Here is a 57,671-nt window from a genome sequence, read left to right on the forward strand (position 1 = left end):
AGCATATTCATTAAAAAAAATACAAACTTCAGAATATTCTAAAGTTTGTATTTTATCTATTGTAAAAGTTTAGGAATAATATTTCTAGAACTTATAAGCGATATTCCATGCAAATCCCATATTAAACTTTGAAGAGCTTTTTCCAAAACCGGGAACAATCATGGGAGAGATGTCATCCTGCTTGGAAGTATATACCATATATCTTGGCTGAAGATTTACATCTATATAAAAATTGGAACTGAATAACTGCACCCTTCCTCCTATAGTTCCTTCCAGCCAGAAAGAAGACTGAGAGGATGAAGGAAATGCTTCGGAGGAGTTACTTCCCCCAAATCCACGAACGGGAACCGCCATATATTCCTGATTATAAAATGATCCTGCCACTTTTCCTCCAGCATAAAATCCGTTAAATTCATTTTCAGCATCTTTTGCAAGCATATAGAATGCTCCTAACTTAACAAAAGGACCGTTTGCTTTAGCATCATATCCATTCTTCTGATATACGTTTTTCTCAAAACCCGCTTCTGCAATGGCATGAACATTTCCCCTGATCTTTGAAGAGATAAATCCCTGATACAGTTTTCTATCCGAAAAAAATCCGGCTCCGGTATTCAATACATCAAGGCCAACCATAAAATTAGGCTCATATTTTTCGTGAACCTTCTTCTCTGCTTCCTTTTTTTTGTCTTGTGCCCAGCTTATTATTCCAAATAAACTAAAAAGAAAGGTAAAGATTAGTCTTGTCTTCATTCTCTATTTGATTTTGCACGGTCTCCAGTTTTAGTACCGGATTAGGAGTTAATAATTCTGAACTTAAATTCTCATATGACTTTTTGATTCCACATCCCGGAGATACATAAGTTGACTTTGTAGTATACTTAATCCTTACTTTAGACTCTGCACCATCATATGTAAGTTTGAAATAAACATCTGTATAAGGCGAATTGTCTACCCGCAAAGGAATGAGTCTGGAATCAATTTTTGCAAGTTTACCCAACTGTACTTTTCCGGCACCATAGTCTACGGCTACATAAAGGGTATCCAGTGTCTTCTCTTTTCCACTATCCATAGATCTGAAAGCCACCTTCATTCTGGGAGTTCCTTCTCCACTTTCACAAATATCATCGTCGCCTCCACAGGAAACAAGCATTCCTAAAAAGCAGATTGCTATGAGAAATTTAAAGTACTTCATATTAAGATTTGAAATTCAAATTTAAATAAATTTATTTTTTAATCAGTAATGCAATGTTCTCTACATGGTGTGTCTGCGGGAACATATCAACCGGTAATATTTTTACTAAAGTATAATGATCTTTCATCAAAGCAAGGTCTCTGGCCTGTGTTGCTGAATTACAGCTTACATAAACTACTTTTTCCGGTGAAAGCTTAAGGATCTGTTCTACAACCTTCTGATGCATTCCGTCTCTTGGTGGATCTGTAATTAATACATCTGCTTTAGGGTGGTTGGCCATGAATTCATCATTGAAAATATCTTTCATATCCCCACAGTAGAATGTTGTGTTTGTTAAACCGTTCAATGCAGCATGTTCTATTGCCGCATCTATTGCTTCCTGTACAGATTCTATTCCGATTACCTGTTTTGCATTTCTTGCTACGTACTGAGCAATTGTCCCAGTTCCTGTATAAAGGTCGTACACTACTTCATCACCTTTGAGATCTGCAAATTCCAATGTTTTTCTATACAGTTCCAACGCCTGTTTGTAGTTGGTCTGGAAGAATGATTTCGGTCCTATCTTAAACTTCAGCCCGTCCATTTCTTCCATAAGGTAACCTTCTCCGAAATACACATTGATATTTAAATCATAGATAGAGTCATTCTGTTTAGGATTGATGGCATATACCAACGTTTTAATCTGAGGGAATTTTTCCAATAAGAATTCGAAAAGCTTTTCTCTGTTTTCTTTTTCTTCTCTATAAAGCTGAAAAAGAACCATCCACTCTCCTTTTGAGTTCTGTCTCATCATTAAGGTTCTTAGGAAACCTTCCTGATTTCTCACATCAAAGAAATCCAGGCCAGTGTTAACGCCATATTCTTTTACAGCCAATCTGATGGCATTGGAAGGATCTTCCTGAAGGAAACACTCTTTCAAATCAAGAATTTTGCTCCACATTCCCGGAATATGGAAACCTAAAGCGTCCTTGCTCCCGAAATTCTCTTCGGAACTGATTTCATATTGAGTAAGCCATCTTGCATTGGAGAAAGAAAACTCCATTTTGTTTCTATAAAAATACTGTTCTTCAGATCCTAGAATGGGCACGGTTTCAAACTCATCAATTCCTCCGATTCTTTTAATATTGTTATATACTTCTTCCTGTTTAAAATCAAGCTGTTTTTCATAGCTCATATTCTGCCATTTGCACCCTCCGCAAGTACCGAAGTGAATACATTTAGGCTCTACTCTGTACGGTGATTTTTCAAGAATTTCAATCGCTTCGCCTTCATAGTATTTTGACTTCGCTTTTTTCACTCTCACATTCACAATATCTCCTGGAATTGCTCCTGTCACCATGACCGTTTTACCTTCCTCTGTTTTTCCTATTGCTACGCCTTTTGCTCCGGCAGTCAACAATTTTATATTTTCAAGAGTCAGATCTCTTTTTTTCTTCCTACTCATTCTAAAATTTTCTATTTTCCTAATTGAAACCTTTACGTTCCAGTTTGCAAAAATACAATAAAAAAAACCTTATCCGAAGATAAGGTTTCTATACTGTGTTAAAGTTTATTATTTTGTTGGCGCCGGCTGTGGATTTGCTGGCTGTGGCGCTTGCTGCATTGCAGATGGATCAAGCTGCAGTTGCGGCTGCATTTGTGCATTAGGATCTACTTTCGGAGCCGAAAGGCCTGTCTGCTTGTCAAGAATCGTTACCAATTCCTGTTCACCAAGGTTTACGAAAGATCTGCTGGCAATTTTACCATCTTTATCAATAATTACAAAGCAAGGTAATTTGAATCCGTATACTCCATATTTCTTAGCAATATCTGAGTTCAATCCTCCTTCTCCATATACATTTACTCCCTGAATTCCTTTTAATAAAGAATTACTTGTTTTAATGAATTGGTCTTTTGTATCATCAACGTTTACAAACACAAAATTCATTTTAGATTTATAAAAGTTTACTACTTCTTTTAATACAGGAACTGTAGCTTCGCTGATGTAAGGATTCCATGAAGCATAGAAGAATAACATATAAGGTTTTCCTTTGTTTTCAGAAAGCTGATATGATTTTCCGTCTTGTTTTGCTAATGATGCTTCAGGAGCTGCATCCCCTATTTTAAGTCCTGTAATTGCAACCTGCATTTTTAAAAGATCACTTTTAATAGTAGCATCTTTAATATCTGAATCGATGATCTTTTTAATCTTGTCAATATTGGCAGCCGGAGTCGTTGGATGAATATCAGCCTGAGCCATTACAAAGGCAAGAAGATAATCTTTTGCAGTTTGCGATAAATCTTTTTTTGTTTTTAAATACTGAGCGAACATCTCAGAAGTTGTAATCCCTGTTTTTCCTTTGCTGTTTGCTTCGGCATATTTCTGGAAATCAGGAGTCATTTTTACAAGAAGATATTGTCTGTAAAGAGGAATGGTTTTCACCATTGCATCTTTGTCTGTTTCTAACTGAGTTTCGTAATCTTTGAAAGCCTTAGAAGCTTTGAAAGAAGGATTTCCAGACATTGGACCGTGAGACATTTCATAGTTCGCAAGCAAGTTAAGAATGGTTACTTTCACATCGTTTTTCTTCCATTCCAACAATCCTTTACTTGGATTATTTTTCTTTGCAAGGTCATCTACATTTTTATTAATATCTGCTTCAATTTTATGCATCCCTTTCAAAAATGCAGCTTCATCTCCACTCATTAATACAGGCAGATTAACTTTACCACCATATTCTGCAAGAAACTTCATACTTGCCGTAAGGAAATCATTATTCTTTTTAGCATCTCCGGTAATCACATATTCATTTGGGAAGGTAGCTCCGTTTCCTGAGATATTCACTTTCTGCCCACCTTCAAGATAGATCAGGCTTTGTCTGCCAGCGTAATTGATTACGTACATTCCATCTTTAGGAGCATCAAAATTTCCTGAAAAGTTTCCGTCTTTATCAAGACCTATATTAATCAAAGGCAGGGTTCCTACTCCTGAAGCTTCTACAAATTCGATTCTTTCTAATGGTGAGCTTCCAGTAATTTTTCCTTTTACTTCTACTTTTTTTGAACAAGACATCACAAAGAATGTGATGATAAACAATAAAAGATATTTTTTCATTTCAATTTTTAATATTACACAAAAATACGCTTTTTAGGGCTTGTTAATTCACTCTAATTATTTTTTTTAAAAATTTTCTTATTACCATTCAAAAGGGATATTCCAATTATTGAAGACCATCTTTCTGAAGGTAAAAAGTATTGAAAGTTTTTTTCAGAAACGATTCAATTACCTTCCAAATATATACTTAATAAATAAAGAATAACGAAGATCAGCTAATAAGTTAACAAACTTTAACAGGATCATCTTTCACATAAAAAAATCGCCTCCAGAAATGAAGGCGATTTTTTATGTATTTGAATCAATTCTATCCTTGATCTGCAAGAGCAGCCATATATTCTCTGTTCATTCTTGCGATGTTTTCAAGAGAAATACCTTTAGGACATTCTACTTCACATGCTCCGGTGTTTGAACAGTTTCCGAATCCTTCTTCATCCATAGCTTTCACCATGTTCAGAACTCTTCTCTTAGCTTCTACTCTACCTTGTGGAAGTAATGCATACTGAGAAACTTTTGCTCCAACGAATAACATTGCAGATCCGTTTTTACAGGTAGCCACACAAGCTCCACAACCGATACAAGCAGCAGCATCCATTGCTTTATCTGCATCTTCTTTAGGAACAGGGATCGCGTTAGCATCCAGCGTATTACCGGAAGTATTCACAGAAATAAACCCTCCAGCTGCCATTACTCTGTCGAATGCGCTTCTGTCTACCATCAAATCCTTGATTACAGGGAAAGCAGCACTTCTCCAAGGTTCAATAACGATTGTCTCGCCATCTTTGAACATTCTCATGTGAAGCTGACAAGTTGTAATACCCGTATCAGGCCCGTGAGCTCTACCATTGATGTAAAGAGAACACATACCGCAGATTCCTTCACGACAGTCGTGATCGAAAGCAATAGGTTCTTTTCCTTCGTTAATTAAGTTTTCGTTCAGGATATCCAACATCTCCAAAAATGAAGAGTCTGTAGATACATCTGATATTTTATAGGTCTCAAACTGACCTTTAGTTTTACTATTTTTTTGTCTCCAAATTTTCAGCGTAAGATGTAAGCCTTTTTTTGCACTCATAATGTTATATTTTAGGTTGGAGATTATTTATAACTTCTAGTTTTAACCTCGATGTTGTCATATATCAGCTCTTCTTTATGCAACACTTCAGCGTTGATATCGTCACCCTGATATTCCCAAGCTCCGACGTATTTGTAGTTTACGTCATCTCTTTCCGCTTCTCCGTCCGGAGTTGAATGGTCTTCACGGAAATGTCCACCACAAGATTCATTTCTGTGTAGTGCATCGATAGCCATTAATTGTCCAAGTTCAAGGAAGTCTGCTACTCTGAATGCTTTTTCAAGTTCAGTGTTCATACCTTCTCCTTCTCCCGGTACTTTTACATTTTTCCAGAAATTGTTTCTTACTTCTTCAATTTCCTTGATTGCTTCTCTTAATCCTTCAGGAGTTCTTCCCATCCCCACTTTATTCCACATAATGTTCCCCAATTGTTTGTGGAAATAGTCTACAGAATGAGTTCCTTTATTGTTTAAGAAGAAATCAATTTTATCTTTAATTCCTTTTTCAGCCTCGTCAAACGCTCCTGAATTAGTAGGAATAGTTCCTGTTCTGATATCTGCAGAAAGATAATCCGCAATAGTATAAGGAAGTACGAAATATCCGTCAGCAAGACCCTGCATCAATGCAGAAGCCCCAAGTCTGTTGGCTCCGTGATCTGAGAAGTTAGCCTCACCGATTACGAAACATCCAGGGATTGTAGACTGAAGGTTATAATCAACCCATACACCACCCATGGTATAGTGAACTGCAGGATAGATCTTCATTGGAGTTTTGTAAGGATCATCAGCAGTAATTTTTTCGTACATCACGAATAAGTTACCGTATTTCTCCTCTACCCAGCTCTTACCTAAATCATAGATCTGCTGATCTGTAGGATTATGAATATGTTTTTCGATAGCGGCTTCTTTACCTTTTTTCATGATCTCAGTAGAGAAATCCAGGTAAACACCTTCCTGAGTATCATTATTTTCAATTCCGAAACCGGCATCACATCTTTCCTTAGCAGCTCTGGAAGCAACGTCTCTAGGTACAAGGTTACCGAATGCAGGGTATCTTCTTTCCAAATAATAATCTCTATCTTCTTCTTTAATATTTTCAGGTCTTAATTTACCTTCTCTGATCGCTACAGAATCTTCAATTTTCTTAGGAACCCAGATTCTTCCTGAGTTTCTTAATGATTCTGACATCAAAGTCAATTTAGACTGTTGTGTTCCATGAACAGGAATACAAGTCGGGTGAATCTGTACGTAGCAAGGGTTTGCGAAGTAAGCACCTTTCTTGTGAATTTTCCACGCTGCAGACACGTTTGATCCCATTGCGTTGGTAGAAAGGAAATATACGTTTCCGTATCCTCCTGATGCAATTACAACAGCGTGAGCAGAATGCCTTTCAATTTCACCTGTTACAAGGTTTCTTGCGATAATTCCTCTTGCTTTTCCGTCAACAATAACAAGATCTAACATCTCATGACGGTTGTACATCTTGATTCTTCCTTTACCGATCTGACGGCTCATTGCAGAATATGCACCTAATAATAACTGCTGCCCTGTTTGCCCTTTTGCGTAGAAAGTTCTTTTTACCTGAACCCCACCAAATGAACGGTTATCCAGCTGACCGCCGTAATCTCTCCCGAAAGGAACCCCCTGGGAAACACACTGGTCAATAATATTTGCAGAAACTTCAGCTAATCTGTAAACGTTAGCTTCTCTGGCTCTATAGTCACCACCTTTAATGGTATCGTAGAATAATCTATAAGTAGAGTCACCATCTCCCTGGTAATTCTTAGCTGCGTTGATCCCTCCCTGAGCTGCAATAGAGTGTGCTCTTCTTGGAGAATCCTGGTAGCAGAATGCTTTTACGTTGTATCCTTGCTCAGCCAATGTAGCTGCAGCAGAACCTCCTGCCAAACCTGTACCTACAACAATAATATCAATCTTATCTCTGTTGTTTGGTGCAACAAGGTTCATATGGTCTTTATGATTTTTCCACTTGTCTTTAAGAGGACCCGCTGGAATTCTTGAATCTAATTTACTCATACTAGTATATTGATATTATTGAGTTATAAAATGGAAAACTGCTACGATGATAAATCCTGCAGGGATAAGGATGGAATACCATGTCCCGAAAGCTTTGATCACCGGCGTATATTTTGGATGTCTAGCACCGATAGACTGGAATGAAGACTGAAACCCGTGAGCTAAGTGTAATCCCAATAGAACAAAAGAAATTACATACAATGCCACTCTCCAAAGATCAGCAAACTTTTCATGAAGCTCAGGCCAGAAACGTTCAGCATCAGGAGTTAATCCTTCTACATACTTGTAATTCATTTCGTGTAGCCAGAAATCATATAAGTGAAGCGCCAAGAAAGCTAAAATAACAGCTCCCGAAATAATCATATTTCTGGACATCCATGAAGAATTCACTGATGCGTTGTTAGCTGCATACTTTACCGGACGCGCTTTATTATTCTTGATTTCAAGGACAAATCCCATTACAAAATGGAATATTACTGCAAAACCAAGAATAGGCTGCATTAAGAACTGCACAAAAGGATTATAGCCCATAAAGTCAGATGCTGTATTAAATGCATCCTTGTTTAGAACTGATAACAAATTGGTTGTCAAATGCAGTATAAGAAAAATCAGCAAAAACATAGCTGATAATGCCATAGCGTATTTTCTACCTATCGTAGAACTCGTTAAACCTGCCATATAAGTTTAAATTTGAATTTCCACAAAATTAAGAAAGTTTAACAATATCGAAAAGTGAGAAATCTCACAAATAGACAGTTTGTAATGTTTCTAAATAAGATTTTCACCCATTATAAATACAGGAAAATGGGTAAATTCAGAACCGTCATTTCAGATTATAAATTTTGTCTCTGAAAACTACTTTTTGAATGGTAGGTGACAAGGTTTTTATCTCAAAATGGTCTACTCTCCTCGAAGCACAATACGGATTGATTATATACTGTAAAATCTTTGTCTTATTTTTCATATCCGAAATCCAGAAACAGACTCTGTCGCCATTTTTCACTGAAAAAATTTTATTTTTATTAAAATGATGAACCAATATCTCCTCTTCCTGATTTTCAAAAGCCGTGATTCCACTTCTTATTATCAGAAACAGCAACGCTACCGTCACCAGTCTCATCCTGTTTTTTACATTGAATTTGAGTATTGCCGGCCTTAATAAATATACAAACACTGATGCTGACATCACTTCTATTCCATTCATTGGAATATTTTCAAAGAACAGTACATCAACCTCAGCAAACCAATGAATCATCTGCAGCAGAACCTGAATAACCTCATCATATAGTCTATTTATAAGTTCAAAATCAATTCCCAAAGAAATAAGACCGGTCATTATCAATGAAAAGACAATGATGATTTCGGAAAAAGGGACAATGACAATATTGGCAATAACTGATATGAATGAAAACTGATGAAAATACAAGAGCACCAGAGGAAGTGTTGCCAGCTGTGCTGATAAAGAAATTGTAATGGTGTTATACAAAAGTTTTTCAAGATGGTTATTCTGTTTTGGAAAGTATTTCAGCAGAGGCTGATTCAGCCAGTAAATGCCTAAAACAGCCAGAAAGCTAAGCTGAAAACCCACATCAAAAAGTTGCTGGGTATCTCCAATCAGAATAAAAAAAACGGATAAAGCCAATGAGTGAAGAAGATCCGGCTTCCGTTGAAGCAAGACGAAAATAAAATAAACGCTCAGCATAATACAGGACCGTAATACTGAATTACCAAATCCGATAAAAGCAGCAAACAACCAGATGAAAATCAAACTGAGAATGATCGCATATTTTCTGAGTTTTAAGGTTGTAAAACGAGTCAGTAAAAAGTAAAAAATCCCAAAAATAACCACAATATGAGTTCCGGAAATAGCCAGAAAATGAACCAGTCCGGACTTATTGAAATCTCTTACAGTGTCTGCATCAATTTCCGTCCGATCTGCCAGAATAATGCCTTTCAGAAATTCTTTAGTTCTTTCTGAAATTTCTGTTTTATCAATTTTTTTAAGAACAGCAAACCTATATTGCTTAAGCTGATCTGCCAACGTTAAGTCATTCCGTTCTGCAGATACCATTTCTTTTGAAAGATAAACCTGGTAATCGATATGTTTTCTTTTGAGATATTTAGCATAATCGAACTGAAAATCATATAATGAAACCTGAGGTTGCGTAACGTAAGCTTTAGCTTTGTAATAGTGAATAAAATCCAGTTCTCCTCTATCTTTCGGAACGTAAAAAATGGCATTAAAACATGTATTTCCTCTCTGCGCTATGCCTTCGTATTTTCTATATTTTTCAGAAGAATTTAATTTCTGGGAGATCCTAAATGCAACTACTTCACTTTTCCTTGCCAAAAGTTCATAATGGGGTGAAGAGGTGTTATAGAAATGGAGAACAATTCCTGCTCCAAACAACAGAAGCATCAGAAAAATGGTTTTGGTTTTATGCAGAAAATAAGAATGAAAACAGATTAAAATCAACAATACTGAACAGATCATTACAACTCCATAAACAATGATCTCTGTCCATATCATTTTATCCTGAAAAAGAATTCCAAGAATAAAACATACTGCCAGAATAAGAAGAGGCTGCTTGTTCAATTTCCATTAATTATCCTTTTAAAATAGGCAATGAATGGGACATTCATGATCTCTCTAAAAACTAAATAAGCGTTCTGTCTTCCATAAAAATGTCAACAGAACGCTTAATTTTTTTTTCTAAAAATTACATTTAAAAGTATACTATCTCTTTTTCAGAAATTTATCTGTCAAACGTTTCGTTTCTTTGATATAAAATAAAGGATCTTTACCATAATCTTCATATTTGAAATCACCTGCCTTTTTAGGAACAGCAGGCTCTATTTGTGTTCCTTCATGCCATTCATTGAATGAGGTAATCCCAATAAATTCAGGATTTACTTTCACAGCAGCATCAAACATTTTTTCATAATATTTTCCTTTATCTCTGCTTTTGAAATTGGCTTCATTCCATGGACGGATTCTTGTATCGGAATAGCCAGGGCCCACACAAGGAATAAAAATCAGATGGTGATCTTTAGCGAAGTTGGCCATAAAATCCCAATTCGCAGTTGTACTTCCATATACAAATCCTTCGCTGGCAAAATAGGTATAAAAACCATCAAAGCCGGATGACTCAAAAAACTTTGCATCATCTTTCTCCACCCACAGCCCGATATAAAAAGCATCCAGATCTGTATTTCTGACTGTTTTTTCTCCATCTTTGGATAGTATTTTCACCCATTCTTCTTTAGGAATTTTATAGCTATCATAGACATAAAACAGAGGTTTCCCTTCCTTTTTATAGAAGGCATGATGATTGGAATACGTTTTTACCAGATAAGAAAGCTGCTCTTTTAATTCTGAAGTGTTTTTATAAAATGGCTCAATGTGAAATGCTATTTTTAAATCAAACCGATCCGCAATATCAAGGTATTTAATAAGACTTTTATCTGTAAACGAATCTTTTCCCAACCAACTCACAACGACCACTCCCACTCCGGATTCTTTGATCATTTCCATATGTTTTTCAATGATCTTTGTGTCATTGGAACTATAATTTCCAAGGGCAGGATAAAAATTAGCTCCGATATCATCTCCTCCTTTATGATGCCCCAGATTGTTCCACTTCGGATTGCTCCAGTGAGGAAGGATCTCATGATTCCAGTGTTGATAATCTCCGTCTGTTGCAGGATTGGCGTACCAGCCGTAATAAAATATCTGGACTTTATCTCTTTGAGTGTTCTGCTGAGCAAAACTGTTTGAGAAAAATAATGTGAGAGTCAGTAATAAAAAAAAACGGGTACAATACTTCATAGTTAAAATTAAATAATCAGAAACTCAGTACAAATTATACTTTCAATATCACGTCAGCAGCGTGCTCACTAGCTCCTTTTCCGCCAAGCTTTTCTCTCAGAAGATGATAATCATTCAGAACCTGCTGTCTTTTCTCTCCTGATATAATTTTATTGAGCTCTTCAACCAGGTTTTTAGTATTCAGATCATTTTGAATCAATTCTTTCACCACTTCCCTGTCCATAATCAGATTAACCAGAGAAATATAATTGATATTTTTCACCAATCTTTTAGCAATAGCATAGGAAATCTTACTTCCACGATAGCAAACTACTTCAGGGATATTCAGCAAAGCAGTTTCCAGTGTTGCTGTTCCGGAAGTCACCAGAGCGGCTTTTGAACATCTCAGCAGATCATAGGTTTTATTAGAAACAAAATGAACATTGGCATCCACATATTTCTCATAAAATTCTTTTGGAAGACTTGGTGCTCCGGCAATCACAAACTGATAGTTCTGAAATTGCGGTCTTACGGAAAGCATAATCTCAAGCATTTTTTCTACCTCCTGTTCTCTGGAACCTGGCAGCAATGCGATGATCTCTTTTTCGTTCAAACCATGCTCTGCTTTGAATTTTTCAATGCTGATTTCCTGCAGATCCGAAATAGCATCCAGCAACGGATGCCCTACAAAATGAGAGTGAACCCCATGTTTTCTATAAAAATCTTCTTCGAAAGGGAGGATGACCATCATTTCATCCACATATTTTTTGATAATCTCTACCCGCCCTTCTTTCCAAGCCCAAAGCTGTGGTGAAATATAATAAACGACTTTGATCCCAAGTTCTTTGGCAAATCTGGCAATTCTCAGATTAAACCCCGGATAATCTACCAGGATCAATACATCAGGCCTGTTCTTCTGAATATCCTCTTTACAGAACTTAATATTATTGAGAATGGTACGGAGGTTCATCACCACTTCCAGAAATCCCATAAAAGCAAGATCGCGGTAATGTTTCACTAACGTTCCGCCCTGAGCTTTCATCAGGTCGCCACCCCAAAATCTGAATTCCGCATTGGGATCTTTTTGTTGTAAGGCTTTCATCAGGTTGCTGCCATGCAAATCACCGGAAGCTTCTCCTGCAATAATATAATACTTCATTTCTATAGTAAGGATAGAGAACAAATTAAGACAGATATAATCTTAATTCGTAAATTTGTTCAAAGATAATGATAAAAAATGTCAGAAGAATTTGAAATCCGGAATAAAGTTGCAGAAAGCGGCCTTATCAATTTTGACCTTACCACTTTACTGCCAAAAGGGGAAAGAAAGGGTATTGACCTTAAAGATTTCCTTTTTCAGGAGATGATCCTGAAAGAAAAAGATTTCCGTGAAAAGGTAGATGCTATCGATACGGAACAATATAAAGACGCATATATATACATTTACAATTCTGTAGACACTATTATTCCTCTTTGGGCTTATTTTGTTTTGACAGCTAAAATTACAGATGTAGCAAAGAAAGTGGTTTTTGGAAGCCGCGAGGATCTTGAAGTCATTTTAATGCATAATGCAATCCAGACCCATGATTTTGAGGAAATGAGAGGAAAAAGAGTACTGGTGAAAGGATGTTCGGATAAAGAAATTCCTGAAAATGCTTATATAGAACTGGTAGAACAGCTAAAACCTATTGTAAAATCTCTGATGTTCGGAGAAGCATGTTCAAATGTTCCTATCATTAAAAACTAAGACCTTCTCAACAGCTCTCAGAAACTTTAACAATAATTGTGAGAAACGGTCATTTTCTGAGGCATATTTTTTGATAACTTTGGTGTACTTAATACTAAATAAACACAAAAAATGAGTTTAATTGACCTACTTACAGGGAACACAGGCAACCAGGTTGCTGAACAGGCTGAAAATAAATTCGGAATCAGCAAAAACCAGGTAATTGCCTTATTAGCTGTTGCTACACCTCTTATCATTTCTTATCTCAGAAATAAATCTCAGGATGCTAAAGAAGCAGAAGCTTTAAATAATGCTTTAGATAAAGACCATAACGGAAGTATTTTAAATGATGCTTCACAAATTGAAGCAAGACAGGCTGAAGGAGGATCTATTCTTGATCATATCTTCGGTGGACAAAAAAGTACTGTTGAAAACCAACTGTCACAAAACACAGGAATTTCAATAGACAAAATTGGTCCTATCCTTGCCATGCTGGCACCTGTAGTAATGGGTTATATCGGACAGCAAAAACAACAGAGTAATGTAGGAGCGGGCGGCCTGGGAGATCTTTTAGGAGGAATCCTTGGAAATGCTTCCAATCAGGCACAAGCTCAGCAGTCTAATCCTTTGAATGACATTCTTGGAAGTGTTCTCGGAGGCGGCGGGCAATCTCAATCATCAGGAAATCCACTGAACGATATTTTGGGAAGTGTATTAGGTGGCGGTGGGAACCAGCAACAAGGTGGCGGCTTAGGCAGCATCCTTGGTAATATTTTGGGAGGTAAATAATTAATTTAATTTTCATAAAAAAAGACCGGAGATATCATCTTCGGTCTTTTTTATTTTTAATTACTTTTTAGATTTTTCTGCAGAAGCGGCAAAAGATTTTGAAGCTTTTTTAGGTCTTCTTTTACCATAACTTCCGGAATTAATTTTTCCTCTTCTTGATTTTTTGTCTCCTTTTCCCATAGTAGTATGTATTTGTTGTTGTACGAATTTAAAAAATACAATACTAAAATCCAATTAATGAAGCTGTTAAAGTTTTATAAAAATAAGAAGGAAGCTGGAAGAGGAGGCTGGAAGTTACCATCAGGTTACCAATTTCGATTCTTAATCTGCAGATCAGTTATCTTTTTTCATTTTGCTAACAAAGGACTGTTTAAACATTTAATGCTGCCAGGAACATCTTCCAGCCTTTTAAACTTTTACCGTCTTCCATTTTCCTTTTTTAAATAGAACAAAAGCAACAATGGTAATTAAAGTTTCTGCGGCAGGAATCGAGATAAAAACTCCTTTTGGACCCATATCAAGATACTTTGATAAAAAATACGCCAGCGGAATCTGAAACAGCCAGAATCCAAAAAGATTAACCCAGGTGGGAGTCCATGTATCACCGGCTCCATTAAAGGCATTAATCATCACCATCCCGATTCCATAGAAAATAAATCCTATACTCATAATCTGGAGTGCATTCTTGGCAAAGTCTTTAATAGCAGTTTCCTGAGTAAAAAACCCAACTAAAAAATTACCCATAAAAAGAAATATCATACTTACTATCAGCATAAAAATGACATTATATTTTACTGTTTTCATCACCGACTGTTCTGCTCTCAACATTTCATTCGCTCCCATATTCTGTCCCACTAATGTAGAGGCAGCATTACTCAATCCCCATGCCGGAAGCATAAAGAACATCATCAGTCTTAAAGCAGTCTGATAACCTGCCGATGCATTTTCCCCTCCCGTAGTCGCTACAAGTTCCGCCAGGAAAATCCAACTGCATGAAGCAATGACAAACTGAAAAATTCCGGGAGTTGCAATTTTTATAATAGATTTAATTAACTCAAAATTTGGTTTAAAATAAGAAAGTTTAATTCTTATCTGAGTATCGGCTACTAAAAGATGATACAACTGATAAATAACCCCAATGCTACGTCCTATTGTGGTTGCCAAAGCAGCTCCTGTAAGCCCCAAAGCAGGAACTGGTCCTAAGCCTTTTATCAGAATCGGACAGAGAATAATGTTGGCAATATTGGCTATCCATAAGCTTTTCATCGCTATCATTGCATTTCCGGCCCCTCTGAAAATACCATTAATTAAAAATAAAAGCATAATAATCGTGCTGCTTCCCATCATAATTCTGGTAAAATCCTTCCCATAAGCTGCTGCTTCCGGTTTTGAACCCATCAGAATCAGAATTTCTTCAGCAAAGAATACTCCGAGTAAGCTTAAAACAAAAGTAATCGCAAATGAAACGAGTAATACCTGCGCCGCACTTTTGGAAGCCTGTTCCGGATTTTTTTCACCAATTCGTCTTGCTACCAGCGCTGTTGCTGCCATACTCATTCCAATCGCAATGGAATACATTATGGAAAGTACAGATTCGGTAAGTCCTACGGTCTGAATAGCAAACCCACTTTCTTTCAGATGGCCGACAAAATAAAGATCCACAAGCGCAAATACGGATTCCATAGCCATTTCCAGCATCATGGGAATTGCTAAAAGCAGTACAGCACTTCTGATATTCACTTTCGTAAAATCAGTTTCTTCACCACTGAAAGCTTTTTTCAAAAATTCAATATATTTTGTCATGATTCTCTTTAGTTTACTTAGCAAAAGTATCTATTCAAAAACAATTAAAAGTTCGCATATGAAAAGTTTTTAATATTTTTTCTGGTAATCTCCATGTAAAGTAAAATCAAATAAAATCAATTTTACAATAATAATTTATCGTAACACGATAAATTATTATATATTTACAACAAATAAAATATCTCATGAAATTAATTGGTGAAAAATCTATCTCCACTGTTTTAAATAAAATCCTGTTGGCTGGCTCAATAGCTCAATTACTCTATATAAGCTATATAATTTTTGGCTTCGTTATCATATATATTAATATACACCAGGGAACTCATTTTTTTTCCGAAACTTTTAAAACTGGAATTTTCAACAATGAATTAACAAAAACAGCTTCTGATTCTTTAGATTTTCAATTTAAAATACCATTATCTGATTCGATTATTAAAGGAAGTTACACCTTACACACTTTTATTTCAATTTCTTTTTTCATCGGATTTTACAGTCTGTTTACTTTTTATTTGTTTAGAATTTTCAAAGGAATGAGTTCGGAGATTATTTTTAATACAAAAGTTATTCAGGATCTAAAACTCTTTGCTGTGCTTAATATAATCTTTATCCCCATTTATTGCACTATTTTATATTTCATGGATCAATCTATATACAGCATAGATCCAATATTTATACTGCTCCATCTCACCTTAGGAATTATTATACTTTTTATTATAGAATTTTTTAAAAAGGGATATGAATTACAATCAGAAAATGACTTAACTATATAATCATGCCGATAATAATCAATATTGATGTAATGCTTGCAAAACGAAAAATGCAGTCCCAGGAGTTGGCCGAAAAAATAGGAATTACACAGGCTAATCTTTCAATTTTAAAAAATGGAAAAGCCAAAGCATTAAAAATTTCAACCTTAGAAGCCATTTGTACAGCATTGAATTGCCAACCTGGAGATATACTGGAATTTAAACCATAAAAAATATATAACATGAAACTCTATCTAACTTTAAAAACAATTATTGTCACATTCGTGCTATTTTCAATTGCAGCAACAGCACAGGAACTCACCAATGAGCACAAACAAATGTTAAGGTACGATAATACAGCTTATTTTAACAACCTCATCAACAAAGACAACATGAATGCATGCTATAAAATTGAAAACAATGCTTATACGTTGTTAGGCCTAGCTATTAAAATGAACAGTAAAGAAGTATTTCAAAAGCTGATTGATGAAAAGGCAGATTTAGAAAAGACTTGTGACGGAAAAACGCCATTGATGTTTGCAGCAAAATATGGCAACACTGAATTTGCAAAGAAACTCCTGGCAAATGGAGTAAAGAAGGATACTAAAACATCGTCCGGTTATACAGCTCTGGATTATGCCAAAAAATATGAAAAACCTGATATCATCAAGCTTTTGGAATAAGGATGGAGAACATAATCTGCAAAACAGGAGTTTTACGATTTTATAATTAATAAGAGAATAAGCTAATGAATAGAAAGATAATTATTATCAAAACTTAGCAATTGGTAATAAAATTTAATTTAGATTTGTATATTCTTAAAAATTATTCTTATGAAAAAAATAATCTCTACTACCTTTCTATTTGGAATGTTACTGTCTGGCAGTATGTTATCTGCTCAGAAGATGACTCAGGAAAAGATGAAAGCCATTTATTCTGATGATATAGCAACATTTAAGAAACAGTTTGCCCCGGGAGATTACAACAAATGTTTCCTTGTTGGAAATATACTTTATTCACCTCTTGGTTTCAGCGTAATGTCTGACAGAAAGAATATTATCAACTTCCTTTTGGATAGCAAAGCGAATGTGAATAAAAAATGTCAGAATAAAACACCTCTTGAAGTAGCTGATGAAACAAAAGGCAGCGAAGAAGTAAAGAGAATTCTGATCGCAAAAGGTGGTAACAGAATTTAAAAAAATCTAAAAACAATATATGAAACTTCCGAAAGGGAGTTTTTTTTATTTATAAAACCTGCAAAAATCTTATCTTTGCCAACGAAAAATTCAAGGTTCGGAATTGAACCTTAAACATTGAACTTTAAACAAATAATTATGTTTCGATCACACACCAACGGAGAGCTATCTCTGAAAAATCTGAATGAAGAAGTTACACTATCAGGATGGGTACAGACTATCCGTGATAAAGGATTTATGATTTGGGTAGATCTTCGAGATCGTTACGGAATTACCCAGCTGGTTTTTGACCAGGACCGCTCTTCCGCACAACTGATGGAAGAAGCTAAGAAACTGGGCCGTGAATTTGTGATTCAGGCTACCGGAAGAGTTATTGAAAGAGTAAGCAAAAACCCTAATATTCCAACAGGGGAAATTGAAATCCTGGTAGAGAAACTGATTATTCTGAACGATTCTCAGCTTCCTCCTTTCACTATTGAGGATGAAACGGATGGCGGTGAAGAATTAAGAATGAAATACCGTTACCTGGATATCAGAAGAAATCCGGTAAAAGATAAACTGATCTTCCGTCACAAGATGGCACAAAAAGTAAGAAATTACTTATCTGAAGAAGGTTTCATTGAAGTGGAAACACCTGTTTTGATCAAGTCTACTCCGGAAGGAGCAAGAGATTTTGTTGTACCAAGCAGAATGAACCCTGGACAGTTTTATGCATTACCACAGTCTCCACAGACATTCAAACAGCTTTTGATGGTAGGTGGAATGGATAAATATTTCCAGATTGTGAAATGTTTCCGTGATGAGGATTTAAGAGCTGACAGACAGCCGGAGTTTACACAGATCGACTGTGAAATGGCATTTGTAGAGCAGGAAGACGTTATGAACGTATTTGAAGGAATGACTAAAACCCTTTTAAAAGATATTACAGGTCAGGAATTCGGAAACTTCCCAAGAATGACTTTCGCAGATGCGATGAGAAAATACGGAAATGACAAACCGGATATCCGATTCGGAATGGAGTTCGTAGAACTGAATGAACTGGTAAAAGGAAAAGACTTTAAAATATTTGACGACGCTGAATTAGTAGTCGGAATCAATGTAGAAGGATGCGCAGAATACACAAGAAAACAAATCGATGAACTTGTGGATTGGGTAAAACGTCCTCAGATCGGAGCTACAGGAATGGTTTGGGTAAAATTCCAGAATGATGGTGTAAAAACCTCATCAGTGAACAAATTCTACAACGAGGAAGATTTAGCAAAAATCATTGAAAAATTCGGAGCAAAAGAAGGAGACTTAATGTTGATTCTTTCCGGAAACGAAAATAAAGTAAGAGCACAGCTTTCAGCATTGAGAATGGAACTTGGAAACCGTTTGGGATTAAGAAAAGGAAACGAGTTTGCACCACTTTGGGTTGTTGATTTCCCTCTATTGGAGTGGGATGAAGACACTGAAAGATACCATGCAATGCACCACCCTTTCACGTCTCCAAAACCGGAAGATATCCACTTACTGGAAACTGATCCAGGAAAAGCAAGAGCCAACGCTTATGATATGGTTCTGAACGGAAACGAAATCGGAGGAGGATCTATCAGAATTTTTGACAGAGATCTTCAGTCTAAAATGTTTGATTTATTAGGATTTACCAGAGAGGAAGCGGAAGCTCAGTTTGGATTCCTGATGAATGCATTCAAATATGGAGCTCCGCCACATGGAGGTTTAGCATTCGGGTTTGACCGTTTGGTAGCGATTCTTGACGGAAACGAAGTGATCAGAGATTATATCGCTTTCCCTAAGAACAATTCAGGACGAGATGTAATGATTGACGCACCAGCTTCTATTGCCGATGCACAGCTCGACGAATTAGAATTACAATTGAATTTAAAAGCATAAACATAAAGCGGGGTATTTGCCCCGCTTTTTTTATCTCTGTATTACAGGAAGCCTTAGTCGACCCGTTGTATCCTGGCCCTAATATTTAAAAAAAAATAATAGGAAAAAAATAGTATTATTTAGAGTCGAAGAACATTAAAAATTCCAGCATATCTTATCAATTTTCTAACAAAATAAACTTTATGCCGGTGAAATATGCATTTCAATATACTATATCAAAAATTCGTGAAATAATTAAATTTAAAATTTAACAGCAAAAATTAAATTAAAATAATTTTATTAACGAAATAAATACACATTATAAATAAAAACATAACAAAACAATCATTATATTATGTTATATGTAAATATCATTTTTATTAATATATTTACATTACACAGCTGAATTACAATGAAGAACTTAATCAAAACTTAGGAATTGATGTATTTTATAATCTGATGCGTAGGATAATAATAGAGCTGTTCATATTTTAAACCTTGATTACCAAACCAATATTAAATAATATGAAAAGCAAACTATTACTATTATCAGGATGCCTTGTTGTGGCCCTGAATTCATGTAGGTCAGACATTGAAAGTCCTCAAACTGATTCAACAGATCCTACAACCACAAAGCTGGACAATGCAAAGATTCACAAATTATTAATTGACGAAAAATACACGTACATTAATGAAGTAAATGGAGAATACTTTTATGCAGAAGATATTACGATTAGCCCCGAACAGTTTAGTGTATTACAAAAGCAGGCCAACCCTGAAATATCAACTGCCGAAAAAAGTACCATTGTAAGCTCCTTTATTAAGACATGGCCCAATGCAACAGTGTATTATACATTACCAAGCCAGGGAACTCTGAGTACTCAGAATTATAATACATTCCTGACCAATATCAACAAAGCGTTTGATATGATTTCTTCACAAACCAGTATGCAGTTTGTTGAACGGACCAACGAGACAGAATATATCACCTTTACTTATACAACGTCCAACAGTTCTCCGCTTGGATGGCAAAAAAACAGAGTTAACGGTATTAAAATTTACAACATTACCTATCCCGCCATTATTGCTCACGAAATAATGCATTCTATGGGAATCATGCATGAGCAGTGCCGCCCAGATAGAGATCAGTACATCATTGTAGATGTTAACAAAGCGGTGGAAGGAAGCCGTCATAACTTCAATCTTTATAATGATTATGCAGGACATGGTGCATTTGATTTCGGTTCAGTCATGATGTATCAGTCTACAGACTTTGCTATAGACGCAAGCCAACCGGTAATGATCAAGCTGGATGGATCTACATTTACCAAGCAAAGAACAGGATTGTCTGCAGGTGATTATGCGGGTATCAATCATTTATATGGACCTGTTAATGCCAGTTCTGCAATCAACGGAACTTATACGATGACAACAGCTTTAGCGAGTGATAAAAATGTAGATATTACCGGAAGTTCCACTACAGATGGCACGGGTATAATTCTGTATTCAGCTTCTACAGGGAACAACCAGAGATTTACTTTCACTAAATCAGATCATGGGTATTACATTATTAAATCAATATTGGATCCTGCAAAGGTTTTAACTGTGAAAAGTAATGGGACAACAAATGGAACAGCTGTTGAATTAAGAACCAATGCTAATACAGATTCTCAGAAATGGTTATTATTCAATCTGGGAAATAATGGTTTTGGATTTGCTCCCAAGAATGCGCCGGCACTGAGGCTAGAAGTAAAAGATGGTTTAACAACCAATCTTACTCCTATTGTCATCGGTACTACAGATCAAACGGTGCAGCCTTCTATAAAGCAACGCTTTACCCTTACAAAAGTTAATTAAATTTCTTCTTACAAAAAAGAGGTTAGGAAATAAACTTCCTAACCTCTTTCTATTTGAGAACTATTTATTAGATTAATTTCAACATCTCATTTCTGCCCGGTCCGGTAGAAAGATAAGCCACCGGAATTCCCAGTTCCGTTTCCAGAAATGATAGAAACTCCATGATTTCTTTTGGCAGCTCAGAAGGACTTTTCATTGCAGAAAAATCAGCATTCCAGCCATTCATCCATTTCAGTACGGGTTTTCCGTTTTCCGGAAGCAAACCTGAAATAGCGACTGTTTTTCCATCTTCCAGTTCATAATGGGTACAAACTGCCACAGATTTCAATCCACTTAAAACATCAGCTTTTGTCAGAACCAGCTGAGTGACTCCGTTGATCATTACTGCATATTTTAAAGCAGGCAAATCCAGCCAGCCTGTTCTTCTCGGGCGTCCTGTATTGGAACCAAATTCATTTCCTTTCATTCTGAGATCATCTCCAAATTCATCTAAAAGTTCTGTTGGAAATGCTCCATTTCCCACCCGGGTACAATATGCTTTCGCTATTCCGTAAATCTCACCGATCTTTTTAGGTGAAACACCCAAACCGCTACTCGCTCCTGATGCAGTCGTTGAGGAAGACGTTACATACGGATAGGTACCATGATCAATATCCAACATGGCTGCCTGAGATCCTTCGGCCAATACTTTTTTACCTTCAAATAAAGCTGTGTTAAGATAAATTTCAGTCTCTGTACAACTGAATTTTTTAAGGAATTCCACCGCATCAAAAAACTCTTTACTGATTTCTTCCAAAGCAGGCAGAACAATCATTCCTTCCTCTTCCAGCATTTTGTAATCTCTATTAAGAATATGCTGCGCTCTGCTTTGAAAATCCGGTAAAAATATATCCCCTACTCTTAGATTCTGTCTTAATATTTTGTTTGAATACGCTTGGGCAATCCCATTTTTTGTACTTCCGATAGTGGTATACCTGGTACTTTCCTCCATAAAAATATCCAGAAGCTTATGCGTTGGCATTACCAGATGTGCTTTTTGGGAAATAATGATACTGTTTTCCGGCTGAATGGTTTTATCAAATACCTGAAGATTCAGAATTTCTTTTTTAAAACTTACCGGATCAATAACAGTTCCGGTTCCGATTATATTCTTCACTCCATTCATAAAGATTCCCGAAGGAATCATTTTAAGCGTTATTCTGCGTCCGTTTCTTTCAATGCTGTGCCCAGCATTAGATCCGCCGTTAAAACGAGCTGTAATGTCGTAATTTTCACTGATAAGATCAATGAACTTTCCCTTTCCTTCATCTCCCCATTGTAGTCCTAATACAATATCCATATTCGTACTTTAAATTTTATGAAGCAAAGCTATGACAGTCAGCAGGAAACACCATTGCCATTTGACAAAAAGAGATCTGATCAGAAATGAGAAGCTAAATATCAGAGGTTAGAAGCCATTCACAACTCTCCCACTCACATTATTAATCGATTATCATCTATCATTAATAATCCTACACTATATTTCTCCTGATTCTGCTCAGTGAAGAAGGGGTCACGCCAAGATAGGAAGCCAGCATAGATTGCGGAACTCTGTTGGCCAGCCCTGGATAATGATTTAAAAAGTGAATGTACCGTGATTTTGCATCCTGATTGAGCATGATACTGGCGACCTTCAGTTTATTTTCTACTACAAAAGCGTGGATTCTTGCAAACAAAATAGGCCATACCGCAATTTTCTCTTCCAGGATTTTAAAATGCTCACGGTCAATGACCAGCAATACAGCATCGGTAATCGCTTCAATATCTTCATGTGCCGGCAGCTGATCGGTAAAGCCCTGAAAGTCCCCAATAAATCGTCCTTCATAAATAAAATACCGTGTAAAATCATCACCTTGCTTGTTATAGTACAAAGACCGGAAAACACCTTCCTTCACAAAAGCAATTCTCTGACTTACTTTCCCGGCTTCTATGAAAGGATCTCCCTTTTTGACCGTTATTTCCTGAATTCCTTCAGCAATCAACAGCTCATCCTGAGGATTCAGTGTTCCGAATTTTTTGATATAAGTAAAAAGCTCTTCCATATTTTGATATAACCACGGATTGCGGAAATATAAAGGTATAAAAGTCACGGATAAAAACAATTGTCATTTGACAACAAAGTCCATGAAAGGTACCACACGGGCCTCTGTCGGCATATTAATTGCTTGATTTTTAAAAACGTAAGACAATGAAAGCAATTTGGAACGGCGCAATTGGCTTCGGATTAGTCAACATTCCTGTTAAAATTTATTCCGCAACGGAAACCACAAAATTGGATCTCGATATGCTCGACAAATCTGATTTTTCAAACATCCGTTTCAAACGGGTAAACGAAAATACGGGGAAAGAAGTTAAATGGGAAAACATCGTCAAAGGTTATCTCATGGACGACAAATATATCGTTCTTGACGAAGAAGATTACGAAGCGGCAAGCCCTGAAAAAACAAAAATACTTTCTATTGACCAGTTTGTAAAGGAAGTAGAAGTAGACAGTATGTATTTTGAGACTCCGTATTATCTGGAACCTCAGAAAAATGGTGAAAATGCTTACAGACTTTTATTAAAAGCTCTTGAAAAAACTGCCATGGTAGGAATAGGAACTTTTGTGCTTCGTGACAGCGCAGCCATTGGGATGATCCGTCCTTACAATGACGACATATTGGTTTTGAACCGTTTAAGATTTGATCAGGAAATAAGAGATTATTCGGATTTAAAAATTCCTGCCCGGAAGGCGCCGAAACCTGCAGAGTTGAAGATGGCTGTCAGCCTGATTGAGCAGCTTTCACAGGAGTTTGATCCCGCCATGTATAAAGATACCTATTCTGATGAGCTGATGAAGATCATCAAGCAGAAAGCAAAAGGCAAAAATGTAAAAGCCCAAAAAGCTCAGCCTGCTAAAGAAGGTAAAGTGATTGACCTTATGGCTCAGTTAAAAGCCAGCCTGAATACCTCTAAATCCAAATCTGCATCATAATGGCTCTCAAAGATTATCATAACAAAAGAAAGTTCGATGAAACCAGCGAACCTAAAGGGAAAACAAAAAAGAGCAAAGACAAACTGATTTTTGTGATTCAGAGACATGCTGCCTCCAGACTTCATTATGACTTCCGGCTTGAAATGGAAGGTGTACTGAAAAGCTGGGCTGTTCCGAAAGGCCCGTCTTTGGACCCAAAAGACAAACGTCTTGCTATGATGGTAGAAGATCACCCTTACGACTATAAAGATTTTGAAGGGAATATTCCGGAAGGAAATTATGGTGCCGGACAAGTGGAAGTATGGGACAGCGGAACCTATGAGCCTTTGGAAGAGAATTCTAAACTTTCTGATGAAAAAGAACTTCTGAAGGAACTTCATGCCGGTTCTTTAAAGTTTATTTTACACGGTAAAAAGCTGAAAGGTGAATTTGCTCTGGTTAAAATGAAAAATACGGATGACAACTCATGGCTGCTTATCAAACATAAGGATGAATTTGCAGAAAGTCCTTATGATGCCGAGGAAAACACTTCACCAAAATCACTGGTCACCCAATTTCTAGAGGAAAAAAAAAGCCTAAAAATAAAAGAAAAAAAGAAGTCATAACTTCTGAAAAACCCTTCAGGAATTTCAATTCGTTAACGAACGAAAAAAAGCTTAAGTCTTTCATTAAACCTATGCTGGCTAAGCTTTCAGAGGAAGCCTTCAATGATAAAGACTGGATCTTTGAAATAAAATGGGATGGTTACAGGGCTATTGCAGACCTTAGCCATGATGCTCCGCTTTTCTATTCCCGGAATGGAATTTCCTTTTTATCAAAATTTGACAAAATTGCTGAGGATTTCAGCCAGCAAAAGCATAGTATGATCCTGGATGGCGAAGTTGTGGTCTATAATGACCAGGGAAAGCCTGATTTTCAGCTTTTGCAGCAAATTGGAGACAATCCTGATGCGGCTCTTGCCTATCAGGTTTTTGACCTGCTATGGCTCAATGGTCATTCTACGGAAGATCTTCCCTTAATTCAACGAAAAGAACTTTTAAAAGAAGCATTAACGGAAACCGAACGGATCAAATATTGCGATCATATTCCTGAAAAGGGCATTGAATTTTTTGAACAAATGAAAGAAATGCAGCTGGAAGGAATGATTGCAAAACGGGCAGACAGTCTGTATGTCGAAAATCACAGAACCACCGATTGGCTTAAAATCAAATTTTCCAATACAGAGGAGGTCATTATTTGTGGTTTTACAGAACCCAGAGGATCGCGGGAAAGTTTCGGAGCACTGATATTAGGAAAATTCATCGATGGTCAGCTTACTTACTGTGGCCATACAGGAACAGGTTTTAATACGGTTTCTTTAAAAGAAGTGTATGAGAGACTTCAAAAAATAATTGTAAAGTCATCCCCGTTCGAAACAGTTCCAAAAACCAATATGCCGGTAACGTGGGTAAAACCTGAACTGGTATGTGAAATCAAATATTCTGAAATTACCAAGGACGGAATCTTCAGACATCCGGTTTTTATTACCATCAGAGAGGACAAAAGCCCGGAAGATATTAAAGATCCATCCTTCACCGAAAAATCTAAAGATATGAATACGAAAGCTTCACCAAAAAAGACAAAGACTTCTGAGAAAGAGAAAGAAGTTACCTTAGATAAGCATCCTGTAAAGCTTACTAATCAGGATAAGGTATATTTTCCTGAAGATGGTATTACGAAAGGAGATGTTATTGAATATTATCAATCCGTAGCACGATATATTTTACCTTATTTAAAAAATCGTCCGCTTTCTCTCAACCGCTTTCCCAATGGAATTGAAGAGCAGAGCTTTTATCAGAAAGATGCAGGAGATCTTGTTCCTGACTGGATAAAAACCACCCAGGTATATTCTGAATCGAATGATAAATACATTGATTATATTTACTGCAATGACAAAGCAACCTTAGCCTATCTGAATAATTTAGGCTGTATAGATCTTAATCCGTGGAACAGTTCGTTACCGGATCTTGAGCATCCTGACTATCTGGTATTAGACCTGGATCCTTCTTCAAAGAATACTTTTGATGAGGTAATTGAAACAGCGCTGCAGGTGAATGAAGTTTTAAAATCAATTAAAATAAAAGGCTACTGCAAAACTTCCGGGAGTACGGGAATTCACATTTATATTCCGATGGGAGGTAAATATGATTTTGACCAGGTAAAAGATTTCGCCCATATTCTCATGAAACAGGTAAACGAAAAACTACCTAAGATTACAACGTTGGAAAGAAGCCTGCAGAAAAGGGATAACAAAAAAATTTATCTTGATTATCTGCAGAACAGAACAGGACAAACACTCGCAAGCGCCTACAGCCTCAGACCAAAACCCGGAGCATCAGTTTCCATGCCACTGGAATGGGACGAGGTAAAACCAGGCCTGAAACCAACAGATTTTACTATTAACAATGCCCTTGAAAGAATTAAGGAGAAAGGAGATTTGTTTAAACCGGTTTTGGGGAAAGGAATCGATATGATGAAGGCTTTGGAACTACTGCAAAATATTGATTAATTTCTCTATTTTTGCCTTCAAAGCTTTTACCCATGGATGATTCAATCAAATTACAGTTATATTTCAATGAAAATATAGAAAGAGAAAATCAGAAATTTTTCTTTCAGTATACATGGAGAAAGCATTTGGTTGAACTAAAAAAAGCAATCATATATGCTGTTCTATTCATGGCACTAGGATTTTTTCCTTTAAAACCCCTGAATCTTGGTCCTGTTTCCGTTATTTTTAAATATGGTAGTTTCTTATTTGCAGGATATATTTTTCTTCTTTTATATCAATATTTCAGTGCCAAAAATAAAACCATCAATTTAATAGAGGAATAGATTGAAAATCTTAGAAACAAACATGCTGAAATAAGTTTTATAACCCTTCACAAGGATAGTATTACTGTTAAAAATCCATTCAATACCATCAATTGTGTCTGGGATAAAACCCATTATAAAATGGTTAATCAATACCTTATTTTAAATATGGTTAATAAAAATATTAATTTCATTTTTACAGAACCTGAGTTTAAAAAGAATGAATATAAAATTTTATTAGATTTTTTACAGCAATATTCTAGAAAAGAGAAGTAAAAACTCCCACATTACAATAATGCGGGAGCTTCTTAAAAAAATTAAATATAATTATTGATTGTAAATGTGTACATCTCTTTGTGGAAAAGGAATTCCGATTCCTGCTTTATCGAGAGCTTCTTTACAACCGATGATTAGCTCTTCGTTCATCGTCCAGAAGTTTTCTGTGGAAGTACTTACTCTTACCGAGATATTGACAGCGCTGTCTCCAAGCTCTGTCACTACTACCTGTGGAGCTGGTACTGCAAGTGCATATTGATTGTTCTTAATAACATTCATTAAAAGGTCCTTGGTCTGTCTAAGATCTGCATCATAAGCAACGCCAATATCCAATGACGTTCTTCTTGTTCCCAGTTGGGTAAAATTGGTAATGCTGTTATTTGATACTACCCCATTTGGAATTACTATCAGTTGGTTTTGTGGCGTGATCAGTTTCGTATGAAAAATATCTATGGCATCTACAGTTCCTGAAACCCCTGAATTGGTAGAAATAAAGTCACCAATCTTAAAAGGTTTTAATAGTAGAATTAAGATTCCTCCTGCAAAGTTCGTTAAGGATCCCTGTAAAGCTAAACCTACTGCCAGACCTGCGGCACCAATCATTGCGACGAACGCGGAAGTCTGTACTCCAAGCTGCGTTACAACAACAATAAACAAAAGAATATTAAGTCCCCAGTTGATAATATTTAAAAGAAAATGCTGCAGTGAAGCTTCCATATTTCTTTTTTTGAAAGCTTTTTCCACCAGTTTCTTAATCATTCTGATCATCCAGGATCCGATCAGGTAAATCAATAATGCAGAAATGACTGCAGTAAAGATTCTCGGTGCCCACGAGATGGCTGAAGAAATTAAAGTGTCCCAGTGTTGTTGAATTTTGTTCAATTCTAAATCGTCCATTTTTATACTATGTGTTTTACTATTTGTATCAATACAGGATTGATATCTTCTGCAGGATTTGGAAAAAAGAAATACGCCCTTCCCTACCTGAGCGAAGGTAAAACATATTTATCCTTGAATTAGATTGACAGCAGAAAAAGAATATTTCAGCTTTATTCAATAATTATTCAGAAACTGAATCTTGCAGGAAGAAATAATTTTTGGGACATAGAATTACAAAAACAATACCGAACTGTCTCCTCTTAAAGAAAAATAACGTTAATGAAAATTCCTTAAGGCAATTTTGCAGCAAGGCTTTCCGGTAAAAGTCTAAGAATATGATAGATAATTTTCCACTTAAAGTTAGGGACAATGGTAAAAGAACTTCCTGCGTTGACAATAAATTTTGCCACGTAATCAGGTTCCATGATTAGAGATTCATTGAGTTCTAAGCCTTCGTTGATTTTTGTTCTGATATAACCAATAACCAAAGCATTCACAATAATCTTTCTGGAAGCTAATTCTTGTCTCAATCCTGCCAGAAACTGTGTAAACGCAGCCTTTGTACTTCCGTAGACAAAATTACTTTTTCTTCCTCTTACTCCGGACAAAGAAGAGAGTCCAATTATCCTTTCCAGATTTATATTGCTTCTATCCATTGCAATCATACTCAGGATAGACACGCCCCCCATATAATTGACCTCCATCATTTGCTTTGCTCCTTTGAAATCAGTAAGCGCTTTTTGATTGTCTACTAAAAACCCAGCAGCATACACTACAATATGAGGCTTTACAGAAAGACTGGAGTAAAATTCATGATGAGAATCAAAATCAGCAGCATCAAAATACATAACCATTACTTTTGAGCCGTCAAGATTGTTTGAATCAATAAAATCATTCAAAGAGGTTGTATTCCTGGAAGCTGCGATTACGGAAAACCCTTTCTCCACATATTGTTTTATACATTGCTTTGCTACATCAGAATTAGCCCCCAGAATAAGAACGGTTTTGTTTGTATTTTGATTCATGAAGCAAAGATAATTTTTATTAAACACTAATTTCACTAATTGTTTTTCACAAATGGACACAATTTTTCAAACCAGTGTAAAAAAATTGCGGCGGGTGAACAGAGTTCACCCGCCGCAGCTAAATATTTTCAGACTGAATTATTTTTTTTCTTCAGTTACTGTTTCTTTTTTGTCATCTGCCTTCTCAGCAGCTTTTGCTTTATCTCCAAAACGAGCTTCTGTCATTTCTCTTGAAACTGCTGCTTTTTCGAATTTCAGTTTTCCGGATAATGTTTCAATAACAAAACCGTCATCCTGAACCTGAGCAATTCTTCCGTGAAGACCTGATGTAAGAACTACTCTTGTTCCTACTTTAAGGTTTTCCTGAAAGTTTTTCTCCTGCTTTTGCTTTTTCATCTGAGGTCTGATCATCAGGAAATAAAACCCTACAAACATTACCCCCATCATGATCAGCATCATAGGTGAAGATCCACCTGCTGCCTGTAAAAATAGTGTCAACATATTCTAAATATTAGGGTTGAATGTTCGCTGTGAACGTTAATCTGATTGGAGCTTTTTCTACGTTTGCAAAAACGTCTGCATACTTCTGAACATTTCCGTCGAAGCTTGAAGAGTCAAAGTGCAATGTAACTTTTCCTTTTTTACCAGGCATAATTGGCTCTTTTGTAAAATCCGGAGCTGTACATCCGCATCCTGGTTTCACTTCAGAAATGATTAATGGGTTTTTACCCGTATTGGTAATTTCATATATGTGCTCTACTTTATCTCCTTTTTTGATTTTTCCAAAATCGAAGCTGTTTTCAGATAAAGCTACAGAAGTAGATGGTTCGTTAGAAACCGGAGCAGCTGCTTCACCAGTTACAGGGGGTGCCGCAGAATCAGTGGTTACCGGAGCCGCAACAGCTGCAGAATCAGTAGTTGCAGTTTCAGTACTTTGAGTTTCTTTGTTTTCTTTTTTACATGAAACTAACCCAAAGCCTATAATTGACAAGGCGATAATTGATAACGTCTTTTTCATTTTATATTCTATTTTGATCTTTACAATATTTATCTAAAATACCATTGATGAAGATATTGGAACGGTCTGTAGCAAATACTTTTGCAATTTCAATATATTCATTAATGATCACTCTTGAAGGGGTGAAAGCAAAGTTATCAAGCTCTGCAATGGCTGTAGACAAAATCACTTTATCCATTAAAGAAACTCTTTCCAGATCCCAGTTTTCCAGTCTTTCTTCAAGTTTCTTTTCATTGTTTTCCCAGTTGTTCAGGGTATCTCTCAACAATTTTGCAGCAAATGTTTTATCTTCTTCATCTTTAATCATTTTGATCAAAGTTCTGCTTTCTTCATCTTCTCTCAGGAAACCGATTGTTTTTTGTACCATGGAGTTGGCAATATGGATATCATCATACCATGAAAGTTCCTTATCACCTAAGTAATCATGAAAATCTTCATTTTCAGCAATGTATCTTAAGAATAATTTCCCGATAAATTTCTGATCTTCTTCAAAGGAATATCCTTCTTCTTTCATGAAATCCTGATAACGTTTCCCAGCAGTAATTCTCTGGAAAGTCTTTACCAATAAGTCATCATGCATATCCCATTTCAACTGCTTGTGCTGACCCGTGAAAAATAATCTTTCAGGGTTTTCTTCCAGCTTAAGTAATACCTGGTTATTGATGAATTTTTGGTTAGGATTAATATCAGCATCAGTTTTAAGAAATTTATTCTTACCAATTTCGATCTGATTTTCTGCCAAATCTTTCAGACCCACCAAAAAGTTGAGCTGATAGATGTATAGATAATAGATTTTCTCTATCCCGGCAAACATGTTTTTCTCTAAAACATCAAATTTTACAGGATTTTGGTAGTAAGAATACACGGTCTGTACTACTTTTTCACGGATTTGTCGTCTTCCTAACATTCAAAGAGCTTTTTTATGGCTGCAAAGATACAAAATTTAAAATTGATGAAATTCGTAGTGTGATGACATTTTTGTAATTTTGTCAAACTATATGAAAGCGCTAAAAACCTTAAACCCTTATTTTTGGAAACACAAAATGCTATTGTTTTGGGGGGTACTCTTTATCATCGCCAGTAATTTCTTTAATATATATAAAGTCCAGTTTGTAGGAAAATCTGTGGATGAACTTACAAAAAGTGGAAACCTTGGCTTCAACCAGCAGGTTTTAATCTATGTTGGAATTATTGTAGGATGTTCTCTTTTGACAGGATTCTTCACTTTTATGATGAGACAGACCATTATTGTTGCCTCCAGAAGAATAGAATATGAACTTAAAAATAAAATCTACAGACATTATCAGGATTTATCTTTAACGGATTATAAACAAACCACTATCGGAGACTTAATGAACAGATTGAGTGAGGATGTTGTTGCTGTGAGAATGTATCTTGGCCCTGGCGTAATGTATGTTGCCAACCTGATCGTTCTGGTAGTGATCACGGCAATTTATATGGTGAAAACGGATGCATCCATGACGATGTGGACCTTGCTTCCACTTCCTATTTTGTCTTTTGCTATTTATAAGGTAAGCTCTATCATCAACAAAAAGTCGAAGATCATGCAGAAAAGCCAGTCTGCGATTTCAACTTTTGTTCAGGACAGCTTTTCCGGAATCCGTGTGGTAAAATTTTTCGCCAGAGAAAAATACATTGAAAAAAACTACGGAATCAAAGTCACCGATTATCAGAATAAAGCTTTGGATCTTGCCAAAACAGAGGCCTATTTCTTCACCATTATTCTTTTTGTCATCGGATTATTAAATGTTGCTATTATCTGGATTGGAGGAACAAAATATATTGCCGGAGAATTAAGTATTGGTAAGATTGCAGATTTCTTCATGTATATCAACACCTTGATTTTTCCTTTCTCTATGGTAGGATGGGTAACTTCTGTTAACCAGAGAGCTGAGGCATCCATGCAAAGAATCAATGAATTCATGGATAAAAAATCTGAGATCATTAATACTAATTTTGAAAACTATCCTATCAAAGGAGATATCGAATTCAGAAATGTTTCTTATGTATATCCGAATACAGGAATCAAAGCACTGGACAATCTAAGTTTCAAAGTAAAAGCCGGAGAATCATTAGCTATTATGGGTAAAACCGGTAGTGGAAAATCAACTATTGCCCTGCTGTTATGCCGATTAATAGATCCTACAGAAGGAGAGATTCTCATTGATGGTAAAAACCTGAAAGACCATAATCTGGAAAACTACAGAAACTTTATCGGGTATATTCCCCAGGAGAGCTATTTGTTCTCTGATTCCATTGAAAATAATATTGGTTTTGCCATTGATCATCCTTCTCACGAGAAAGTGGTAGAGTATGCCAACATTGCGGATGTTCACAAAAATATTGTAGAGTTTAAAGACCAATATAAAACACTTGTTGGTGAACGCGGAGTCATGCTTTCGGGGGGACAAAAGCAAAGAATTTGTATCGCAAGAGCCTTAATTAAGGACCCCAATATCATTATTTTTGACGATTCTTTATCTGCTTTGGACACTGAAACGGAGCAGAATATTCTGGAAAATATTGACAAAAAAATCAGTAACGCAACTTCCATAATTATCACACACAGAGAGTCTAGCGCTCAAAAAGCCCATCAAATTATCAACCTGACCGAAATTGCCAATTCTGTAACCGCTTAGCCATTTCATTCTCAATTGTTAAATAAATCATAAAAAAAATTTTGTGATTAAAAGAATTCTTTTATATTTGTTCTTAACAAGATTAAAAAATATCTAACAATGAGTGAATACAAGGAACGCCATGAAAATGAGATTTTCACGAAGGTGTTAAAAGCAGGGAGAAGAACTTATTTCTTTGATGTGCGCGAGACGAAAGCAGGAGATTATTATCTTACAATCACTGAGAGTAAGAAGAATTTCGGAGAGAATGGGGAAGCTACATTCGAGAAGCATAAAATTTACCTTTACAAGGAAGATTTTAAGAGTTTCCAGGAGATGTTTAATGAGTCCACAGATTTCATCATTAATGAAAAGGGTGAGGATGTAATTTCAGAAAAACATGACAAAGACTTCAAAAGCAGATCTTTCACAATTGATTCTGACGACGAAGTTTAAAAAAGAATATCTAAAAACACAAGCATCTGAAAAAGATGCTTTTTTTATGCTCTACATTCAGCATTTGCTATAAAAAAAACGGGCTAAAGCCCGTTTCCATTGAATATTATGATGACTATTTAAATCCGTTATTACTGATTTTCTTTTGTTATGGATACGATTTCTTTTGAATCTTCCTTATTCATAAAACTGAATAATACATCCGGCAGCTCATTGTGACAAGGATCCTCAGAGGTTCTATTCGTATTAAGGCTTCTATTGGTAACTTTTGCTGCAGAAAACATTACAATTCCTCCATCTTTTCTGAGAGTTGCCAATTCTTCATTCTTAGTACTCGGGTCAAAGTTTCCGAAGCACATTACATTATTTTTGGTTTGAAGGAGCGGAAACTTTTCAGCAGTAATCCCGGATAGGATGGTTCCGTTTAATTTGAATAATTTATAATCTCCGTCAAAATTCCTGTGCGCTATAATTTCAGCAACACCATCTGCATCAATGTCTCCTACAGCCAGTCCTTTCCAGTCTGACGCAGAGCCCCAGTTTGTAAATTCAGAAACTTTTGTGAGAACGCCACTATCGTTAACACGGTAAACGTGTATACCATTATACATTAAATTATTGTCATCCGCATCAACAAGTAATACGATCTCATCTTTTGTATCCCCATCGAGATCACCGGATGCCACTGCTTTGATCTTAGAATTAGCAGGCAGATTAAGTGAATTTACATATACTGACTGTATATCTGTACCATTGAACTTATATACATGAACCTCTTTATTATAATTTCTTACTGTAATAACATCATCTTTTCCCCCACTGATATAATTTCCTGCTGTTACACCTACCCATTCTGACTGCGCTCCCCAACCAGTATATTTTGCATGCTGAACGATATTACCATTATCAACTTTTAAAACATATATCCCATTTTCGCTGGCATCTGCATGATCACTTAACGCTACAATTTCACTTTTGCTATCTCCAAAAAAATCACCGGCAGCCAGACCTTTCCAGTTATATGAAGCTCCCATTACTTTACTGCTGGTCACTTGCTGAAACGCTCTGTCATGGGGTTCCAGAGTCTGCATCAACCCATCAAAATTTCTTATCACGACAAATTCATCGTCGCTGTCTCCATCAAAATTACCGCTTGCAATTCCCCTCCAGTCAGAATCTTCTCCATACTCATGATCTGTATTGACGGGCACAATTAAGTTTTCAAAATTTGATAAAAGAGCCCACGTGATAGAAGAATCAAATACGGTTATATTGCTGTAATAATTTTTGGCTGCCTGTAAATCTGAAACTATCTGATATAGTGTTTTATCGTCATATTGAGATAAATACAACCATAAATAAGCTGTATAAGTGCCATATCTGGGAGTTACAGCAGGATCAGAGGTATTAATATTATACTTGATATTCCAATTCTCACCATTATAATTAACCCCATTTTTTATATGCAGAGGAGAGATATAAATATCTTTAGTCAGCGTTTTAGTATAGGCATTTATATCTGCAGTGGTATAAATAAGGTTTCCATTAATTGAAATACCATACTTATTGCATTCATAAGGAAAGGCAGCCGTTAAATCAGCATGAGAAATATCTTCACGTAAAGTATCGTGCTTCCAATAGGTCCAGACATTAGATCCTAAGCTGGCATTAAGTTGTGTATTTGCTTTTATAAAATTGGCGATTTGATTGAGCTGGACAAGATAATTGTTTTCACCTGTTGCCCTGTACATCTGCACCAGCACTCTTCCCACAGAGCTTTGCATATTAAAAGGTAAGATTACTCCCGGAAAAGCTATTGGTGGATTATTATCGCTGCGTTCTTTGTAATATCCTATCGTGTTGTTAGAACCAGGTTCTATAAACCATTGGCCCGTATGGTAAGCAAGTGTTTCTTTTATTTTTTGGATGAGATCATTAGCAATTGTTATATAGGTTTGACCTGCATAACGACCTATTGAATCATATGTTAAATTTTGAATAGTACTGTCTTTTTTAACGATTGCTGCAAACTTAGCCATAGGATAGGTAATATTGGCACTATGTACCAAATGCGAATAAGGCAACCCTGTTGTATCTGTTACCGCATTATAATGGTTAGTAGACCAGGCAGCACCGGAAACATGGCGATAATCATAAATTATCGGGTATCCCAATGTAGGATTTCTCAAATCATCTCTCCTGTCAATGGTATTTCCGATACACTGGATTAAAGTTTCAGCATATTTTTTTTCAAGTGTTTTTTCATACATTAAAACCAATGCTTCCATATGGGCAGGGACAGCCCACGCGAACTCAAGCTGATCTGTACTTGTTGAATTACCATTCCATTGATCAAGGCCTCTGGTATCAAAAAGACGTTTAAAATAAGATTGGGAACCTGATTGAGAATAGGATTTTATTGCAAAAAAAACAATAAGAATTGTAAAGATTTTTTTCATGTTAATAGCTTTGATTAAGTGAGTTGAGTGAGATTTTTCTCATGATTCTACTTAAACAAATATAAGTGTTTTAGTCACCAATCATGGAATTTATTTTGTGAACATTTAGCCCCCCAGTAAAGCAAGCGAAAAGTTAAAGCTCAGACTTGAAAAAAATAAAGCCTTTCAAATTTTGAAAGGCTAAAAATAGGTTAAGATGTACAAATAACTTATTCTTTAATAAATTGTTCTGTAATTATTTTCTTTTCTGTGACTACATTTAGGATATAGTTTCCATTCGGAAATGCTGAAATATTTATTTGTGATTCCTTTGTAGTTTTTATGAGTTGACCTGCCAGATTAAAAATTTCAACCTTTACAATTTTATCACCAGTTTTTATATTTAAAACATCTTTAGCAGGATTTGGATAAATTTTAAAATCATGAATGGGTACTTCTGCCACACCAAGACTTCCCATCAATTCATAAGCTCCGGCATCAGGGTTACCCATACGGGCTGTTCCTCTTATATCATCTGTAGGAGCATCTGTCATCATCCCGTAATTAACAGCAACGCTATTAGGTAACAAGGACAATCCATCATCTGAAGTTCTTAAAATTCCATCTGCTCCAAAAATATTGGTTTCATCTGTAAAGCCTGGATTCGTCTGAAATATATTATTAGGATAACCATATAAAGAATTTTGGTTTGCCAAAGTATAAAATCCCTGCGGCAACTGAAACAGGTTATTATAGAAGTAATTTTCAGCCGGCCAGTCATTATGATTTTTATAATCTGCTCCGGGCTGACTATCTGTACCATTAATATTACCCCAGAATATATTATTTTTTACGTAGTTATTTCCCAGATAGGTAAAAAATCCACCTCCCCTTGTTCCCGTATTTTTATAAATGGTATTGTTGATGACTTTATTGTTTCCATAATAAAGAAAAATACCTCCTCCCATGTAGTTTGTAGTATTTTCGTAAAGGAGATTATTGACGATGAGATTCGAACCCTTTTCAGTATAAATACCGCCGCCGCCATAATAATAAGTATCAATCAGACTGATCCCTCCTTTATTTTTAGCGATCACATTTTTACTGATCACATTATTTACACCTAAAACTGCATATATACCCCCACCATCGCCGGTAGCAGTATTATCATGAATATAATTATTGGTAATGGTATTGGTTCCTTCAAATACACTAACGCCTCCACCATCATAGAAGGCTTTATTATTATAAATCTCATTGTTAGAAATGATATTATTACCATTTGACGTGTAAATGCCTCCACTTGAATAGCCGGAATTCATATAAATCCTGTTATTCGAAATTGTATTATTTCCATTAATAAAATAGATGGCAGGACCTGCTAATCTCGAAGCAACATTTCCGTTTAGATTATTATTAACAGTACCATTCGCAAAGCCATTAGTAATAGAAAATCCATCTAATCTCACACCAATTGCATTGATACTATTACCAGAAAACAATACAACATGGTAACAGTTGTCAGTTTTAGTTCCTAAGGTACCTATATCACCGCTCAGAATTGTTATATTATTGTTGATATTTCGGTCTGTTAAAGATATTTCAGTTCCATTAAATCCACCATACACAGAAATACCGTCTTTTAAATAAAACGTTTTATCCTGACTATCCGAAGGAGAGCTGTTTCCAAAGGGGTCTCTTGCTGGAATATAAGTTCCGCTGGATACCCAGATTTCATCCCCAATCTGGCTCGCATTGATGACTGTCTGTAAATCATTACTTGCAGTAGCCCAAGAAGTGTAAGGTGCACTTCCGGTACTGGAATTAATATTCACATACCTTACTGTTGAAGAAATTGCAATGGAATTCAATATAAAAAGTAAAAAGTAGATTTTTTTCATTAGCCGATGATGTTCATAATTATCGTGCAAATATACTTTTTATAAGTCAGGATAAAAAAAATAACACACCAAAAAGTGTCATTTCAATACAGTTTGATTGTTTTTCAGACATAAAAAAAGCACATTTCCTTATTGAAAATGTGCTAATTTAGGGTGAATGATGGGTCTCGAACCCACGACCTTCGGAACCACAATCCGACGCTCTAACCAACTGAGCTACAATCACCGTTTTCTGAGTGCAAATATAGGACAATTTCCTCAACTACCAAACAATTCCATCAAAATTTTTCAAAGAAATTAATTTCTCAGATGTAAAGCCCTCAGCGTAAGTCACTCCCGATAATCGCCCTAAATCCTGAGCTCGGTAAGTTAAGCTTTCATAAAAGTCTTTTGTGGTAATTGGAGTTTCAGGTTCTTTAGAAGTTGGATCATAAAACTGAGTTTTGTATGCCATGCAGGCTTCCAGTTTTTTATTAAGATGTTCTGAAATGTCAATGACAAATTCCGGTTTGATATCTTTCCACTGAATATAATGAAATACATGTTTTGGTCTCCACACTTCCTGGGATTCTCCATCAAGTACTGTTTCAATTTTTCTCAGTCCTGACAAAAAGCACGCATCCGACACTAATTTCGCTCCTTTTGCATGGTCCGGATGTCTATCATCAATCGCATTAGCTAAGACGATTTCCGGGCGGTATTTGCGAATCATTTTTACAATCCTCATCTGGTATTCTTCAGAATTGACCAAAAATCCGTCTTTCATTCCCAGATTCTCTCTTGCAGAAAGCCCCAGAATTTTGGCAGCATCTGCAGCTTCGGCTTTTCTGGTTTCATCAGTGCCTCTTGTTCCGAGCTCACCTCTGGTAAGATCTACGACCACACATTTTTTTCCTTCAGAGACCATTTTAGCAATAGTTCCGCCACATCCAAGTTCTATATCGTCGGGATGAGCTCCAAAAGCAAGTATATCAGTTTTCATAAATTCAAAGATAGGATTTAAAATAAAAACTTCCCAAACATAAGGAATGGGAAGTTTTAATATCTATAATTTAAAATTTAAATTACTTGTTGATTTCTGCATTTAATTTTACAGCATCCTGATAAGTAGGATCTAACTGTAAAGACTTTGCAACATAATCTTTTGCTTTTGCAGCATCAGAATCTTTACTCATGTAAGCTACTGCAAAGTAGGCGTAAGCAAGAGTCTGCTTGTTAGCTTCCTGATCAGCAGGTTTTACTGTACTGATGAATTTCTCATAAGCCAATTTTGCTGCTTCATTGTTACCAGCTTGTTGGTAAGAATATCCCTGACTGTAATATGCCGGAGCCCAATCCGGAAGAAGAGCAGACATTTTTTGCCATGTAAGAATTGCTCCGTTCCAGTTTTTCGCATCCTGATAAGCTGTTGCCAACTTGAATAATGCATCAGAATCCTGGCTATTAGCAGCAACCTGCTTTTTCAATGCTTCAATAGCAGGGTTAGTAGGCCCTTTATCTGCTTCAGCTTGAGAAGCACCTCCACCACCTGCGATGTTTGCTAATTCAAGATCCCACTTCATTGTTTCATCTTTAGCAGCTTTTGCAATAGCAACTTTCTGCTGAGATTCCGTCATTAAAGCTGTTTTTTTAGCAGCATCTTTTTCATCTTTTGCTAAACCTGCTGCAATAAGACCTTGTAAACCCTGGTCAGCAGGCTGCACTCTTGTTTTCTCAGCCTGAGAAACGAAAGTATCCATATTTTGCTTAGCATCTGCGTAGTTTTTATCGGCATATGCATTGTAAGCTCTTAATTTGAATTTAATAGGATCGTCGATTTTATCAAAAATCTTGTCTAATACCATTTTAGAGTTTGCATAATCTTCGTTTGTGAAGTATAGTTTTGCAATTTCCAATTGAGTATACGGATCTTCATCAGCATATTTTGTATAGTTGATAAGGTCTTGCGTAGCTTTTGCATTCTGCTGATATCTGATATCATAACCAGCCAACGCTTTGTATGCCGGAGCATAAGTAGGATCTACAGCAATTGCTTTATCAATACTTTCTTTTGCATTTTTCCACACTTGTGCCGCCATCCATAAAGTTGCCATTCTTGTGTAAACAGAAGCTTTATTTTTAGCAGTAGGTAATGCTTTATCATAAGCAGACATAGCCTCTCCCGGCATTCTCTTTAATCTGTAAGCATCTCCTAATGTATAATAATAATGTGCAGGAACACCTTTTTTCTCAGCTTTCTCGATAGCTTTAGTCAAAAACTGGATAGCCAGATCCGGTGAACTGTTTTTTTCGAATAGAGTTAAAGCTTCTGCTGCTCTGAAAAGAACTTCAGCATCTTTTTCTCTTGAATCAGTAACTACTTTCTGAATTTCAGCAATGGCATTTTTATCACCTTTACCTAATTTCACAGCAGCTAAACCGATTTTGTTCAGATAGCTTTTACCATCAGCAGCTAAGCCTTTATTGAAATTTTCAATGGCCTTAGCATAATCCGGCTCTCCTTGTCTTAAGAAAGTATTTCCCAAATAGAAGTAGTTTTCAGCTGTAGGTTCTTTAGCGATCATTTCAGTGAAGTTTGTTTTTGCCTGTGCAAATTTATCACTGTCTATACTGTTGATACCATCCTGCAATGTCTGTGCAGAGGCAAAACCGGTAAAAAATACCACGGCTGCTCCAAAAGCAATCTTCTTTACATTCATATTCATTATATCTTTCATTTTATATTTTCTAATAATTGAGTTTTATTCTACACAATTTTCAGACCAAATCAAAATTTTTAATGGGGATAAATTGTGAATTTAATATTTTTTAACGCATCTGCACTTCTCTCTTATAAATATTATAAGGTTGAAGGCCTTCTTTCTGTACAATTTTCTGTCCTAAATGAGTACATGAAAATCTTATAAATCCATTGGCAATATTGAAATTCCCTTCGTTGATCAGGAAATAAAGTACTCTTGTAAACGGATATTCCATGGTACGAAGTCCGTCAAAATCCGCATTATACGATTTTCCATTTTCTACTACAGGAAGAACCTTCACCATCTCTCTCAATTTTTCTGAAGTTTTATCATAAGGACGGCTAAAAGTATTTAATCCAACAACACCTATTTTATCAGGATATTTTCCTAATTCCTCTATAATCTTCTGGTTTCCCGGAATAATGGAAAATTTCAGGTCTTTTGGTTGTTTTTTCAGTTTCTCAGCAACAAAATTCAGGTTACTGGAGTTGGTTCCGTCAAAAATAAATTCCTTTTTATCAGATATCAAACCGCTGTTGATTTCTTCCATTGAAATACTTTCTTTCGGAGAATCTTTAGGAACAACAAAAACTACTGCATCTGCAGCGAATTTAGCAGGAAGAAACTTTAAATCTGTTCTTTCCTCATATGTTTTTATTTCTTCAGGATTAAGATTTCTGGACATTACCACCACTTTAGCACTTCCTTTCAAAAGATCAAGAAGTCCCAGGTCTTCTTTCTTCCTTTCTACTTTGATATGTGTTTCAGGATAGTTGATCATATATCCTTCAGCTAATGCTTCTGTAACGCTTTGAAAAGATTCGTCAGTAAAAATTGTAAGATCACCTTTGTGATAGGAAGGAGTATTTTTCTCCTTTTTGCAGCTTGCCAGCATCATGCTCAAAACAAAAATTACTGCAAGCTTAAAACTATTCTTCATTTCTCGATTTTTTAATTCTTGAGATCGCCCTGTAAATTCTAAAAATACCATAAATAATAAGCACTACTCCTAATGCATAAGCAACAGCAGGCTCTAAAATAGTAAAGAAGAATTTGTAGACAATCACTACAATTCCTAAAACGATATAAAACAATCCCGTAACCAGGGATAACCAATTGAACATCATGTAACAAAAATACCAAAAAAAATAAAAAGAGAAGCATATGCTTCTCTTTTTATTTATATTTTGAATAAATAAGTCTTATTCAAAGTTCATAGTAAATGGTACGCTATAGTAAGATCTAACGCTCTCCCCGTTTCTCTTCGCAGGAGTCCATTTTTTAAGTTTCTTAACTACACGCATTGCTTCGCTGTTGAAGTCGCCATTTGGAGATTTCTCTTCAATAGTAACATTCGAAACAGTTCCGTCTTTTTCTACAACGAACTTAAGCTTCGCTTTAAGTGTTCCTTCACCTCCTTCCATCAAAGATGTATCGAAGTTATCTCCCAAGAACTTTCTTAATGCTCCCATACCTCCAGGATATTCTGCAGACTGGTCAACATCTTTATAGATCTCGTTAGGGTTGTTCGCTTTTACTTCTACTGTACTAGCTTTAGTACCTGTAGATGGTGGTGGCGGTGGTGGCGTATAAGCCGGAGCTTTTACACCCTCCTGATTCTGTAAACCAGTTGTAGTTTCCAACTGCTTAGAAATCGGTGGTGGTGGAGTTTCAATTTTCGGAGCTTTTACAGGCTCAGGAACTACGTTCTGAATCACCTCAATTTTCTCTTCCTCTTTTGGAGGAGGAGGTGGTGGTGGTTCTTCTTCTTTAGGCTGCTCGATAATCGGTTCTTCTTCGATAATATCTACTAGATCTGCCTTAACTTCTTGCTTAGGCGGAGCTGTAAGATTTTTAATCGTAAGATAGATGAACGGAGACAAAGCTGCCAGAAGGAATAAAGCGGTTCCGATAATAAAAGACTTTGTTAAAAGTCTCGGATACTGATGTCTAAGATCATAGGCACCATATTCCTTGTTTCTATTTTCAAATACGATCTCGTCTAATGTAAGATTCTGACCGTATACATTTTCATCTGCCATAGATTAGATATAACAATTTTATGGTTAAATTACTTTGTAGCAGCAGCTGGTGCAGCAGCACCTCCTACTTTTTTCTCGTAAACAGCTTTTTCCCAAGGCTTAATGTCAGTAACACCGTACTGCTCACTTTTGGTAATTGCCATTTCATCAAGAATATCAACAAAGTTCTTATATACAGCATCGTCAGTTGGCTTAATGATCACGGTAAATTTCGTTTGATCTGCAGCTCTAGATTTTGCCTGCTGAATTACTTTTCTAATTCCTTCTCTGTCAAGAGTAGTTTCCATAAGAGTTTGGTCATTCAAGGATGTAGCATCCTGCTGGTGCCAGAAAACTCTGTTATTTTTTCCTAATAAGATAGAAATTGAGTTAGAAAGTTTAATTTCTGTTGGAGGTGGTTTTTTTGTTTCATCTTTCGGTTTAGCCGGAAGACCCAAATCCATCACGTTCGGTTTACTGAACGTAGTTGTGAACATAAAGAAGGTAATCAATAGAAAACCCAAGTCCACCATCGGAGTCATATCGACTCTGGTACTTTGCTTCTTGGAACGGACCTTGCCGCCCTTGCCGCCTTTCTCTTGTACTTGTACTTCTGCCATTTCTATCGATATTATTCGTTAGGTTTACCTTCTTGTGATGTAATCAACCAAAATTTAAGAAAATCAATATCTCTTAAACCCTCAAATAGGCTTTTAACTTTAGGATACTCAGTTGTAACGTCACCTTTAATCGCTAACTTGTAGTCAGGGTTAACGCTCAAACTTTCTTTTACCCAATCAATTAATTGCTTATTTGTACTGTCCATAGGAATACCTGTAGGACTCTTATAATTTTTCTGCTCATCTGCAGGCAGATCCAAGTACCCTTTAAGTTGGTTCATTGGAACTCCAATTGCCTGAATTTTCTGGAAAGCAGCTTTTTGGTTATTGTCAAAAGTAATACCATACTTTTGTCCCATTTTATCCAAAAGAGCAAGTCTTTCTGATGCATTTTCTACTGGCTGGAAATAGAATTTTCCGTCCGGAGTAGCGTTGATAGTCATTAAACTAGCATCAGGAAGCAATTTTTCCGAAATTGAAGATGGCGGTTTGATCTGCTCCACGTCAGGTTTTTTAAACTGAGTGGTCAAGATAAAGAACGTAAGGAGTAGGAACGCAACGTCACACATTGCAGTCATGTCCGTAATTACTCCATGTCTTTTTGGTTTGACTCTCGCCATTATTATAAAATATTTTTAATTAAACTTCTTTTAATTGCTAATGCAAATATCTTGCTAATTCTTAGTTGAATTCAGCGAAAGATTGTTGGATACTCATAGAGATCTCATCGATCTTGTAAGTTAATCCGTCAATTTTAGATGTAAAGAAGTTATAAAGGATAATAGCGATTGCTGAAGTACCAATACCTAAAGCCGTGTTGATCAAGGCTTCAGAGATACCTGTAGATAGAGCAGCAGCATCCGGAGTACCACCTCCTGAACCTAATGCGAAGAACGCCTTGATCATCCCGATTACCGTTCCAAGTAGTGCTACTAACGTTGCAACAGTACCTAAAGTAGAAAGGATCATCATATTTTTCTCAAGCATTGGCATCTCAAGAGTAGTAGCTTCTTCGATAGCTTTGTTAAGAGCTACCATTTTCTGCTCCTTATTTAATGTAGTATCGTGAGAAAGTGCTTTGTAAGTAGTAAGACCTTCTTTTACTACGTTACCAACAGAACCTTGTTGTCTGTCACACTCTTCGATAGCTTCGTCAATTTTGTTTTGGTTTAGTAAGCTTCTTACTTGTACAACGAAGTTGTCTAAGTTTCCTTTTCCAGCTGCTTTACCAAGAACGAAATATCTTTCAAAAGAGAAAACGATTACAGTAATCATGAAAGTAATCAAGATTGGTACAATAACCCCTCCTTTGTAGATAATACCTAAAAACGATTCTGGGTGAATGTCTTTTCCTTCAACAGTTGAAAAAGCTACAGAACCACTTCCTAGTTTATCTGCATCTTTAAAGTTTCCTGGGCTACCAAGAACGAATAAATAAATACATACTCCTATAGCAAATAGAATAGGAATAATAACAGCTGGATTTAAACCTCCTGCCTTTCTAGCAACTACTTGCTCATCATTTTTTGAAACATTCATTTCCATATTTAACTAAATTATATTGTTTTAAAATTTTACAGGGTGTAAATTAAAGGCAAAATTAATTAAAATGCAAGAGTCTTAATTAAACATTTTGCTTTTTTTTGATAAAGAATTTTTAATACGATTTCGAAATAGTAATTATTTTAAATTATTTTATTTATTTTTTCCAAATTTAACATTTGAATTAAAAAATCATAAAAATAAGACACCCATTTTTTTTAATTTCCCAATGTTAATTTTTTTTTAAATTACGATATTCACAATACGGTGAGGGACTACAATGATTTTTTTAGGGGTTTTACCCTCCAAAATCTGTTGCATTTTCTCGTTCGAAATCACCAAATCTTCTACTTCCTTGGCAGATAATTGAGCGGAAAGTGAAATTTTGAACTTCATTTTACCATTTACACTTACCGGATACTCAATTTCATCTTCAATCAGATAATCCTCATTCAATGCCGGGAATTTTTCAAATTCTATTGATGTATCGTTTCCTAATAAACTCCACAGTTCTTCACAGATGTGAGGAGCATACGGAGAAATGATAACGGCAAGCGGTTCTAAAATATTGCGCTTGTTGCATTTTATTTTCTGAAGCTCGTTCACAGCGATCATAAATGAAGATACTGAGGTATTGAAAGAGAAATTCTCAATATCATATACTACCTTCTTTATTAAGGTATGTAAAACTTTGTATTCTGCTTTTGTAGGTTCTTCGTCTGAAACTTCAAATACTTCCCCATTGAAATAAAGGTTCCAGAATTTTTTAAGGAAACCATATACTCCACTTAGCCCTTGTGTATTCCAAGGCTTGGATTGTTCCAACGGTCCTAAGAACATTTCATATAATCTTAATCCGTCTGCTCCATACTCTTCACAGATGTCATCAGGATTGACTACGTTATATTTTGACTTGGACATTTTCTCTACTTCACGGTCTGTGATGTATTTTCCGTCTTCCAGAATAAATTCTGCCTCAGCATAATCCGGTCTCCATGCTTTGAAAGCTTCAGTATCCAATTCGTCAGAGGTTCCTTTTAATAAGGATACGTCAACGTGAATCTGCTGAGTCTGGTAGTCTTTGGCTAAATTTTTAGATACATACTGATTGGTTCCGTCAATTCTATACACAAATGCACTCATTCCTAAGATCATCCCCTGGTTGATCAATTTCTGGAATGGCTCATCATGATTAATATATCCTCTGTCTTTTAAGAACATATTCCAGAAACGGGAATATAATAAGTGTCCGGTTGCGTGTTCGCTTCCTCCTATATATAAGTCTACCTGTCCCCAATAATCTGCTAAGTCTTTTTTAACAAAAGTTTCTTCATCATTCGGATTCATATATCTAAGGAAATACCATGAGCTTCCTGCCCAACCTGGCATTGTAGATAATTCTAACGGGAAAATAGTTTTATCATCAATTAAATCTGTAGCAACTACTTTCTGGTTTACCTCATCCCAGGCAAATTCTTTTGCATTTCCCAGTGGCGGATCTCCATCTTCTGTAGGTAAGTATTTTTCAACTTCAGGAAGTTCCAATGGTAAAGCAGAAGCAGGCAACGTGTAAGGCATCCCATCCTTATAATATATAGGAACGGGTTCTCCCCAATAACGCTGTCTTGAGAAAATAGCATCACGCTGTCTGTAGTTGGTAGTTCCGTGACCGATGCCTTTTGCTTCGATCTCAGAAATCATTTTTGCTTTCGCTTCATTATAATGTAATCCGTTTAAGAAATCAGAGTTTACACAAACGGAATCTTTGGAATCAAAAGATTTTTCCTGAACGTCTTCTTCGGTTTCTACAACTTTCTTGATTTCAAGATTAAATTTCTTCGCAAATCTGTGGTCACGCTCATCATGTGCCGGAACCGCCATCACTGCTCCTGTTCCATATCCCATCAACACATAGTCTGAAATATAGATTGGCATTTTTTCATTGCTGAAAGGGTTGATCGCATAATTGCCGGTGAAAGCTCCGCTCACGTTTTTCACGTCAGACATTCTGTCTCTCTCCGTCTTTTTAGAAGTTTCTTCTATATAAGTATCTACTTCTACTTTTTGAGCATCCGTAGTAATGGTTTCCACTAAAGGATTTTCCGGAGCCAATACCATAAAGGTTGCTCCAAAGATGGTGTCAGGTCTTGTTGTAAATACCTCAACAGTCTCGTCATGTCCTTCTACTTTGAAACGAACCTGTGCTCCCTGAGATTTTCCAATCCAGTATTCCTGAGAATCTTTCAATGGCTGCGGCCAATCTAAAGTATTTAATCCCTGTAACAATCTTTCAGAGTACGCAGAAATTCTCATACTCCACTGCATCATTTTCTTTTGAAAAACAGGGAATCCTCCTCTTTCAGATTTACCGTCTTTCACTTCATCGTTGGCCAGTACAGTTCCTAATGCAGGACACCAGTTTACTGTTGTTTCAGCTCTGTAAGCCAGACGATAATTTAAAAGGATATCTTCTTTATCAATATCAGAAGCATTCTTCCACTCTTCTGCAGTGAAATTTAATTCGTCGTTCTGATTGGCATTTAATCCTTCTGTCCCTTTTTCTTCAAAATGCTGAATTAAAGAATCAATAGATTCCGCCTTATCTGTATTTTTATTATACCATGAATGATACAACTGGATAAAAATCCACTGCGTCCATTTATAGTAAGAAGCATCAGAAGTTCTTACTTCTCTGCTCCAGTCGAATGAGAACCCGATTTTTTTCAGCTGCTCTTCGTATCTGTTGATGTTCTGTTCTGTAGTAATAGCCGGGTGCTGTCCTGTCTGAATAGCATACTGTTCAGCAGGAAGTCCAAAGCTGTCATATCCTACCGGGTGAAGTACATTAAACCCCTGATGTCTTTTGTATCTCGCATAGATATCGGATGCAATATATCCCAGCGGGTGACCTACGTGAAGTCCTGCTCCTGATGGGTACGGGAACATATCGAGTACATAAAACTTAGGTTTGTCTGTGTTATTAGAGGTTTTATAGGTTTGATTTTCCTCCCAGTATTTCTGCCACTTTTTTTCTATCTGCTGATGATCGTAAAACACTTGATATATATGTTATATGTTAGACTGAATTATTTATCTTTTTGTCAAGATTCACAAAAATAATGATTTTAAAGTAAATAGAAATTGAATTTATGATGAATTGCAATTCTATCCTCAACAAAAAAATCCCATCCGGAGATGAGATCTGTTTTATATCCTGAAGTATATACTATTATTGAGTAACTCTTTTGAAGGTATATGTTCTTGTCTGGAATATAGTAGGATCCTGAGTCTCCTCTCTTACCGCAAGATTGAGCGTTGTAGCATCCAAAGTAATAACCTTTGCATTTTGCGGCTCCACTATTCCCTGGATTTTCATCTGAACGTCTTTCCCTTCCTTATTATAAGTATAATTGAATTTTATATCTGAAAGAATAGCACACTGACCCGGTGTAGCAGTATCTCCCCAGTTCGTCTTCCCTCCTTTAGAGTCAACACTAAACCACCATCTTGTCTTTTTTTGACAATCTGTATAAGTAATCGTGTTAGAAACCGGGTCTTCCCCAACTTCTACCGTGGTAACTACTTCTTTTAACGGTTGCCATGTCCCAACAAGAGGAGCTTCCAGAACAGTATCATTGTCATTACTACAGCCTGTAGCTGCAACAAACAAGGATAAACCTGCAAATAGTAATGCTAATTTCTTCATAGATCAATTTTTTCAAGCGCTAAAATTATAATTTTTTTGATTTATATTACTATTTTTTATGAAAAATTATTTCATCGGCGATTATTTATATATATTTTAAAATAGTGACACCCTATTTTCCCTTTATTTAACAAATAATGAATACATGAGCATCATTCATTCTATTAAAAAAGTTATTTTTGCAGGAAACAAAATACAAATGCAGGATATTACGAAAAACAATTTTGATTTTATACGTGTTCTCCTTGCCTTTATTGTCTTTCTTGGACATCTTGGCACTCTCAGCGCTTCTCCTGATCTCAAGATCTTTGAGCACAGTCCCATTGAAATTGCCGTTTTCGGTTTCTTTGCAGTGAGTGGATTTCTTATTGCAAGGAGCTATGAAAGATCTTCAAGCCTGAAAAGTTATTTGAAAAAGAGAATCAAAAGAATTGTTCCCGCTTACTTATTGGTTATTTTTTTATGTGCCATTTTATTAAGCTTAGTCAGCACTTATTCCTTCACCGAATATTTCAGCAATACACAGGTTTACAAATACCTTTTTTGGAATTCATTATTTTTAAATTTTAAAGCACCATGGCTTCCCGGAGTTTTTGGGAATCAGGCAGTAAATGGAGCCCTATGGACACTTAAAATAGAAATGTGCTACTATTTTGCGGTACCTTTGTTGTTTTTGCTTTTCGGAAAGAATAATAAATACAGAAATATAAGTTTGATTATCTTATACTTTTTATCACTTATTTATCTCAATTATTTTGAATCCTTAAATAAAATTTCGTTAGCCAAACAACTTCCTGGAACATTATCCTATTTTATCCCGGGAATGTTGATCTATTTTAATTTTGACAAGTTTATCAAACATAAAAATATAATTTTCATCATTGCTATCGCCACGGTGTGGATTGATTTATTTTTAAAAATCCAGCTTTTTTCTCCAATGATGATCGGAGTTATCGTAATGTACATTGCTTATTCATTCAAATTCTTAAATAATTTTGGAAAATATGGGGATTTCACCTATGGAATCTACATTTTCCATTTCCCTATTATCAGGACTTTCCAGACTTTAGGATTATTTGAAGATTACAATCCATTTGTAATGGCTTTGGTATGTATGTTGGTGGTAATTGCAGTAGGTATAAGCTCTTGGCATCTTTATGAAAAAAGATTTTTATAATTTAGCAGTTTAAAAAACACAAATGAAAGATCTTGTCTCCATCATTACTCCCTGTTATAATTCTGCAGAATTTATCGAGGAAACCATACAGTCTGTTCTTAACCAAACCTATGAAAACTGGGAATGGCTGATTACAGATGACCTTTCCAAAGATAATACTGTTGAGATCATCAGAAAATATAATGATCCGAGAATAAAACTGCAGGTGCTGGAGAAAAACGGTGGTGCAGGAAACGCAAGAAATAACAGCCTGGAAAGAGCTCAGGGAAGATATATCGCTTTTCTGGATTCTGATGACTATTGGTATCCTGAGTATCTGCAAACGATGACAGATTATATGAAGGATCACAGTGCAGAACTTGTTTATTGTAATTATTCAAGATGCGATGAACAGCTTCAGCCTATTCTGAAAGATTTTTTGGCAGACAAAGTGGTTACATTCTCGAATCTGTTGAAAACATGCCGTTTGGCACCGGTTTCTACCATGTATGATACTCAGAGAGTTGGCAAATTTTTGTTCCCTGTAAAAAGCAAACGTGAAGATCATGTCATGTGGCTTAACCTTTTAAAAGTAATTCCGGAAGGGATTCCGGTAAAAAAAACACTGGCAAAATACAGGATGCGTGAAAACAGTGTTTCAAGAAATAAAAAAAATATCATCAAAGATCAATATCTTGTCTATAAAGATTTCATGGGATTCTCAACAGTAAAATCATTGTATTATACTGTCAATTGGGCAATAAACGGATTCCTGAAATATTCGAAAATTTTTAATTAATGGAATATTCAAAAGAGTTCAAAGCTGCTCTGAGTGCTTTTTCCGGAGCGGAAAAGGACAAACTAATTTTCAGACTCCTGAGAAAGGATAAATTATTGTCGAAAAAACTCTATTTTGAACTCATTGATCCGGAAACTACGGATGATAAAAGAGATGCCATGGAAGAACATGTGAAAGAACAGGTTCTTCTCGCTTCAAAATATGTGGGAAATGCCAAATATTTCCTTTCCACTGTTCGAAAAATAAGTGCTGAGATTACAGAGCATGTAAAAATTACCACTGATAAATTCGGTGAGATCTCACTGAATCTTCTTCTTGTCAACAAGATATTGGAAAACAACAGCGACCTTAGCAGACAAAGGTTCGACAATGTTTACAAGCTTTATATTTATATTATCAATAAAGTCTTTAAATCATTAATTCTGGTAAAAAAACTGGACGAAGATTACTGGATGGAAATTGATGAATATCTTCGTGATACTCACAAGAAAATAGCAGAAAACCATTATCTTCAAAAATTATGTACCAATAATGGTCTTGACCTCAACTGGCTGGAATGCGACAGAATTCCAGAAAACATTGATCAGATCATGAAGGAAATGAAAAATCAGGGATATTTACGCTAAGATTTTCTGAAGTATCATTCTGGTAGAATCTGGTTTCCCATCTACAAATTTTCCCGCATTTTCGGAGATTGAAGTAAGTTCTTCTCGGTTATCTTCATTCACGAGAAATAACACAAATTCTGAGGCTGCATACTCGTCCGAGAAAGATTTTCCGCCATTTGCTGAGATAAGGTCGTCAGCTTCCGGATTCTTTTTATAATGATTCCCGAAAATCACCGGAACACCGAACGTAGCGGCTTCCAGAATATTGTGAAGTCCGGCATCATGAAATCCTCCTCCTACAACAGCTACATCCGCATAAGAGTATAGTTTTGATAATAAACCAATACTGTCTATAATCAGAACCTGCGTATCAAAAGTCATCCCTTGAGTATTCTGTATTTCGCTGTACAGTAAAGCATCCTGGAATCTATTTTTCAAATGCTCCACTCGCTTCAGATCATGAGGTGCTATAATAAGTTTTACCGTATTATTTTTACGCGAAACCACTTCTGCTATTTTCTCTTCCGCCTGCCATGAACTTCCGAAAACAACCGCTTTTTTCTCACCAATAAAGTCAGCAATGAACCCTACATGATTATTTCTTTCACGGAGTTGTTTTACTCTGTCAAATCGTGTATCTCCTGTTACGGAAGACTTCAATAATCCAACACTTTTCGCCAAAGCCAATGAAAACTGAGTCTGGTGGAAAAACCAATCTACATTTTTCTGAAGCTGCTTTACAAACCATTTTCCATAGGAAGTAAAGAAAGACTGTCTTTCGTAGAACAACGCCGAAATAACATAAATCTTCGTCCCCCTACTCTTCAGTTCAGCCAGGAGGTTGTACCAATAATCGTATTTAACCGTAAAGAATAGTTCAGCATTAAATTGTTCTGTAAATTCTTTTACAGTCTTTTTATTGTCGAAAGGCAAATAACAGATAACGTCCGCAATATGTTTCTTTTTAACAACATTTTCATACCCTGACGGCGAGAAAAAGGTCACCAGGATCTTGTGTTGTGGAAAGTTCTCTTTCAGTTTCTCCAGAACAGGTAATCCCTGCTCATATTCACCAAGGCTTGCCGCATGCATCCAGATCACTTTATCTGTTTTTGAAAGTACAGACTTTACTATATTTAAAGACTGCCCTCTCCCTTCAACGCCTTTTTTAGTTTTATCATTAATCAACGCAAAAACCTTCATACCGAAGGTAAGAAGACTGATAAATATATTGTATAAAAAAGCCATTTACTTATTCTTTAATTTCAATTCTGTCATGATCCGTGGGAGGATTTGAGATGACTAAAAACTCAATTTCTTCATCTGTTTCATTAGAAATAAAATGCTTTGCTCCGGGTTCAATGGATATAGATTCTCCCTGGCGAACCAAAAATTTTTCTTTATTGATGTATAATACTGCTTCTCCCTTCAGAATATAAAAAAACTGTTCTGCCACTTGATGAAAATGCAGTCTTTCTGAAGTTCCTGCAGGCATTTTCTCCTGCTTTACGGATAAGCCCTGGGTATTTTTAAGGATCCAGCTGTCGCATTGGTTTCCCCACTTATAATGTTCTGAATTATTTTTAGAATGTATCATTTAAACAAATGAGCTATAAAAAGTAATGCCGGAGTAAATAAAACAACTGATAAAAATATGGTGGCCATTGAAATTCTGGGTTTAGCCTTATCATCAACCGCATATCTGAACATATAATCCTGAAGATTCAGAAAAATTATTGCCAGAACAACAAAAAGAATTCTCAGTCCGATTTTCATAATCAAGAACTGAGCATTCATATTCTGATCTGTAATTTCTACCGGGAAATTCGTGTCTTCGGGATGTCTCATACCATATACGAACAGCGCATACAATCCCAAAGCTAATGCTGGCATCAGAAAGGCATACGCCCTCCCTCCAAATCCGTCTGCTTTTCCTTCCATATCAAAATGTACGGGAATTCTCTCTGGCAAAGTGCTATAGTTTTTCAGGGTAAATCCCCATAAGAAAGCGACCCATCCAAAATTTAAAATATCAAAAATTGCAAAAAGAATATTTTCCATTTCAGATGAGATTGAATTAAGGTTAGATTACACTTTTCAGCACTCTCAGTTTATGAGTATGCTTATTCATTTCTTTATTAAAAATTCCCGTGGAATCCAGCGTATCAATTCTTACTTTTCCGGATGCATGGATGATCTTTTGATTTTCCAGCATAATTCCTACATGGATAATTTTTCCTTCTGCATTTTCAAAGAACGCAAGATCGCCAGGCTGTGTTTCTTCTACGAAAGTAAGCGGTTCTCCCACCTCAGCCTGCTGTGAAGCGTCTCTGGGTATTTTTATATTGTGAATTTTATAAACCAATTGGGTAAATCCGGAGCAGTCTACCGCAAAAAAACTTTTCCCTCCCCACAGATATGGTACGTTCAGGAATTCTTTTGCTGTAAGAGCGATACTTTCACGCACATCATGGCTTCTTCTTGAAGCTACCACCGGGAATTCCACTTCTGAACCCATAGAGAGTAAAGTTTTCCCATCGTTCATTAATACGGAAGAAAAATCTTCGGTAACGACAGTCACTTTTCTTTTGGCCAGCTCTTCGTCTGTCACAGGTTTCAGCTGTTTGGTATCCATCCATCCTTCATAGCCATCATAATGCATCTTTATTCTGGTCCAGTTTTTATCTACTTCCAAAATATCTGCACTTTCCCCAAACAATATTTCCGTAACAATTTCAGCTCTGTCAGAATTTTCTGCACGAACCGGCGCTACTGTAACAATACAAACTCCTTTATTCATTAATTTTCAATTTAAAGATTGAATAATTTAAAGATTACAATATAATGTATACTTCTTTAAATGTTTAATCCTTGAATATTTAGTTACTTTCTGCGTAGAAAGTTGACTCCATCACGCAAAGGTAAAATAAGATTTTCAAAATCTTCGTCTTTTGCTGCCAAATCATTCAATTCCTGGATAGACTGGGTAGATTTCAGCTTCGGATTTTCTTCCAGCACTTTTCCATACCACAATACATTATCAAAAAGAATCACCGTTCCTGACTTTGTATGGGGTTTAATCAGTCTGAAATAGTCAGCATAATTTTCTTTATCAGCATCTACAAAAATCAGATCAAAAAATTCATCTGTTTCTTTTAAATATTCCTTGGCATCCTGAAGTTTAAAATCAATCTGACTGGCATATTCACTAGACTCAAAATATTTTTTAGGAAGATAGGCAAGATCCTCATTCACATCCAGTGTTGTAATTTTTCCGTCTTTTGCCAGTCCTGATGCAAGACATAAAGTAGCATATCCGGTAAATGTTCCTATTTCAAGAATGTTTTTCGGCTGCAGCATCTGGGAAATAATCGTCAAAAGTCTTCCCTGCTGATATCCGGAAATCATGTGAGGCTGTGTTGTTTTCTGATACGTCTCTCTTCGCAGCTTTTTCAGAATTTCGGATTCCGAAGAAGCATGTGCCTCCAAATATCTGTCCATTTCAGGATTCTTTTCTTCAAAAAAACTCATACCATTTTAATTTAAACAAATTTAAGGATTTTAAAGCTAGTTTTTAAATTCAACAAGAAGATACAAAAAAAGAGAGAAATTAATCCCTCTCTTTTTCTTAGCCAGATCTAAATTGTATGTAAAAAGCCATTATATGGCTATACAATATTGTCTTATACCAGCACAAACCCATCCCGGGCAACACTGTGTTTGTGGGCTGGTACAAAATATCTGTGGATTACACCCGTTAATAGCACCTTGTACAGTTTTCATTTCTCCTCTTGAAAGTTTTTTCAAATTTTTCATAATGATTTTAGTTTAGTATTAATTTCCTACTCTTTAGATTTTCGGATACCTCTTTATGTATTTCCTTTATCAGGGACTTAAATATACATATTCTTTTATTAATCAACTAATTATATACCTAAAAATTGTTTGTCGAGCGTATAAAAATCTACACATCAGTGAAAACCCCATATAAAATACCGGGAAAACACGGATGTTATTTTTGTGGTATTAGCTTTAAGTTTGCAGTAAGAATAAGGGGTAAAAACACTAAGAGAAAACATGATGATTGCAGGAGAGACACAAACTAACCATGAGAATCACACAAAAGTTGTACTGAAAAGTAGAACTGATTCTTCTGCAGCAAAAAGTAAGACAGAAATATCCACTTCATTTTTGCAACGAATTATTTCGCTCCTGAAAAAGGAAGAATTAATTTGATTAAGAATAGATCCCGGCCACCTTCGGGATTTATTTTTTTTACACTATGGGATCTCATTTCCATTTTCCCAACATTCATTCTACAGCACTTACCAAGTTCATTCTAAAAATCTTTTATCAGGGCCATGTTTTAAGTTTATCCAATCAGCTTAAAATCTCTTTGAATAAAGGCTGCTTTTCAAAAATTCTGATTAACATTCCTTCTTTAAAAGTCAAAATCCTCATAAAAAACAGGAAAAACACCCGTATGTAATTTCCTGCATGCCTCTACCTTTGAGATAAGTTTTCCAACCATGAAACATTCAAATCAAGGAGGAACCCGAAAATCCTAAAAAGAGTAGGGATATTTTAAAAGCAGCCACATGAAAACAAAGACTTTATTATTAATCGGAGCAATAGTGGGACTTGTTATGATATTTTCCCAGCTAAAACCTCAGGAGATGTCTTTTTACAAAGAAAAAGGCAATTACATTGTAGACAATAATTACATTCTGAAAGATGTTAAAAAAATTTCAGATGAAGACATGAAAAGTTTGTTAAGCCTTCAGAAACTTCATCAGAACAGTTTGGGTACCAATTTTATTATATACAAAATCAACAGACAGTATGTAATCCGCGGATGTTTAATGAAAGCTAATATCGACTGGAAAAAATACGGTGATCTGAGAGCAAAAGTAGAAGGAATTCTGAAAAAATATGGAGCTAAAGAATTGGGAACAGATTATTACGCAATTCAAAACAACCAGGTTGCTACCAATGTTGTTTTACTAAGCCAGAAAGACATCGCCTCTTTAGGCAGATTAACCGTTAGAGGAGCAGAAGAATACACCATCTGCCCACCTACTATGGGTAGAAGAAATCTTACCAATGTGATTATAAAATCTTACAAAACCAATACAGCTATTGATCCCAGAATCAATGTAAAACTGAATAACGTATTGGTGAATTACAAATAACCTAAAAAGGCTGTTTTTAGTCCGAAGACAGTCTTTTCTTAATTTATTTGCCATGAAAAAAAAACTTCAGTTATCCGGAATTTTCATTATTCTGCTGGTAGTCTTTACAATTGGTATGAAAGGAACATTTGATGGATATTATGGTTTTTATTATGAAGACAAAAACTATGAAAAACCATTGGCCTATAGTATTGCTGAAGACATTGCCCAGTCAAAGCCTGTCAACATATTTACTTCTTACACTGGTTTTGATACGGGATATGGTTTCTACGCACCGAATGTTGCCAGCGACTTTGTCATGAGTTTTGAATTAAGAGATAAGAATGGAAAGGTTCTGGAACAAAAAACACTTCCCTACTTTAAAAACAAAGAAAGCCGGGTGAGATATACCACTGTCTTCAATATGTTTCTTGATAAAATTTCCACTAAAAATATATACGATAAAAAATATTATCAGTATCTGGATATTATCATCAGACAGATTGCTGCCCATGTGATGGCAGAAAACCCAAACGCGGCCAGCATTACCACAAAACTTTATCTGTACGACTACCCTACTATTGCAGATTTCAAAAAAGGAAAAACGAATGAAAACCTTATCCTTATTGATGAATTCAAATACTAAAGTGATGAAAAAGCTGAATATACTCTACAACAAAATTGAAAACTTCTTTTTCAAACAGGATAATCAAACAGAATTCTTAAGCTTCTTCCGGGTGGCCATAGGAATCGTTATCCTATTACAGTTTACTGCAGTGTTGCCGGATTTTAACAAATTATTTTCAAGCAGCAGTATTATTCCACAGGATATTATGGGTGTTTTCACTCCAGACTGGCTGATTACGTTTTCAAAAATTGTCAGTTTCTTACAAAGCTGCGGAATTGAAGAAAGTACAACGATTCTGATGACCAAAGTCTTATTTATTACATTGTGTACTTGTATTATTACAGGATTTTATGCCAGAATTTCTGCCTTTCTTTTACTTATCCTGCAGATTGCATTGCTCAAGGGAAGTTCTTTCTTTGCTTACGGTGCAGATTTTTTCACGAGCATGTCCTTATTTTATCTGATTATTTTTCCTGCTGATCAGCATTTTTCGCTAAGGAATTTTATTTTCAGCAGAAAACCGGATGATCGTAATTTCACTCCGATCAAAAGATTATTCCAGGTTCATATTTCTATGGCCTATTTCTTTTCCGGACTTGACAAAGCTTTAGGTTTCAACTGGTGGAACGGTGAATCTATATGGAAAGCCATTCATCTTCCCTATTCCAACAGAGACCTGAATATTGATTTCAGCTGGCTGGCAGAACACTCTTATATTGTAAGCCTGATCGGATGGAGCACCATTATCATTGAGATGTGCTACCCGTTCTTTATCTGGTACAAACCTATACAGAAAATATGGCTTTTTCTTACCATCTCTATGCATATAGGAATTGCGCTCGTACTGAATTTATATTATTTTTCAGCCATTATGATCGTCTGGAATATCACCAACTTTTACTTTGAACAGCCCGCTAAAAAGACTGTTTTTTCTTCACAGAAAAAAATATCAACAAAATATATTCCCAAACAGGCCGGTTGATAAAAAAA

At 35.9% G+C, this 57,671-nt stretch carries 57 protein-coding genes and 1 tRNA gene; 20 read left to right on the plus strand and 38 right to left on the minus strand.

Annotated features, from left to right (window positions below):
* Positions 1-84 precede the first annotated feature (84 nt).
* The 10 genes from FB551_RS14800 to lpxB all read right to left on the minus strand — a co-directional run bounded on the left by FB551_RS14800 (position 85) and on the right by lpxB (position 12,364).
* On the minus strand, positions 85-750 hold the full coding sequence (locus FB551_RS14800) for a DUF6048 family protein (protein ID WP_047435480.1): 666 nt from the start codon (positions 748-750) through the stop codon (positions 85-87).
* Positions 716-1,192 carry a DUF6452 family protein gene (locus FB551_RS14805; RefSeq protein WP_142018008.1) on the minus strand — a complete coding sequence of 159 codons (477 nt, stop codon included), beginning with the start codon at positions 1,190-1,192 and terminating at the stop codon, positions 716-718. Before FB551_RS14805 ends, FB551_RS14800 begins: the two co-directional genes overlap by 35 nt.
* Positions 1,193-1,223: 31 nt before the next feature.
* Entirely contained in the window at positions 1,224-2,636 is a 1,413-nt protein-coding gene (rlmD, locus tag FB551_RS14810) for a 23S rRNA (uracil(1939)-C(5))-methyltransferase RlmD (protein ID WP_047435486.1), read from the minus strand.
* A 108-nt stretch (positions 2,637-2,744) separates the two neighbouring features.
* On the minus strand, positions 2,745-4,286 hold the full coding sequence (locus FB551_RS14815; RefSeq protein ID WP_142018009.1) for a TlpA family protein disulfide reductase: 1,542 nt from the start codon (positions 4,284-4,286) through the stop codon (positions 2,745-2,747).
* Between the two features lie 307 nt (positions 4,287-4,593).
* Complete coding sequence (locus tag FB551_RS14820) at positions 4,594-5,361, minus strand: succinate dehydrogenase/fumarate reductase iron-sulfur subunit (protein ID WP_034693080.1); 768 nt, start codon at positions 5,359-5,361, stop codon at positions 4,594-4,596.
* A 23-nt stretch (positions 5,362-5,384) separates the two neighbouring features.
* Positions 5,385-7,397: a fumarate reductase/succinate dehydrogenase flavoprotein subunit gene (locus tag FB551_RS14825; RefSeq protein WP_047435492.1), complete on the minus strand. Its 2,013-nt coding sequence runs from the start codon at positions 7,395-7,397 to the stop codon at positions 5,385-5,387.
* 15 nt (positions 7,398-7,412) lie between these two features.
* Positions 7,413-8,075 (minus strand): succinate dehydrogenase cytochrome b subunit, encoded by a 663-nt coding sequence (locus tag FB551_RS14830; RefSeq protein ID WP_047435493.1) that lies wholly within the window; start codon positions 8,073-8,075, stop codon positions 7,413-7,415.
* A gap of 145 nt (positions 8,076-8,220) precedes the next feature.
* On the minus strand, positions 8,221-9,993 hold the full coding sequence (locus tag FB551_RS14835) for a ComEC/Rec2 family competence protein (protein WP_226798701.1): 1,773 nt from the start codon (positions 9,991-9,993) through the stop codon (positions 8,221-8,223).
* Between the two features lie 141 nt (positions 9,994-10,134).
* Complete coding sequence (locus FB551_RS14840) at positions 10,135-11,226, minus strand: glycoside hydrolase family 99 protein (RefSeq protein ID WP_142018010.1); 1,092 nt, start codon at positions 11,224-11,226, stop codon at positions 10,135-10,137.
* 34 nt (positions 11,227-11,260) lie between these two features.
* Positions 11,261-12,364 (minus strand): lipid-A-disaccharide synthase, encoded by a 1,104-nt coding sequence (gene lpxB, locus FB551_RS14845; protein ID WP_142018011.1) that lies wholly within the window; start codon positions 12,362-12,364, stop codon positions 11,261-11,263.
* A 78-nt stretch (positions 12,365-12,442) separates the two neighbouring features.
* Between lpxB and FB551_RS14850 the strand changes: the two genes are divergently transcribed.
* Positions 12,443-12,952, plus strand: coding sequence for a DUF2480 family protein (locus FB551_RS14850; RefSeq protein WP_079243308.1), 510 nt, complete (start codon positions 12,443-12,445; stop codon positions 12,950-12,952).
* Between the two features lie 111 nt (positions 12,953-13,063).
* Positions 13,064-13,720, plus strand: coding sequence for a DUF937 domain-containing protein (locus tag FB551_RS14855; protein ID WP_062675778.1), 657 nt, complete (start codon positions 13,064-13,066; stop codon positions 13,718-13,720).
* A gap of 60 nt (positions 13,721-13,780) precedes the next feature.
* Here the strand turns inward: FB551_RS14855 and FB551_RS14860 are convergent, their stop codons facing one another.
* Positions 13,781-13,900 (minus strand): 30S ribosomal protein THX, encoded by a 120-nt coding sequence (locus FB551_RS14860; protein WP_082002039.1) that lies wholly within the window; start codon positions 13,898-13,900, stop codon positions 13,781-13,783.
* Between the two features lie 228 nt (positions 13,901-14,128).
* The gene (locus FB551_RS14865) at positions 14,129-15,523 is read right to left on the minus strand and encodes an MATE family efflux transporter (RefSeq protein WP_142018012.1); all 1,395 of its coding nucleotides are present in this window, start codon (positions 15,521-15,523) and stop codon (positions 14,129-14,131) included.
* Positions 15,524-15,708: 185 nt separating this feature from the next.
* Here FB551_RS14865 and FB551_RS14870 point away from each other — a divergent pair, with 185 nt between their 5' ends.
* From FB551_RS14870 to FB551_RS14895, 6 genes are all read left to right on the plus strand, one after another.
* Positions 15,709-16,293, plus strand: coding sequence for a DUF2975 domain-containing protein (locus FB551_RS14870; RefSeq protein WP_142018013.1), 585 nt, complete (start codon positions 15,709-15,711; stop codon positions 16,291-16,293).
* A gap of 2 nt (positions 16,294-16,295) precedes the next feature.
* Positions 16,296-16,499 (plus strand): helix-turn-helix domain-containing protein, encoded by a 204-nt coding sequence (locus FB551_RS14875; RefSeq protein WP_082002040.1) that lies wholly within the window; start codon positions 16,296-16,298, stop codon positions 16,497-16,499.
* 12 nt (positions 16,500-16,511) lie between these two features.
* A complete protein-coding gene (locus FB551_RS14880) occupies positions 16,512-16,952 on the plus strand; it encodes an ankyrin repeat domain-containing protein (RefSeq protein ID WP_142018014.1) in 441 nt (146 codons plus the stop codon).
* A 150-nt stretch (positions 16,953-17,102) separates the two neighbouring features.
* Positions 17,103-17,465, plus strand: a complete 363-nt coding sequence (locus FB551_RS14885; RefSeq protein ID WP_142018015.1) for an ankyrin repeat domain-containing protein — start codon at positions 17,103-17,105, stop codon at positions 17,463-17,465.
* Between the two features lie 138 nt (positions 17,466-17,603).
* A complete protein-coding gene (gene aspS / locus FB551_RS14890; protein ID WP_142018016.1) occupies positions 17,604-19,358 on the plus strand; it encodes an aspartate--tRNA ligase in 1,755 nt (584 codons plus the stop codon).
* A gap of 504 nt (positions 19,359-19,862) precedes the next feature.
* On the plus strand, positions 19,863-21,194 hold the full coding sequence (locus tag FB551_RS14895) for a M12 family metallopeptidase (RefSeq protein ID WP_142018017.1): 1,332 nt from the start codon (positions 19,863-19,865) through the stop codon (positions 21,192-21,194).
* A gap of 67 nt (positions 21,195-21,261) precedes the next feature.
* Here FB551_RS14895 and FB551_RS14900 read toward each other — a convergent pair whose 3' ends face one another.
* Positions 21,262-22,533, minus strand: coding sequence for an adenylosuccinate synthase (locus FB551_RS14900; RefSeq protein ID WP_142018018.1), 1,272 nt, complete (start codon positions 22,531-22,533; stop codon positions 21,262-21,264).
* A gap of 172 nt (positions 22,534-22,705) precedes the next feature.
* Positions 22,706-23,275, minus strand: a complete 570-nt coding sequence (locus FB551_RS14905; RefSeq protein WP_062675772.1) for a Crp/Fnr family transcriptional regulator — start codon at positions 23,273-23,275, stop codon at positions 22,706-22,708.
* A 146-nt stretch (positions 23,276-23,421) separates the two neighbouring features.
* On the opposite strand from FB551_RS14905, the gene ku reads away from it, so the two are divergent.
* From ku to FB551_RS14925, 4 genes are all read left to right on the plus strand, one after another.
* On the plus strand, positions 23,422-24,207 hold the full coding sequence (gene ku, locus FB551_RS14910) for a non-homologous end joining protein Ku (protein WP_047435536.1): 786 nt from the start codon (positions 23,422-23,424) through the stop codon (positions 24,205-24,207).
* Positions 24,207-24,812 (plus strand): DNA polymerase ligase N-terminal domain-containing protein, encoded by a 606-nt coding sequence (locus FB551_RS14915; protein ID WP_047435538.1) that lies wholly within the window; start codon positions 24,207-24,209, stop codon positions 24,810-24,812. Before ku ends, FB551_RS14915 begins: the two co-directional genes overlap by 1 nt.
* 71 nt (positions 24,813-24,883) lie before the next feature.
* Positions 24,884-26,755: a DNA ligase D gene (gene ligD / locus FB551_RS14920; protein ID WP_142018019.1), complete on the plus strand. Its 1,872-nt coding sequence runs from the start codon at positions 24,884-24,886 to the stop codon at positions 26,753-26,755.
* A 32-nt stretch (positions 26,756-26,787) separates the two neighbouring features.
* A complete protein-coding gene (locus tag FB551_RS14925; RefSeq protein ID WP_142018020.1) occupies positions 26,788-27,078 on the plus strand; it encodes a hypothetical protein in 291 nt (96 codons plus the stop codon).
* A 306-nt stretch (positions 27,079-27,384) separates the two neighbouring features.
* Here the strand turns inward: FB551_RS14925 and FB551_RS14930 are convergent, their stop codons facing one another.
* The 5 genes from FB551_RS14930 to FB551_RS14950 all read right to left on the minus strand — a co-directional run bounded on the left by FB551_RS14930 (position 27,385) and on the right by FB551_RS14950 (position 31,162).
* Positions 27,385-28,230: a mechanosensitive ion channel family protein gene (locus FB551_RS14930; RefSeq protein WP_047435543.1), complete on the minus strand. Its 846-nt coding sequence runs from the start codon at positions 28,228-28,230 to the stop codon at positions 27,385-27,387.
* Between the two features lie 272 nt (positions 28,231-28,502).
* Positions 28,503-29,237, minus strand: coding sequence for an SDR family NAD(P)-dependent oxidoreductase (locus tag FB551_RS14935; protein WP_047435545.1), 735 nt, complete (start codon positions 29,235-29,237; stop codon positions 28,503-28,505).
* Between the two features lie 138 nt (positions 29,238-29,375).
* Positions 29,376-29,738, minus strand: coding sequence for a preprotein translocase subunit YajC (yajC, locus tag FB551_RS14940; RefSeq protein WP_142018021.1), 363 nt, complete (start codon positions 29,736-29,738; stop codon positions 29,376-29,378).
* A 10-nt stretch (positions 29,739-29,748) separates the two neighbouring features.
* Positions 29,749-30,255, minus strand: a complete 507-nt coding sequence (locus tag FB551_RS14945; RefSeq protein WP_142018022.1) for a DUF1573 domain-containing protein — start codon at positions 30,253-30,255, stop codon at positions 29,749-29,751.
* A gap of 1 nt (position 30,256) precedes the next feature.
* Positions 30,257-31,162 carry a transcription antitermination protein NusB gene (locus tag FB551_RS14950; protein ID WP_034693040.1) on the minus strand — a complete coding sequence of 302 codons (906 nt, stop codon included), beginning with the start codon at positions 31,160-31,162 and terminating at the stop codon, positions 30,257-30,259.
* Positions 31,163-31,253: 91 nt separating this feature from the next.
* Here FB551_RS14950 and FB551_RS14955 point away from each other — a divergent pair, with 91 nt between their 5' ends.
* Positions 31,254-32,915: an ABC transporter ATP-binding protein gene (locus FB551_RS14955; protein ID WP_142018023.1), complete on the plus strand. Its 1,662-nt coding sequence runs from the start codon at positions 31,254-31,256 to the stop codon at positions 32,913-32,915.
* Positions 32,916-33,014: 99 nt separating this feature from the next.
* Complete coding sequence (locus tag FB551_RS14960; protein ID WP_027375472.1) at positions 33,015-33,350, plus strand: DUF3276 family protein; 336 nt, start codon at positions 33,015-33,017, stop codon at positions 33,348-33,350.
* Positions 33,351-33,481: 131 nt separating this feature from the next.
* Here FB551_RS14960 and FB551_RS14965 read toward each other — a convergent pair whose 3' ends face one another.
* The 13 genes from FB551_RS14965 to FB551_RS15025 all read right to left on the minus strand — a co-directional run bounded on the left by FB551_RS14965 (position 33,482) and on the right by FB551_RS15025 (position 48,319).
* Positions 33,482-35,809, minus strand: a complete 2,328-nt coding sequence (locus FB551_RS14965) for an FG-GAP repeat domain-containing protein (RefSeq protein ID WP_142018024.1) — start codon at positions 35,807-35,809, stop codon at positions 33,482-33,484.
* Positions 35,810-36,018: 209 nt separating this feature from the next.
* Complete coding sequence (locus FB551_RS14970) at positions 36,019-37,689, minus strand: T9SS type A sorting domain-containing protein (protein WP_047435553.1); 1,671 nt, start codon at positions 37,687-37,689, stop codon at positions 36,019-36,021.
* Positions 37,690-37,840: 151 nt separating this feature from the next.
* Positions 37,841-37,916: transfer RNA gene (locus FB551_RS14975), tRNA-His, on the minus strand.
* 35 nt (positions 37,917-37,951) lie between these two features.
* Entirely contained in the window at positions 37,952-38,671 is a 720-nt protein-coding gene (gene bshB1 / locus FB551_RS14980; protein ID WP_047435554.1) for a bacillithiol biosynthesis deacetylase BshB1, read from the minus strand.
* Positions 38,672-38,753: 82 nt separating this feature from the next.
* The gene (locus tag FB551_RS14985; RefSeq protein WP_047435556.1) at positions 38,754-40,406 is read right to left on the minus strand and encodes a tetratricopeptide repeat protein; all 1,653 of its coding nucleotides are present in this window, start codon (positions 40,404-40,406) and stop codon (positions 38,754-38,756) included.
* Between the two features lie 91 nt (positions 40,407-40,497).
* The gene (locus tag FB551_RS14990) at positions 40,498-41,370 is read right to left on the minus strand and encodes a PstS family phosphate ABC transporter substrate-binding protein (protein ID WP_142018025.1); all 873 of its coding nucleotides are present in this window, start codon (positions 41,368-41,370) and stop codon (positions 40,498-40,500) included.
* On the minus strand, positions 41,360-41,557 hold the full coding sequence (locus tag FB551_RS14995; RefSeq protein ID WP_171006307.1) for a DUF308 domain-containing protein: 198 nt from the start codon (positions 41,555-41,557) through the stop codon (positions 41,360-41,362). The genes FB551_RS14990 and FB551_RS14995 overlap by 11 nt, the downstream gene beginning before the upstream one ends.
* Before the next feature lie 75 nt (positions 41,558-41,632).
* Positions 41,633-42,472, minus strand: coding sequence for an energy transducer TonB (locus FB551_RS15000; protein WP_047435559.1), 840 nt, complete (start codon positions 42,470-42,472; stop codon positions 41,633-41,635).
* A gap of 29 nt (positions 42,473-42,501) precedes the next feature.
* A complete protein-coding gene (locus FB551_RS15005; protein WP_047425067.1) occupies positions 42,502-43,071 on the minus strand; it encodes an ExbD/TolR family protein in 570 nt (189 codons plus the stop codon).
* A gap of 11 nt (positions 43,072-43,082) precedes the next feature.
* Positions 43,083-43,691, minus strand: coding sequence for an ExbD/TolR family protein (locus tag FB551_RS15010; RefSeq protein WP_047435560.1), 609 nt, complete (start codon positions 43,689-43,691; stop codon positions 43,083-43,085).
* Positions 43,692-43,752: 61 nt separating this feature from the next.
* Complete coding sequence (locus FB551_RS15015) at positions 43,753-44,616, minus strand: MotA/TolQ/ExbB proton channel family protein (RefSeq protein WP_047435562.1); 864 nt, start codon at positions 44,614-44,616, stop codon at positions 43,753-43,755.
* Between the two features lie 240 nt (positions 44,617-44,856).
* A complete protein-coding gene (gene leuS, locus FB551_RS15020; RefSeq protein WP_142018026.1) occupies positions 44,857-47,670 on the minus strand; it encodes a leucine--tRNA ligase in 2,814 nt (937 codons plus the stop codon).
* A 172-nt stretch (positions 47,671-47,842) separates the two neighbouring features.
* On the minus strand, positions 47,843-48,319 hold the full coding sequence (locus FB551_RS15025) for a lipocalin-like domain-containing protein (protein WP_047435565.1): 477 nt from the start codon (positions 48,317-48,319) through the stop codon (positions 47,843-47,845).
* 145 nt (positions 48,320-48,464) lie between these two features.
* Between FB551_RS15025 and FB551_RS15030 the strand changes: the two genes are divergently transcribed.
* Genes FB551_RS15030 through FB551_RS15040 form a run of 3 tightly spaced genes read left to right on the plus strand, consistent with a single transcriptional unit; the run spans position 48,465 to position 50,900 of the window.
* Positions 48,465-49,496, plus strand: a complete 1,032-nt coding sequence (locus FB551_RS15030; protein WP_052187139.1) for an acyltransferase family protein — start codon at positions 48,465-48,467, stop codon at positions 49,494-49,496.
* A gap of 22 nt (positions 49,497-49,518) precedes the next feature.
* The gene (locus FB551_RS15035; RefSeq protein WP_142018027.1) at positions 49,519-50,274 is read left to right on the plus strand and encodes a glycosyltransferase family 2 protein; all 756 of its coding nucleotides are present in this window, start codon (positions 49,519-49,521) and stop codon (positions 50,272-50,274) included.
* Entirely contained in the window at positions 50,274-50,900 is a 627-nt protein-coding gene (locus FB551_RS15040) for a deoxyuridine 5'-triphosphate nucleotidohydrolase (RefSeq protein WP_142018028.1), read from the plus strand. Before FB551_RS15035 ends, FB551_RS15040 begins: the two co-directional genes overlap by 1 nt.
* Here the strand turns inward: FB551_RS15040 and FB551_RS15045 are convergent.
* The 6 genes from FB551_RS15045 to FB551_RS23710 form a co-directional block, all read right to left on the minus strand.
* Positions 50,892-52,130 (minus strand): 3-deoxy-D-manno-octulosonic acid transferase, encoded by a 1,239-nt coding sequence (locus tag FB551_RS15045; protein ID WP_142018029.1) that lies wholly within the window; start codon positions 52,128-52,130, stop codon positions 50,892-50,894. The two genes, FB551_RS15040 and FB551_RS15045, sit on opposite strands and share 9 nt — an antisense overlap.
* A 4-nt stretch (positions 52,131-52,134) precedes the next feature.
* On the minus strand, positions 52,135-52,479 hold the full coding sequence (locus tag FB551_RS15050; RefSeq protein ID WP_047435575.1) for a cupin domain-containing protein: 345 nt from the start codon (positions 52,477-52,479) through the stop codon (positions 52,135-52,137).
* Positions 52,476-52,943 carry a DUF1648 domain-containing protein gene (locus tag FB551_RS15055; RefSeq protein WP_142018030.1) on the minus strand — a complete coding sequence of 156 codons (468 nt, stop codon included), beginning with the start codon at positions 52,941-52,943 and terminating at the stop codon, positions 52,476-52,478. The genes FB551_RS15050 and FB551_RS15055 overlap by 4 nt, the downstream gene beginning before the upstream one ends.
* A gap of 22 nt (positions 52,944-52,965) precedes the next feature.
* Complete coding sequence (locus tag FB551_RS15060; protein ID WP_047435579.1) at positions 52,966-53,682, minus strand: C40 family peptidase; 717 nt, start codon at positions 53,680-53,682, stop codon at positions 52,966-52,968.
* 83 nt (positions 53,683-53,765) lie between these two features.
* Complete coding sequence (locus FB551_RS15065) at positions 53,766-54,413, minus strand: O-methyltransferase (RefSeq protein ID WP_142018031.1); 648 nt, start codon at positions 54,411-54,413, stop codon at positions 53,766-53,768.
* A 129-nt stretch (positions 54,414-54,542) separates the two neighbouring features.
* The gene (locus FB551_RS23710) at positions 54,543-54,698 is read right to left on the minus strand and encodes a CCPGW family putative bacteriocin (RefSeq protein ID WP_445343317.1); all 156 of its coding nucleotides are present in this window, start codon (positions 54,696-54,698) and stop codon (positions 54,543-54,545) included.
* Positions 54,699-55,480: 782 nt separating this feature from the next.
* On the opposite strand from FB551_RS23710, the gene FB551_RS15070 reads away from it, so the two are divergent.
* From FB551_RS15070 to FB551_RS15080, 3 genes are read left to right on the plus strand one after another with little or no spacing between them, the layout of a single operon-like run.
* Positions 55,481-56,074, plus strand: coding sequence for a hypothetical protein (locus FB551_RS15070; RefSeq protein ID WP_142018032.1), 594 nt, complete (start codon positions 55,481-55,483; stop codon positions 56,072-56,074).
* Between the two features lie 52 nt (positions 56,075-56,126).
* On the plus strand, positions 56,127-56,699 hold the full coding sequence (locus tag FB551_RS15075) for a hypothetical protein (protein WP_142018033.1): 573 nt from the start codon (positions 56,127-56,129) through the stop codon (positions 56,697-56,699).
* Complete coding sequence (locus tag FB551_RS15080) at positions 56,662-57,663, plus strand: HTTM domain-containing protein (RefSeq protein WP_226798702.1); 1,002 nt, start codon at positions 56,662-56,664, stop codon at positions 57,661-57,663. Before FB551_RS15075 ends, FB551_RS15080 begins: the two co-directional genes overlap by 38 nt.
* The last annotated feature ends 8 nt before the right edge of the window (positions 57,664-57,671 follow it).

The sequence above is a fragment of the Chryseobacterium aquifrigidense genome (assembly GCF_006716485.1).
In the GTDB taxonomy this organism is placed as follows: Bacteria; Bacteroidota; Bacteroidia; order Flavobacteriales; family Weeksellaceae; genus Chryseobacterium; species Chryseobacterium vietnamense.

Coding starts and splice junctions, on each gene's coding strand:
- FB551_RS14800 (WP_047435480.1), bottom strand. CDS start 750: ATGAAGACAAGACTAATCTTTACCTTTCTTTTTAGTTTATTTGGAATA.
- FB551_RS14805 (WP_142018008.1), bottom strand. CDS start 1,192: ATGAAGTACTTTAAATTTCTCATAGCAATCTGCTTTTTAGGAATGCTT.
- rlmD (WP_047435486.1), bottom strand. CDS start 2,636: ATGAGTAGGAAGAAAAAAAGAGATCTGACTCTTGAAAATATAAAATTG.
- FB551_RS14815 (WP_142018009.1), bottom strand. CDS start 4,286: ATGAAAAAATATCTTTTATTGTTTATCATCACATTCTTTGTGATGTCT.
- FB551_RS14820 (WP_034693080.1), bottom strand. CDS start 5,361: ATGAGTGCAAAAAAAGGCTTACATCTTACGCTGAAAATTTGGAGACAA.
- FB551_RS14825 (WP_047435492.1), bottom strand. CDS start 7,397: ATGAGTAAATTAGATTCAAGAATTCCAGCGGGTCCTCTTAAAGACAAG.
- FB551_RS14830 (WP_047435493.1), bottom strand. CDS start 8,075: ATGGCAGGTTTAACGAGTTCTACGATAGGTAGAAAATACGCTATGGCA.
- FB551_RS14840 (WP_142018010.1), bottom strand. CDS start 11,226: ATGAAGTATTGTACCCGTTTTTTTTTATTACTGACTCTCACATTATTT.
- lpxB (WP_142018011.1), bottom strand. CDS start 12,364: ATGAAGTATTATATTATTGCAGGAGAAGCTTCCGGTGATTTGCATGGC.
- FB551_RS14850 (WP_079243308.1), top strand. CDS start 12,443: ATGTCAGAAGAATTTGAAATCCGGAATAAAGTTGCAGAAAGCGGCCTT.
- FB551_RS14855 (WP_062675778.1), top strand. CDS start 13,064: ATGAGTTTAATTGACCTACTTACAGGGAACACAGGCAACCAGGTTGCT.
- FB551_RS14860 (WP_082002039.1), bottom strand. CDS start 13,900: ATGGGAAAAGGAGACAAAAAATCAAGAAGAGGAAAAATTAATTCCGGA.
- FB551_RS14865 (WP_142018012.1), bottom strand. CDS start 15,523: ATGACAAAATATATTGAATTTTTGAAAAAAGCTTTCAGTGGTGAAGAA.
- FB551_RS14870 (WP_142018013.1), top strand. CDS start 15,709: ATGAAATTAATTGGTGAAAAATCTATCTCCACTGTTTTAAATAAAATC.
- FB551_RS14875 (WP_082002040.1), top strand. CDS start 16,296: ATGCCGATAATAATCAATATTGATGTAATGCTTGCAAAACGAAAAATG.
- FB551_RS14880 (WP_142018014.1), top strand. CDS start 16,512: ATGAAACTCTATCTAACTTTAAAAACAATTATTGTCACATTCGTGCTA.
- FB551_RS14885 (WP_142018015.1), top strand. CDS start 17,103: ATGAAAAAAATAATCTCTACTACCTTTCTATTTGGAATGTTACTGTCT.
- aspS (WP_142018016.1), top strand. CDS start 17,604: ATGTTTCGATCACACACCAACGGAGAGCTATCTCTGAAAAATCTGAAT.
- FB551_RS14895 (WP_142018017.1), top strand. CDS start 19,863: ATGAAAAGCAAACTATTACTATTATCAGGATGCCTTGTTGTGGCCCTG.
- FB551_RS14900 (WP_142018018.1), bottom strand. CDS start 22,533: ATGGATATTGTATTAGGACTACAATGGGGAGATGAAGGAAAGGGAAAG.
- FB551_RS14905 (WP_062675772.1), bottom strand. CDS start 23,275: ATGGAAGAGCTTTTTACTTATATCAAAAAATTCGGAACACTGAATCCT.
- ku (WP_047435536.1), top strand. CDS start 23,422: ATGAAAGCAATTTGGAACGGCGCAATTGGCTTCGGATTAGTCAACATT.
- FB551_RS14915 (WP_047435538.1), top strand. CDS start 24,207: ATGGCTCTCAAAGATTATCATAACAAAAGAAAGTTCGATGAAACCAGC.
- ligD (WP_142018019.1), top strand. CDS start 24,884: ATGCTGGCTAAGCTTTCAGAGGAAGCCTTCAATGATAAAGACTGGATC.
- FB551_RS14925 (WP_142018020.1), top strand. CDS start 26,788: ATGGATGATTCAATCAAATTACAGTTATATTTCAATGAAAATATAGAA.
- FB551_RS14930 (WP_047435543.1), bottom strand. CDS start 28,230: ATGGACGATTTAGAATTGAACAAAATTCAACAACACTGGGACACTTTA.
- FB551_RS14935 (WP_047435545.1), bottom strand. CDS start 29,237: ATGAATCAAAATACAAACAAAACCGTTCTTATTCTGGGGGCTAATTCT.
- yajC (WP_142018021.1), bottom strand. CDS start 29,738: ATGTTGACACTATTTTTACAGGCAGCAGGTGGATCTTCACCTATGATG.
- FB551_RS14945 (WP_142018022.1), bottom strand. CDS start 30,255: ATGAAAAAGACGTTATCAATTATCGCCTTGTCAATTATAGGCTTTGGG.
- FB551_RS14950 (WP_034693040.1), bottom strand. CDS start 31,162: ATGTTAGGAAGACGACAAATCCGTGAAAAAGTAGTACAGACCGTGTAT.
- FB551_RS14955 (WP_142018023.1), top strand. CDS start 31,254: ATGAAAGCGCTAAAAACCTTAAACCCTTATTTTTGGAAACACAAAATG.
- FB551_RS14960 (WP_027375472.1), top strand. CDS start 33,015: ATGAGTGAATACAAGGAACGCCATGAAAATGAGATTTTCACGAAGGTG.
- FB551_RS14965 (WP_142018024.1), bottom strand. CDS start 35,809: ATGAAAAAAATCTTTACAATTCTTATTGTTTTTTTTGCAATAAAATCC.
- FB551_RS14970 (WP_047435553.1), bottom strand. CDS start 37,689: ATGAAAAAAATCTACTTTTTACTTTTTATATTGAATTCCATTGCAATT.
- bshB1 (WP_047435554.1), bottom strand. CDS start 38,671: ATGAAAACTGATATACTTGCTTTTGGAGCTCATCCCGACGATATAGAA.
- FB551_RS14985 (WP_047435556.1), bottom strand. CDS start 40,406: ATGAAAGATATAATGAATATGAATGTAAAGAAGATTGCTTTTGGAGCA.
- FB551_RS14990 (WP_142018025.1), bottom strand. CDS start 41,370: ATGAAGAATAGTTTTAAGCTTGCAGTAATTTTTGTTTTGAGCATGATG.
- FB551_RS14995 (WP_171006307.1), bottom strand. CDS start 41,557: ATGATGTTCAATTGGTTATCCCTGGTTACGGGATTGTTTTATATCGTT.
- FB551_RS15000 (WP_047435559.1), bottom strand. CDS start 42,472: ATGGCAGATGAAAATGTATACGGTCAGAATCTTACATTAGACGAGATC.
- FB551_RS15005 (WP_047425067.1), bottom strand. CDS start 43,071: ATGGCAGAAGTACAAGTACAAGAGAAAGGCGGCAAGGGCGGCAAGGTC.
- FB551_RS15010 (WP_047435560.1), bottom strand. CDS start 43,691: ATGGCGAGAGTCAAACCAAAAAGACATGGAGTAATTACGGACATGACT.
- FB551_RS15015 (WP_047435562.1), bottom strand. CDS start 44,616: ATGGAAATGAATGTTTCAAAAAATGATGAGCAAGTAGTTGCTAGAAAG.
- FB551_RS15025 (WP_047435565.1), bottom strand. CDS start 48,319: ATGAAGAAATTAGCATTACTATTTGCAGGTTTATCCTTGTTTGTTGCA.
- FB551_RS15030 (WP_052187139.1), top strand. CDS start 48,465: ATGAGCATCATTCATTCTATTAAAAAAGTTATTTTTGCAGGAAACAAA.
- FB551_RS15035 (WP_142018027.1), top strand. CDS start 49,519: ATGAAAGATCTTGTCTCCATCATTACTCCCTGTTATAATTCTGCAGAA.
- FB551_RS15040 (WP_142018028.1), top strand. CDS start 50,274: ATGGAATATTCAAAAGAGTTCAAAGCTGCTCTGAGTGCTTTTTCCGGA.
- FB551_RS15045 (WP_142018029.1), bottom strand. CDS start 52,130: ATGGCTTTTTTATACAATATATTTATCAGTCTTCTTACCTTCGGTATG.
- FB551_RS15050 (WP_047435575.1), bottom strand. CDS start 52,479: ATGATACATTCTAAAAATAATTCAGAACATTATAAGTGGGGAAACCAA.
- FB551_RS15055 (WP_142018030.1), bottom strand. CDS start 52,943: ATGGAAAATATTCTTTTTGCAATTTTTGATATTTTAAATTTTGGATGG.
- FB551_RS15060 (WP_047435579.1), bottom strand. CDS start 53,682: ATGAATAAAGGAGTTTGTATTGTTACAGTAGCGCCGGTTCGTGCAGAA.
- FB551_RS15065 (WP_142018031.1), bottom strand. CDS start 54,413: ATGAGTTTTTTTGAAGAAAAGAATCCTGAAATGGACAGATATTTGGAG.
- FB551_RS23710 (WP_445343317.1), bottom strand. CDS start 54,698: ATGAAAAATTTGAAAAAACTTTCAAGAGGAGAAATGAAAACTGTACAA.
- FB551_RS15070 (WP_142018032.1), top strand. CDS start 55,481: ATGAAAACAAAGACTTTATTATTAATCGGAGCAATAGTGGGACTTGTT.
- FB551_RS15075 (WP_142018033.1), top strand. CDS start 56,127: ATGAAAAAAAAACTTCAGTTATCCGGAATTTTCATTATTCTGCTGGTA.
- FB551_RS15080 (WP_226798702.1), top strand. CDS start 56,662: ATGAAAACCTTATCCTTATTGATGAATTCAAATACTAAAGTGATGAAA.